The organism is Streptomyces sp. SS8 (assembly GCF_054072955.1).
Map to the genome: position 1 here is coordinate 1 of NZ_JBSVCZ010000028.1, position 56,025 is coordinate 56,025.

The 56,025-nt window shown below is 71.7% G+C and carries 51 protein-coding genes, 1 tRNA gene and 2 pseudogenes (1 of these 54 only partly in view); 26 read left to right on the forward strand and 28 right to left on the reverse strand.

Going from position 1 to position 56,025, the window contains the following annotated elements; genetic code table 11:
- Positions 1-22 precede the first annotated feature (22 nt).
- Genes ACW69E_RS23155 through ACW69E_RS23165 form a run of 3 tightly spaced genes read right to left on the reverse strand, consistent with a single transcriptional unit; the run spans position 23 to position 1,969 of the window.
- Entirely contained in the window at positions 23-844 is an 822-nt protein-coding gene (locus tag ACW69E_RS23155) for an SAM-dependent methyltransferase (RefSeq protein ID WP_457500211.1), read from the reverse strand.
- A 45-nt stretch (positions 845-889) separates the two neighbouring features.
- A complete protein-coding gene (locus tag ACW69E_RS23160; protein ID WP_093654814.1) occupies positions 890-1,126 on the reverse strand; it encodes a DUF397 domain-containing protein in 237 nt (78 codons plus the stop codon).
- A gap of 3 nt (positions 1,127-1,129) precedes the next feature.
- Positions 1,130-1,969, reverse strand: a complete 840-nt coding sequence (locus tag ACW69E_RS23165; protein WP_457500212.1) for a helix-turn-helix domain-containing protein — start codon at positions 1,967-1,969, stop codon at positions 1,130-1,132.
- 169 nt (positions 1,970-2,138) lie between these two features.
- Here ACW69E_RS23165 and ACW69E_RS23170 point away from each other — a divergent pair, with 169 nt between their 5' ends.
- Positions 2,139-2,582, forward strand: coding sequence for an ATP-binding protein (locus ACW69E_RS23170; RefSeq protein ID WP_457500213.1), 444 nt, complete (start codon positions 2,139-2,141; stop codon positions 2,580-2,582).
- Positions 2,583-2,738: 156 nt separating this feature from the next.
- Here the strand turns inward: ACW69E_RS23170 and ACW69E_RS23175 are convergent, their stop codons facing one another.
- Entirely contained in the window at positions 2,739-3,269 is a 531-nt protein-coding gene (locus ACW69E_RS23175) for a flavoprotein (protein ID WP_457500214.1), read from the reverse strand.
- A 113-nt stretch (positions 3,270-3,382) separates the two neighbouring features.
- Here ACW69E_RS23175 and ACW69E_RS23180 point away from each other — a divergent pair, with 113 nt between their 5' ends.
- The 7 genes from ACW69E_RS23180 to ACW69E_RS23210 all read left to right on the forward strand — a co-directional run bounded on the left by ACW69E_RS23180 (position 3,383) and on the right by ACW69E_RS23210 (position 8,556).
- Positions 3,383-4,567 carry a helix-turn-helix domain-containing protein gene (locus ACW69E_RS23180; RefSeq protein ID WP_457500215.1) on the forward strand — a complete coding sequence of 395 codons (1,185 nt, stop codon included), beginning with the start codon at positions 3,383-3,385 and terminating at the stop codon, positions 4,565-4,567.
- A 184-nt stretch (positions 4,568-4,751) separates the two neighbouring features.
- Positions 4,752-5,246 carry a DUF6415 family natural product biosynthesis protein gene (locus ACW69E_RS23185; RefSeq protein WP_457500216.1) on the forward strand — a complete coding sequence of 165 codons (495 nt, stop codon included), beginning with the start codon at positions 4,752-4,754 and terminating at the stop codon, positions 5,244-5,246.
- Positions 5,243-5,740 (forward strand): hypothetical protein, encoded by a 498-nt coding sequence (locus ACW69E_RS23190; RefSeq protein WP_457500217.1) that lies wholly within the window; start codon positions 5,243-5,245, stop codon positions 5,738-5,740. Before ACW69E_RS23185 ends, ACW69E_RS23190 begins: the two co-directional genes overlap by 4 nt.
- Before the next feature lie 78 nt (positions 5,741-5,818).
- Positions 5,819-6,379, forward strand: coding sequence for a gas vesicle protein (locus ACW69E_RS23195; RefSeq protein WP_457500218.1), 561 nt, complete (start codon positions 5,819-5,821; stop codon positions 6,377-6,379).
- A complete protein-coding gene (locus ACW69E_RS23200) occupies positions 6,369-7,322 on the forward strand; it encodes a gas vesicle protein (RefSeq protein ID WP_457500219.1) in 954 nt (317 codons plus the stop codon). The genes ACW69E_RS23195 and ACW69E_RS23200 overlap by 11 nt, the downstream gene beginning before the upstream one ends.
- A gap of 104 nt (positions 7,323-7,426) precedes the next feature.
- The gene (locus tag ACW69E_RS23205; RefSeq protein WP_457500220.1) at positions 7,427-7,741 is read left to right on the forward strand and encodes a gas vesicle protein K; all 315 of its coding nucleotides are present in this window, start codon (positions 7,427-7,429) and stop codon (positions 7,739-7,741) included.
- A complete protein-coding gene (locus tag ACW69E_RS23210) occupies positions 7,738-8,556 on the forward strand; it encodes a GvpL/GvpF family gas vesicle protein (RefSeq protein WP_457500221.1) in 819 nt (272 codons plus the stop codon). Before ACW69E_RS23205 ends, ACW69E_RS23210 begins: the two co-directional genes overlap by 4 nt.
- Before the next feature lie 34 nt (positions 8,557-8,590).
- Here ACW69E_RS23210 and ACW69E_RS23215 read toward each other — a convergent pair whose 3' ends face one another.
- Both ACW69E_RS23215 and ACW69E_RS23220 read right to left on the reverse strand, forming a co-directional pair.
- On the reverse strand, positions 8,591-9,001 hold the full coding sequence (locus tag ACW69E_RS23215) for a RidA family protein (RefSeq protein ID WP_457500222.1): 411 nt from the start codon (positions 8,999-9,001) through the stop codon (positions 8,591-8,593).
- Positions 9,002-9,121: 120 nt separating this feature from the next.
- Entirely contained in the window at positions 9,122-10,045 is a 924-nt protein-coding gene (locus ACW69E_RS23220; protein WP_457500223.1) for a helix-turn-helix domain-containing protein, read from the reverse strand.
- An 86-nt stretch (positions 10,046-10,131) separates the two neighbouring features.
- On the opposite strand from ACW69E_RS23220, the gene ACW69E_RS23225 reads away from it, so the two are divergent.
- Both ACW69E_RS23225 and ACW69E_RS23230 read left to right on the forward strand, forming a co-directional pair.
- Positions 10,132-11,634, forward strand: coding sequence for an alpha/beta fold hydrolase (locus tag ACW69E_RS23225; RefSeq protein WP_457500224.1), 1,503 nt, complete (start codon positions 10,132-10,134; stop codon positions 11,632-11,634).
- Positions 11,635-11,855: 221 nt separating this feature from the next.
- Positions 11,856-12,230, forward strand: a complete 375-nt coding sequence (locus ACW69E_RS23230; protein WP_457500276.1) for a VOC family protein — start codon at positions 11,856-11,858, stop codon at positions 12,228-12,230.
- Between the two features lie 222 nt (positions 12,231-12,452).
- On the opposite strand, the gene ACW69E_RS23235 is transcribed toward ACW69E_RS23230, so the two are convergent.
- A complete protein-coding gene (locus ACW69E_RS23235; protein ID WP_457500225.1) occupies positions 12,453-12,677 on the reverse strand; it encodes an e9imm peptide in 225 nt (74 codons plus the stop codon).
- A 138-nt stretch (positions 12,678-12,815) separates the two neighbouring features.
- Here ACW69E_RS23235 and ACW69E_RS23240 point away from each other — a divergent pair, with 138 nt between their 5' ends.
- The gene (locus ACW69E_RS23240) at positions 12,816-13,367 is read left to right on the forward strand and encodes a hypothetical protein (RefSeq protein WP_457500226.1); all 552 of its coding nucleotides are present in this window, start codon (positions 12,816-12,818) and stop codon (positions 13,365-13,367) included.
- A gap of 87 nt (positions 13,368-13,454) precedes the next feature.
- The gene (locus ACW69E_RS23245; RefSeq protein ID WP_457500227.1) at positions 13,455-13,868 is read left to right on the forward strand and encodes a hypothetical protein; all 414 of its coding nucleotides are present in this window, start codon (positions 13,455-13,457) and stop codon (positions 13,866-13,868) included.
- A gap of 60 nt (positions 13,869-13,928) precedes the next feature.
- Here ACW69E_RS23245 and ACW69E_RS23250 read toward each other — a convergent pair whose 3' ends face one another.
- Positions 13,929-14,216, reverse strand: a complete 288-nt coding sequence (locus tag ACW69E_RS23250; protein WP_457500228.1) for a hypothetical protein — start codon at positions 14,214-14,216, stop codon at positions 13,929-13,931.
- 302 nt (positions 14,217-14,518) lie between these two features.
- A complete protein-coding gene (locus ACW69E_RS23255; RefSeq protein ID WP_457500229.1) occupies positions 14,519-14,926 on the reverse strand; it encodes an ATP-binding protein in 408 nt (135 codons plus the stop codon).
- Between the two features lie 211 nt (positions 14,927-15,137).
- Between ACW69E_RS23255 and ACW69E_RS23260 the strand changes: the two genes are divergently transcribed.
- Together ACW69E_RS23260 and ACW69E_RS23265 are read left to right on the forward strand one after the other, a co-directional pair.
- The gene (locus tag ACW69E_RS23260; protein WP_457500230.1) at positions 15,138-15,452 is read left to right on the forward strand and encodes a putative quinol monooxygenase; all 315 of its coding nucleotides are present in this window, start codon (positions 15,138-15,140) and stop codon (positions 15,450-15,452) included.
- Entirely contained in the window at positions 15,442-16,656 is a 1,215-nt protein-coding gene (locus ACW69E_RS23265; RefSeq protein ID WP_457500231.1) for a helix-turn-helix domain-containing protein, read from the forward strand. Before ACW69E_RS23260 ends, ACW69E_RS23265 begins: the two co-directional genes overlap by 11 nt.
- Before the next feature lie 111 nt (positions 16,657-16,767).
- Here the strand turns inward: ACW69E_RS23265 and ACW69E_RS23270 are convergent.
- A tRNA-Val gene (locus ACW69E_RS23270) sits at positions 16,768-16,842 on the reverse strand.
- A gap of 183 nt (positions 16,843-17,025) precedes the next feature.
- On the opposite strand from ACW69E_RS23270, the gene ACW69E_RS23275 reads away from it, so the two are divergent.
- The 3 genes from ACW69E_RS23275 (at position 17,026) to ACW69E_RS23285 (ending at position 19,507) form a co-directional block, all read left to right on the forward strand.
- The gene (locus tag ACW69E_RS23275) at positions 17,026-17,808 is read left to right on the forward strand and encodes a DUF4097 family beta strand repeat-containing protein (RefSeq protein WP_457500232.1); all 783 of its coding nucleotides are present in this window, start codon (positions 17,026-17,028) and stop codon (positions 17,806-17,808) included.
- 101 nt (positions 17,809-17,909) lie between these two features.
- On the forward strand, positions 17,910-19,169 hold the full coding sequence (locus ACW69E_RS23280; RefSeq protein ID WP_457500277.1) for a hypothetical protein: 1,260 nt from the start codon (positions 17,910-17,912) through the stop codon (positions 19,167-19,169).
- A gap of 110 nt (positions 19,170-19,279) precedes the next feature.
- Positions 19,280-19,507, forward strand: a complete 228-nt coding sequence (locus tag ACW69E_RS23285) for an FmdB family zinc ribbon protein (protein WP_093848961.1) — start codon at positions 19,280-19,282, stop codon at positions 19,505-19,507.
- Between the two features lie 49 nt (positions 19,508-19,556).
- On the opposite strand, the gene ACW69E_RS23290 is transcribed toward ACW69E_RS23285, so the two are convergent.
- From ACW69E_RS23290 to ACW69E_RS23305, 4 genes are read right to left on the reverse strand one after another with little or no spacing between them, the layout of a single operon-like run.
- Positions 19,557-20,228, reverse strand: a complete 672-nt coding sequence (locus ACW69E_RS23290; RefSeq protein ID WP_457500233.1) for an O-methyltransferase — start codon at positions 20,226-20,228, stop codon at positions 19,557-19,559.
- Positions 20,229-20,261: 33 nt separating this feature from the next.
- Positions 20,262-21,128 carry an HAD family hydrolase gene (locus tag ACW69E_RS23295; RefSeq protein ID WP_457500234.1) on the reverse strand — a complete coding sequence of 289 codons (867 nt, stop codon included), beginning with the start codon at positions 21,126-21,128 and terminating at the stop codon, positions 20,262-20,264.
- Entirely contained in the window at positions 21,125-23,755 is a 2,631-nt protein-coding gene (locus ACW69E_RS23300; protein WP_457500235.1) for a phosphoribosyltransferase, read from the reverse strand. Before ACW69E_RS23300 ends, ACW69E_RS23295 begins: the two co-directional genes overlap by 4 nt.
- Entirely contained in the window at positions 23,752-24,918 is a 1,167-nt protein-coding gene (locus ACW69E_RS23305) for an HpcH/HpaI aldolase/citrate lyase family protein (protein WP_457500236.1), read from the reverse strand. The genes ACW69E_RS23300 and ACW69E_RS23305 overlap by 4 nt, the downstream gene beginning before the upstream one ends.
- 180 nt (positions 24,919-25,098) lie before the next feature.
- Between ACW69E_RS23305 and ACW69E_RS23310 the strand changes: the two genes are divergently transcribed.
- Positions 25,099-26,106 carry a TerD family protein gene (locus ACW69E_RS23310; protein ID WP_457500237.1) on the forward strand — a complete coding sequence of 336 codons (1,008 nt, stop codon included), beginning with the start codon at positions 25,099-25,101 and terminating at the stop codon, positions 26,104-26,106.
- 6 nt (positions 26,107-26,112) lie between these two features.
- On the opposite strand, the pseudogene ACW69E_RS23315 reads toward ACW69E_RS23310, so the two are convergent.
- From ACW69E_RS23315 to ACW69E_RS23340, 6 genes and pseudogenes are all read right to left on the reverse strand, one after another.
- A pseudogene (locus ACW69E_RS23315) lies at positions 26,113-26,835 on the reverse strand (Tellurium resistance); the annotation flags it as partial.
- A gap of 196 nt (positions 26,836-27,031) precedes the next feature.
- Positions 27,032-28,183 carry a DUF475 domain-containing protein gene (locus tag ACW69E_RS23320; protein ID WP_457500238.1) on the reverse strand — a complete coding sequence of 384 codons (1,152 nt, stop codon included), beginning with the start codon at positions 28,181-28,183 and terminating at the stop codon, positions 27,032-27,034.
- A 73-nt stretch (positions 28,184-28,256) separates the two neighbouring features.
- The gene (locus ACW69E_RS23325; RefSeq protein WP_093848968.1) at positions 28,257-28,835 is read right to left on the reverse strand and encodes a TerD family protein; all 579 of its coding nucleotides are present in this window, start codon (positions 28,833-28,835) and stop codon (positions 28,257-28,259) included.
- A gap of 143 nt (positions 28,836-28,978) precedes the next feature.
- On the reverse strand, positions 28,979-29,554 hold the full coding sequence (locus ACW69E_RS23330) for a TerD family protein (protein WP_457500239.1): 576 nt from the start codon (positions 29,552-29,554) through the stop codon (positions 28,979-28,981).
- 120 nt (positions 29,555-29,674) lie between these two features.
- On the reverse strand, positions 29,675-30,133 hold the full coding sequence (locus tag ACW69E_RS23335; protein ID WP_457500240.1) for a peroxiredoxin: 459 nt from the start codon (positions 30,131-30,133) through the stop codon (positions 29,675-29,677).
- A gap of 141 nt (positions 30,134-30,274) precedes the next feature.
- A complete protein-coding gene (locus tag ACW69E_RS23340; RefSeq protein WP_093654740.1) occupies positions 30,275-30,715 on the reverse strand; it encodes a DUF3052 domain-containing protein in 441 nt (146 codons plus the stop codon).
- Between the two features lie 420 nt (positions 30,716-31,135).
- Between ACW69E_RS23340 and aceE the strand changes: the two genes are divergently transcribed.
- Positions 31,136-33,868, forward strand: a complete 2,733-nt coding sequence (aceE, locus tag ACW69E_RS23345) for a pyruvate dehydrogenase (acetyl-transferring), homodimeric type (RefSeq protein ID WP_457500241.1) — start codon at positions 31,136-31,138, stop codon at positions 33,866-33,868.
- Between the two features lie 110 nt (positions 33,869-33,978).
- Here the strand turns inward: aceE and ACW69E_RS23350 are convergent, their stop codons facing one another.
- Complete coding sequence (locus ACW69E_RS23350) at positions 33,979-34,269, reverse strand: hypothetical protein (RefSeq protein ID WP_457500242.1); 291 nt, start codon at positions 34,267-34,269, stop codon at positions 33,979-33,981.
- A gap of 60 nt (positions 34,270-34,329) precedes the next feature.
- Here ACW69E_RS23350 and ACW69E_RS23355 point away from each other — a divergent pair.
- Positions 34,330-35,134: pseudogene (locus tag ACW69E_RS23355) on the forward strand (potassium channel family protein).
- Here ACW69E_RS23355 and ACW69E_RS23360 read toward each other — a convergent pair.
- Together ACW69E_RS23360 and ACW69E_RS23365 are read right to left on the reverse strand one after the other, a co-directional pair.
- Positions 35,115-35,561 (reverse strand): peptidase inhibitor family I36 protein, encoded by a 447-nt coding sequence (locus ACW69E_RS23360; RefSeq protein ID WP_457500243.1) that lies wholly within the window; start codon positions 35,559-35,561, stop codon positions 35,115-35,117. The pseudogene ACW69E_RS23355 and the gene ACW69E_RS23360 sit on opposite strands and share 20 nt — an antisense overlap.
- A gap of 142 nt (positions 35,562-35,703) precedes the next feature.
- The gene (locus tag ACW69E_RS23365) at positions 35,704-37,314 is read right to left on the reverse strand and encodes an MFS transporter (RefSeq protein WP_457500244.1); all 1,611 of its coding nucleotides are present in this window, start codon (positions 37,312-37,314) and stop codon (positions 35,704-35,706) included.
- Between the two features lie 115 nt (positions 37,315-37,429).
- Here ACW69E_RS23365 and ACW69E_RS23370 point away from each other — a divergent pair, with 115 nt between their 5' ends.
- Positions 37,430-38,092, forward strand: a complete 663-nt coding sequence (locus ACW69E_RS23370; RefSeq protein WP_457500245.1) for a TetR/AcrR family transcriptional regulator — start codon at positions 37,430-37,432, stop codon at positions 38,090-38,092.
- 185 nt (positions 38,093-38,277) lie between these two features.
- Positions 38,278-39,174 carry a DUF4429 domain-containing protein gene (locus tag ACW69E_RS23375; protein ID WP_457500246.1) on the forward strand — a complete coding sequence of 299 codons (897 nt, stop codon included), beginning with the start codon at positions 38,278-38,280 and terminating at the stop codon, positions 39,172-39,174.
- Positions 39,175-39,289: 115 nt separating this feature from the next.
- Here ACW69E_RS23375 and ACW69E_RS23380 read toward each other — a convergent pair whose 3' ends face one another.
- Positions 39,290-39,793, reverse strand: coding sequence for a MerR family transcriptional regulator (locus ACW69E_RS23380; protein WP_457500247.1), 504 nt, complete (start codon positions 39,791-39,793; stop codon positions 39,290-39,292).
- Positions 39,794-39,893: 100 nt separating this feature from the next.
- Here ACW69E_RS23380 and ACW69E_RS23385 point away from each other — a divergent pair, with 100 nt between their 5' ends.
- The 3 genes from ACW69E_RS23385 (at position 39,894) to ACW69E_RS23395 (ending at position 43,124) form a co-directional block, all read left to right on the forward strand.
- A complete protein-coding gene (locus tag ACW69E_RS23385) occupies positions 39,894-40,712 on the forward strand; it encodes a serine hydrolase domain-containing protein (protein ID WP_457500248.1) in 819 nt (272 codons plus the stop codon).
- A 75-nt stretch (positions 40,713-40,787) separates the two neighbouring features.
- Positions 40,788-41,501, forward strand: a complete 714-nt coding sequence (locus ACW69E_RS23390; protein WP_457500249.1) for a type 1 glutamine amidotransferase — start codon at positions 40,788-40,790, stop codon at positions 41,499-41,501.
- A gap of 276 nt (positions 41,502-41,777) precedes the next feature.
- Positions 41,778-43,124, forward strand: coding sequence for an SGNH/GDSL hydrolase family protein (locus tag ACW69E_RS23395; RefSeq protein ID WP_457500250.1), 1,347 nt, complete (start codon positions 41,778-41,780; stop codon positions 43,122-43,124).
- A gap of 66 nt (positions 43,125-43,190) precedes the next feature.
- On the opposite strand, the gene ACW69E_RS23400 is transcribed toward ACW69E_RS23395, so the two are convergent.
- Positions 43,191-43,595, reverse strand: a complete 405-nt coding sequence (locus tag ACW69E_RS23400) for a hypothetical protein (protein WP_457500251.1) — start codon at positions 43,593-43,595, stop codon at positions 43,191-43,193.
- A 943-nt stretch (positions 43,596-44,538) separates the two neighbouring features.
- On the opposite strand from ACW69E_RS23400, the gene ACW69E_RS23405 reads away from it, so the two are divergent.
- On the forward strand, positions 44,539-46,107 hold the full coding sequence (locus ACW69E_RS23405) for an N-acetylmuramoyl-L-alanine amidase (protein ID WP_457500252.1): 1,569 nt from the start codon (positions 44,539-44,541) through the stop codon (positions 46,105-46,107).
- Positions 46,108-46,229: 122 nt separating this feature from the next.
- Here the strand turns inward: ACW69E_RS23405 and ACW69E_RS23410 are convergent, their stop codons facing one another.
- The 3 genes from ACW69E_RS23410 to ACW69E_RS23420 all read right to left on the reverse strand — a co-directional run.
- Complete coding sequence (locus ACW69E_RS23410) at positions 46,230-46,991, reverse strand: hypothetical protein (protein WP_457500253.1); 762 nt, start codon at positions 46,989-46,991, stop codon at positions 46,230-46,232.
- Positions 46,992-47,635: 644 nt separating this feature from the next.
- Positions 47,636-48,157 (reverse strand): SMI1/KNR4 family protein, encoded by a 522-nt coding sequence (locus ACW69E_RS23415; RefSeq protein ID WP_457500254.1) that lies wholly within the window; start codon positions 48,155-48,157, stop codon positions 47,636-47,638.
- Positions 48,158-48,170: 13 nt separating this feature from the next.
- Positions 48,171-56,025 carry the 3' portion of a golvesin C-terminal-like domain-containing protein gene (locus ACW69E_RS23420; protein ID WP_457500255.1) on the reverse strand. Its footprint extends 830 nt past the window's final position, so the window shows 7,855 of its 8,685 coding nt (coding positions 831-8,685); its start codon lies off the right edge, out of view; it ends in the stop codon at positions 48,171-48,173.

The window sequence follows — 56,025 nt, forward strand, 5'->3', positions numbered from 1 at the left end:
GGCCCGCGTCGCGGGCCCGCCCTCAGGGCTTGCGGGCGACGGCGGCGTAGAGGGACACCTCGGCGTCCGAGGCGTCCGCGAACGGCTGGTCCGGCTCCGGCCGCCAGCGGTGCGGCACGGTCAGGCCGGGCTCGACGAACTCCAGCCCGTCGAAGAACCGCAGGATCTCCTCGCGCGTGCGGGCCTTGGCCGAGGCCGCGGAACCGGACATGGAGAGGCTGTTCAGGCGCTCCCAGGTCTCGGGGTCGAGGTCGGGGGTGCAGTGGGTGAGGGTGAGGTAGCTGCCCGAGGGCATCGCGTCCACCAGCCGCGCGACGATCTCGTGCGGCCCGCTCTCGTCGCTGATGTAGTGGAGCAGCGCGTTGAGGGAGAGCCCGACGGGCCGGCTCAGGTCCAGGACCTCGTGGAGCTCGGGGTGGTTCAGGATCGAGTCGGGGTCGGTCGCGTCCGCGTGCAGGTACGCGGTGCGGCCCTGGGGGGCACTGTGCAGCAGCGCCTGCGCGTAGCGCAGCACGATGGGGTCGTTGTCGGCGTAGACGACCCGCGCCTCGGGTGCGATGCCCTGGACGACCTGGTGCAGGTTGGGCTCGGTGGGTATGCCGGTGCCGATGTCCAGGAACTGCCGGATGCCCGCCTCGCGCACCAGCCACCGGGACGCCCGGTGCATGAAGGCTCGGTTGACGCGGGCTCCGGTGCGCACTCCCGGCCAGAAGGAGATGACCGCCTCGGCGCCCTGGATGTCGGCCTCGTAGTTGGTCTTCCCTCCGAGGAAGTAGTCGTACATACGCGCCGAGTGCGGTCTGCTGGTGTCGATGTCGTCGGCGGAGAAGCCCTGGGCGGTCATCTGGTCTCCCGTGGGGGGGGTGGTCGTGGTCGGTGGTGGTGCGGTTCAGGCGAGCAGGAAGTCGGCTTCCCCGAGCTTGGCGCCCCGGATGAAGGACTCGATCTCCTGGTAGGTGTAGATCAGCGCGGGGCCGTCGGGGTCGCTGGACTGCCGCAGGGCCACCCGTCCGTCGCCGAGCTTCATCGCTTCCACGCAGTTGCCGCCGTTGGTGCCGCTCCACGGCTTGTGCCAGCCCTCGGTCCCGAGCTCCTTGGCCGGCATCCCGTTGTAAATGTGACCCATCGGTCAGAACTCCTTGCGAATGTCACCGAGCAGCTCCTCGGTGTGTCGTACTGATACGGCCTGCGCGCCCATGCGGTCCAGGACCTCCAGGTAGGCGGCCGTGTCGGGGCGTTCGTCCAGATAGACGGCCCCTGTGAGGCTCTCGGCGTAGACGATGTCCGGCAGCTCCGGGATGTCGAAGCGGAACAGCTGGAAGGGCCCGAACATGCCCGGGTGCGGGCCCGCCCCGAACGTCAGGATCTGGAGGGTGACGTTGGGCAGCGCGGCCGCCTCCAGGAGTCGGTCGATCTGTGCCCGCATGACCTCCGGTCCCCCGACGGACCGGTGAAGGACCGTTTCGTCAACCACGACCCACAGCCGCGGAGCGCCCGGCCTCGCGAGGAGCCGCTGCCGGCCCAGGCGCAGCGCGACCCGGCGTTCGAGTTCGTCCTCGGACGCGTTGGGGAAGCCGGTGCGCAGCAGGGCGCGGGCGTAGTCCTCGGTCTGGAGCAGGCCGGGGACGCAGTGGGGCTCGTAGCCGCGGATGACGGAGGCCGATCCCTCCAGGCTGACGTACAGGCCGAACCAGTCGGGCAGTACGTCACGGAACCGGTGCCACCATCCCGGTTTGCGCGACTCCTCCACCAGCGCCAGGAAGGAGTCGATCTCCTGCCGTCCGACGCCGTAGGTCTCCAGCAGCTTCTCCACGAACAGCGGTTTCAGGCCGACTTCGGCCTTCTCCATCCGCCGTACCGTCGCGGCGTTGACGCTGAGCGCGGCAGCGGCCTCCTCAAAGGAGCATCCGGCCTTTTCCCGCAGGTCGCGGAGTCGCAGACCGAGCACGATCCGCCCGACGGTCGCCACGTTCCCTCCCTCGAAACCCCTGGTCGGACAGTGAGTCTGACACACCGTCTATGACGCATGCAGCCTGCCTTGAATATTCTGCAATTTGCAAGACGCCTCTTGCTTTCTGCCTACCGCAGCGAGGATAGTGAGGGTCTCCACAGGCGGAAGTACGGAAAGGCGGACGGCCGTGGCGCTCTCCCCAGGCACGATGACGCTCCCGGCACCGGTCGGCGTGTGCCCTGACCTGCGCCAGGAGACGTTCGAGCTACCGGCCCAGCCCTTCTCCGTCGCCGACGCCCGCGACCGCGCCTTCGAGCGTCTGCTCCAGTGGGGCTTCGCCCCGGAGGTCTGCCGCACGGCACGGCTGGTGGTCTCCGAGCTGTTCACCAACGCCGTGCTGCACACGGACAGCGACCGCATCGGCTGCCTGCTGTACGTCGCCGACAACCAGATACGCATCGAGGTACGCGACCAGGGCAGCTACGCCAGCACCCCGGTGCTGTGCTTCCCCCGGGCCGACGAGGAGCGCGGCCGGGGACTACAGCTGATCGAATCGCTCACGCAGGCCTGGGGGGTGGAGTCCGCAGGACTCGGACTGGGCCACATCGTGTGGGCCGTCATCCGGCCCTGAGCCGTCCGGAGCCGGATGACCGCAAGGGCCCGGGTCCCCTCCCGGCGAGGGGAGGAGACCCGGGCCCTGCAAGAGACCAGGCCCGAGCCGCGTGGGGGCGGCTCGGGCCCTCCCGCGCCGGCCGGACGGGTGCGCCGGGGCGGGGCGCGCCGCCGGTCAGCGCCCCCGCACCGCCTCGTGCGCCGCGTCCAGCGCGAGGTGCCACGGGTACTCCTCCGGGCGCCCCTGCCCCGGGGGGTTCGGCTCGAAGCCGCCGGGGCCGTACAGCACCCGTACGCCCTCCCCGCGCAGGACCTCCAGCGAACGCCCGAACTGCGGGTGCCGGGCGTAGGTGGAGTTCAGGCACGGCATCACCACCAGCGGGATGCGCTTGCCCATCGCCTCCGCGGCGAAGCCCACGACGAACGTCGAAGTGATGCCCAGCGCACAGGCGTTGACCGTGTGCAGGGTCGCCGGGGCCACCACCACGACATCCGTCCTGGGCCACGTCTCGGGCCGGCCGTGGGAACGGTAGGCGCTGCGCACCGGATGGCCGGTCAGCTCCTCCAGCTCCGGCAGCCGGTCCTCCAGCCACTCCCGCGCGTTCGGCGTCAGCCCCAGGCACACCTCCCACCCCCGCGCCTGCGCGTCGCGGACCGCGCGGTCGATGTGGACGACGGGCGGGGAGGCGCAACCGAACAGGTACATGACTCGGTTCCTCATACTCCGCAGTTCACCACACCTGATCAGCGCGAACTCACTGGGACGGGCGGCGGGTCGCGGGTACCGTTCAGATGCCGCGAGAAACGGAGGGACCCGGTATGCCCGCATCAGACGACGAGCACATCGGTAACCGGATCGCCGCCCAGCGCAAGCGCGCCGGACTCACACAGCAGGGGCTCGCCCAGCGCATCCCCTACTCCTACAGCCTTCTGCGCCACGTCGAGAGCGGCCACAAGAGCGCCTCGCCGCAGTTCGTGGCCGCCGTGGCCAGGGCGCTGCGCACCGATGCGGCCGCCCTGACGGGGCAGTCCGCGCACCCTCCCCGGCCCGACCGCGTCGACGGCCTGGTCCGGCCCATCCGCGAGGCGCTCGACCTGTACGACCTGCCGCCCGACCCCCGCGGCCCCGCACTCCCCGCGCCCGAACTGGTCGCGTCCGCCGACGCGCTGTGCCGTGACGTGCGCGGCGCCCGGCTGTACCAGGCGGCCGCCCGCCTGCCGGGTCTCCTGACGGATCTGACCGTCTCCTGCCGGGAGCACCCGAGCACCGAGCTGTGGCGCGCGCTGGCCTCGGCGTACCGCAGCGCGCACGACGTGACGACGAAACTCGGCAGCTACGACCTGGCCGTCGTGGCGCTGGACCGGATGGGCTGGGCCGCCGAGCACGCCGGCGACCCGCTGCTCGGCGCGATCCGCCAGTACAAGCGGGCCCTGTCCTACCGCAGCCGGGACGCCGAGCACCGTATCGGCCTGCGCATGGTGGCGGTCGGGCACGATCTGCTGCGCCAGACCGGACAGAGCACCGAGAGTCTGGCGGTGGCCGGGCAGCTCCACCTGGGCGCGGCCGTGATCGCGGCCCGCGCGGGCGACGCGGCGGCCGTGGAGTCCCACCTCGCGCGGGCCGGGGAGATCGCCCGGCGCACCGGCGAGGTGGGAGCGGTGCACTGGCTGTCCTTCGGCCCGGCGAACGTCGGGACGCACGAGGTGTTCGCCCGGCTGGAGCTGTGCCAGTACGACGCGGCGCTGAGCGCGGCGCGCGCGGTGCGCCCGCCGCGCGGCTGGGCCGCCTCCCGGCGGGCCGCCCTGCTGGTGGACCGGGCCCGCGCGGAGATGGAGACCGGCCGGATCGAGGCGGCGCTGGCCTCGCTGGCGCAGGCTCGCACGCTGGCACCCCAGCAGACCCGCTTCCACCCCCGGGTGCGGGAGACGGTGCGCGGCCTGCTGAACCTGCGGCGCAGGCCGCCGGACGCCCTGACGCGCATGGCCGCGTGGATCGGCGTCTGACGGTCCGTGACCGCCTGTGGCCCCGCGCGGCGGCGTGTGGCGCCCGGTCCCGGAAACCGGGGCGTGTGCGCCCGCGCGCATACACCGACGGCACCTGCACCTGTCACCGAAGAGTGACAGTTGAGAGCCGGTCCCGCCGCCACGCTGTGTTCCGCAAGCGACCATGAGAAGTCCGGGGGACCTCGTGCAGAGCACACCAGACGCCATCCCACCCGCGAACCCGCCCGCGACCGGTGAACCACCCGGCCGGAAGCGGCCGTTCGGCCAGGCCGGCCCGGAGCGGACCGGCCCGCCGGCCCCACCGGCCCCGGCGGCCGACGCCGATCCGCCGGAGGCGGCCGTACTGGTGGACTCCGCCGCCATCCAGCACACCATCGGCCGCGCCCTGGCCCACGGCAGCGCACCCCTGCGCCACGGGGAGCTGTTGGAGCTGGAGGCCCGGTTGCGCGACCACATCCGGCTGCTGCTGCCGATCGCGCGGGCCCGCGCCGCCGTCCTGCGCCCCAGCACCACCCAGTGGCTGCGCTACCGGGCACGGCTGGACTGGATCACCAACCAGGCCGGGCGGGAGCTGGACGGCAGAACGCACTCCGCCCGCCAGCAGGTGAGGTCCCTCGCACACGACTGCCGATGGCTGCTGCGGCAGACCCCCGAGTGGAACAGGAAGGCGACACCGTGACCATCTCCCCGCACTCCACACCGGCCGGCACCGCCGTCCAGCCCCCGCCGACCGGCTGGCTGGACCCGACCGGCCGCGTACCCGCCGTCCTGGCCGCCTGGGAACACGGCGCGCTGGGCGAGGTGCCCGCCGGGATCGCCTGGGACGTGGTGCGCCTCCCGCTGCCCCTCGCCCGGGAGACGGTCCGCAGGATGCGGGCGGCGCGGGCCCCGCTCGGCCCCGTGCTGTCCACCCCGCTCGGCGCGGACTTCGTCGTCGCCCTGGGCTCGGCGGACGGCCTGGATGTGGCCGGCATGTCCGTCCTGGGCCGCGGCACCCTGGTGCTGCTGCCGCACCCGGACGTCGCCGAACCGGACCCGGTCGGCAACCGGGGCTGGATCGTCCCGCCCTCGGACCGGGCGCCCGCCTGGGGCCCCGACCTCCGTGACGCCTACGCCGAGGCCCGCGCCGCCGCGGCGGCCGAGGCCGCGAAGGCCGCGGAGACCGCGGGGTGAGAGGGCTCTCACCCCGTACGCCCGGCTGAGCACGCACCACGGACGCATGGGAAGCGGTCACCCGGATAGGCGTAACGAGTGAGCGATTACCAGGAGAGAGGCGTTCCCGCCGAGGCCGACGCGGTCCGGCCCGCGCCGCCGCGCGTACCCGCGGCGCCGCGGGCCCGGACGCTGACACCCCAGCCGCTGGAGCCGCGGCGGGACGGCGAGGGCAGCCTCGCCCATGTGGTGGAGACCCTCCTCGACAAGGGGCTGGTGCTCAACGCGGACATCATGGTGTCGGTGGCCGGGGTCGAACTCCTCGGCATCCGGCTGCGGGCGGCGCTGGCCTCCTTCGAGACCGCCGCGCGCTACGGGCTGGAGTTCCCCTCCGGCACCGATGTCGACACGGCCGCCTGGCGCGAGGCCCGCGAGGAGAAGGACAGCTGTCCCGAGTGCGGAAAGCGTTCTCCGGTGCACCAGTTGCTGGAGGACATGTGCCCGTGGTGCGGCTGGCGCAGCGCCCAGGCCCGGCTGAACCGGGGCCGCGCCGCCCCGCGCGCCCTCGCCGGCGACGGCGACGGCGGCCCGCACGACGGCGGGGACCCGGAGGACGGCGGCGGACCGGAGGACGGCGGGAGCGGTGGCCGTGACGGCTGAACGCCCGCCGATGAAGCCCACCAGGGACCCGCGCGTGACCCTGGACGACCTGGTCGAGGTCCTGCTGAACAAGGGCGCCGTCCTCCACCTGGACCTCATCGTCTCGGTGGCCGGCATCCCGCTGATCGGCGTCAGCCTGCGCGCCGCGATAGCCGGCATGGAGACCATGCTGGAGTACGGCATGCTGCGCCGGTGGGACGAGGACACCCGCGCCTGGGCCGAGCGTTCCACCGGGCGCCGCGAACTCGAACTGCTCGCCGGGGAGCGGCACGTCGTCCACATGCGCGGCGGCCATCTGCTGGAGGACGGCTTCCAGACCACCTGGCGCCCCGGCACCGTCCACCTCACCGACCGGCGGCTGGTCGTGATGCGCCGCGAGCCGCGCGAGGTGCTGTGGGAGACGGAGCTGGCGGCGGTGCGCGCGGTGCGGCCGGAGAGCGAGCGGAGCGTCGGTGGCGAACAGCGCACCAGGCTGCGCGTCGCCCTGGCGGACGGCCGCGAGGCCCTGCTGTCCTGCACCGAGCCGGAGAGACTGCGCGCCCTGCTGGCGAGTACGTGCCCCGGCCCGCTGGAGACGTCCCCCGCCGGCCCGGAACGGCAGGACGGCGAGGGGGACGACGGCGGCCGGACGGTCCTCGAAGGCCACCTCTGGTACCACGAGCCGCGCCGCGACGGCCCGCTGTGGCGCGGCGGGCAGGGACGGCTCACCCCGGACGCACTGGTGTGGAAGTCGCCGCTGGACTCCCGCCCCGCCCTGGTCCTGCCCGCCGACGACATCACCGCCGTCCGCACCGAGCCCGGGCGCTCACCGGCCGGCGGGGGAACGGTGGTCACCGTGGAGACGGCCTCGCAGGGGCCGGTGACGCTCACGGCCGACGAACCGGGGCGCTGGGCCGGGGCACTGGACTCGCTGCGCACCGCGGCACCACTGTCCTCGGCCTGACGCACACACCGCGGCCCCCGACAAGGCGGCGGGCGGACGGTGGGCGAGCGGCGGGCGGACAGCCGCCGGGAAGCCGCCGGGAAGAGAAGGACGGAGAAGAGAGCATGGCCATCACAGTCGACGAGAAGAGCCTCAAACAGGGGGTGCTCTCCCTGGTCGTCACCCTGGTCGAGGTGATCCAGGAGGCCCTGGAGCGGCAGGCGCTGCGCCGGATGAACGGCGGCGACCTGACCGAGGAGGAGCTCGAGCGCCTGGGCGACGCACTGCTGGAGCTGGACGAGGCCATCGAGGAGATCAAGTCCGACCACGGCATCACCGACTCCGTCTCGGACCTGCACAGGGGCCTGGACGAGGTGGTGGACGACGTGGTGGACAAACTGGTCAACCCCGCCCGCTGGGCCGAGGAGGCACGGCGGTGACGGAGCCGGCCCTGTACGTGTACGCGGTGGTGCCCGACCACCCCGGCGCCGCCGACGGCGTCACCGGGATCGACGAACGCCCCCTGCGCCTGCTGGCCGCCCCGGGCACGGGACTGGCCGCGCTGGTCCACGACGCCGAACCGGCCCCCTACCAGGGCACGGACGAGGACGTACGGCGCCGGGTGGCCGAGCAGGACCGGGCGGTGGTGGCCGTGTGGGAGCGCACCGGCGCGCTCCTGCCGATGACGTTCAACGTGCTGGTCGCCCCCGATCCCTCGCCGCAGGACCCCCGCACCGCCGAGGAGCGCCTGCGCGACTGGCTCACCTCCCGCGCGGCCGGGCTCCGCTCCCGGCTGGAGGCTCTGGAGGGCCGGGCGGAGCTGCGGGTGGAGATCACCGTCGACCGAACGGAGGCCGCCCGCGACGACGAACGCGCCCGCGCCCTGGAGGCGGAGATGGCGAGCCGCTCCCCCGGGCTGCGCCGCCTGCTGGCCAAGCAGCTCGAACAGCTGCGCAGGGAGTCCTCCGAGCGCCTGGCCGACGTCCTCCACGCGGATGCGCGCCGCCGGCTGCTGGCCGTGACCGAGGATCTGCGGGAGCGGTCGCGCAGCGTGCGCGACCCGGACGAGGCGGACGTCCTCTCGGCGGCCCTGCTGGCGCGTACGGAGGACATCGAGGCGGTCGGCGCCGTGCTGGCCGCCGTCCGGGACGAACAGCCCGCCGCCCGCATCCGCTTCCTCGGCCCCTGGCCGCCCTACACCTTCGCCGACCTCCCCGACGGCCCCCGCGACCCCGCCGCCCCGGAGCGGGGCTAGGCTCCGGCCGCCGGCGGATCCGGTCCCGGCCGGCTCAGGAATCGAGCACGGCGGCGACGGCCTCGATCTCCACGAGCTGGTCGTCGTACCCGAGCACCGTCACCCCCATCAGGGTGCTGGGCACGTCGTGCTCCCCGAAGGCGTCACGGACGACCTCCCAGGCGGCCACCAGATCCTCCTGGCGGCTCGACGCCACCAGGACCCGCGTACTGACGACGTCCTCGATCGAGGCGCCCGCGTCGGCGAGCGCGGTCCGCATGTTCTCCACGGCCTTCGCCGCCTGCCCGGCGTAGTCGCCCTTCGCCGCCGTGGACCCGTCCTCGTTCAGGGGGCACGCCCCGGCGAGGAAGACCAGCCGCGCCTCGGCGGGCACGGTGGCCGCGTACGCGTACTCGGCGACGTCGGACAGGGAGCCGGAACGGATGAGGGTCACGGCACGGGGCACGGCGGTTCCTCTCGGCGGGTCTGCGGGTCTGCGGGTCTGCAAGGTCGCCAGCCTGCCACAGCCCGCCGGGTCCGCTCCTCCGGATAAAGGCGGGCGGGAACCGTATCGCCGAACGCTCCGTCAGGCGGCCCGCTCCTGCGACAGCGCGGTGAGCAGCCAGTCGTGGGCGGCGCCGGGGGTGGGCTCCGGCGGGCCGTCCGGCGGCGCGGTCACCTCGGCGACGAGCTGCCAGTAGCGGTCGATGCGCGGATCGGCGGCGAGTTGGCTCCCGAGCCCGCGCCGGAAACCGGGGGTGTCACGCGTACCGCGTGAGCGGGCGTAGGCGGAGACGAAGCAGTCCAGCGCCTCGCCCCGGTGCGGCGGACGCCCCGCCCGCATCGGCTGTGCCGCCAGCCCGTACGCCTCGACGAGGCCGCCGTAGAGCACGGCCGGGCGGTAGCCCTCCTCCGGCCGGTGCGCCGCGGGCCGGCACTGCCGGGCGGTGCCGGGGCAGGGGCCGGAGACGAAGGCGTGCAGCCGGGCGAAGGCCAGCACCTGGGCCGGGGTCGGGTCGTCCGGGGGCCGGGGGACGGCGTGTTCGAGGATCTGCGAGACCAGCCGGGCCGGGAGCCGTGGCGGCAGCCAGCCCCGCCAGAAACGGGCCAGCGCCGCCGTGCCGGGCGGGGCGGAGACGGCGCCGACCAGTCGCAGGCGGTCGGCGCGCTCCTCGGCCGTGCAGCCCCGCAGCAGGTGGAGGGCGGCCTCCCGCCAGCGCAGGGCGGCCAGTTGCGCACCGACGTCCCGCAGCCGGCCGGTGACGACGTCCTCCAGCGCGTCGTCCCCCTCCAGGGCCCGGCCCACCTCGGGGACCGGCACGCCGAGGGCGCGCAGTGAGCGGATCGCGCGGAGCCGGTCGAGTGCCCCGGGGCCGTAGCGGCGGTGTCCCCCGGCGCTGCGGCCGGCTTCGGGCAGCAGTCCGCGGTCGGAGTAGAAACGGACGGTCTTGACGGTGGTGCCCGCCCGCTCGGCGAGCTCCCCGATGCTCAACAGGCCGTCGGGCGACAAGGCTTGAACCTCCCTCTGGGGGAGTTCCTACCGTACCGGCGGGCGCGGGCGGCCCGCGCCCGGAAGGAACGGGGAGGAGCATGGCCATGACGGCTTTCGTACTGGTGCCGGGTGCCCACACCGGCGGCTGGGTGTGGGAGGAGGTGGCCGGCCGGCTGCGGCAATCGGGGGCCGAGGCCCACCCGGTGACGCTCACCGGCATGAGCGGACCAGGCGACCCGGCGGGAGCGGGCGCCGGCCTGGAGACACACATCGACGACCTGGTGCGGCTGATCGAGGGGCTGGACGCGCCACGGGTGGTGCTCGTCGGCCACTGCTACGGCATCCACCCGGCACTGGGCGCGGCCGGGCGGCGTCCGGAGCGGATCGCCCGGATCGTCCACCTGGACACCGGCGTCCCCCGCGACGGCGACCCGGCCCTCGCCCTCGTGCCCGACGGCACGGTCCGCGAACGGCTCTCGCACGCGGACGGGCGGGGCGGCGGGCTGCTGCCTCCGCCGTCCCCGGACGGCTGGCGGCGCTGGGGCAGCACCGCGGGTGTGCCCGAGGAGGCACTGGAACGGCTGGCCCGCCTCGCCGCACCCCAGCCCGCGGACACCCTCACCCAGCCGTTCCGGCCGGCCGGGTCCGTGTCGCGGATACCGGCGACCGGCATCCTGTGCACCGCCAACGGACCGGGTATCGCCACGGTCGAGGCCATGGTGGGCCTGGGCGACCCACGCTTCCTGGCACTCACCGGCCCCCGGGTGGACTTCTTCGAACTCGCCACCGGGCACTGGCCGATGCTCTCCGCCCCGGGCGAACTGGCCGGCGTACTGCTGCGGGCCGCCGCGGGAGAGGGGCACCGGATCCCCCCGCCGCAGGACGAACGGCCCGCGCGCCTGAGGCCGTTCGTCCTGGACGTACCCGAGGCGCGCCGCGAGCGGACGGGACGGGTCGACCTCCACCTGCCCGAAGCGGACGGCCCCCGCCCCGCCGTGGTGTTCGTCCACGGCGGCCCGGTCCCGCCCGAGGCGCGCCCCACCCCCCGGGACTGGCCCGCCTTCACCGGCTACGCCCGGTACGCGGCGAGCCTGGGCGCCGTCGGCGCGACGGTGGACCACCGGCTGCACGACATCGCCGACTACGAGCGCGCGGCCGAGGATGTCCGCGAGGCCGTCCGCCTCGTACGGGCCGACCCGCGCGTGGACGGGGACCGGATCGCGCTGTGGTTCTTCTCCGGCGGCGGGCTGCTGTCGGCGGACTGGCTGGCCGCGCCCCCGCCGTGGCTGCGTTGCCTGGCGGCCACCTACCCCCTGCTCGCGCCCCCGCCGGGCTGGCCGGTCGACGCCTCCCGCTTCCACCCCGCGGCCGCGCTGCGCACCGCGGGACGGCTGCCTGTGGTGCTGACCCGGGTGGAACTGGAACTCCCCGAACTCGCCTCCTCCGTAAAGGAGTTCCTGAGCGCGGCGGAGCACTGCGAAGCCGCCGTGGAGGTGATCGACGTACCGGGCGGCCACCACGGCTTCGAGACCGTCGACCACACCGAGCCGGCCCGCCGGGCCGTGGACCGCGCGATGCGGTCCGTACTGGGGCACCTGCGGAACTGACTTGCTGCCGAACTCTGTTGGCGTACCCGGCGGAACCCGGTAACGTCGCCCGACGTGAACACCGGACCGGCGCCACGCCACACACGGATCGGCTACCCGGTGGAGGGCTGACCGCACTGCGGGGGCGCGGAAGGCACCCCCACGGTTCGGCACGCGGACCTCCCCGCGCCCGTGCACCGCGAGTCCATCTCTCCGTGCCGAGCGACAGCGAGGTCAGCCAAGTGTCAGTCACCTTCAACCACACCATCATCGCCGCCAGGGACCGGAACGAGTCGGCCCGGTTCTTCCGGGAGCTCCTGGAACTGCCGGAAGCACCGTCCTGGGGCGTGTTCACCAACATCCAGCTCACCGACGGCGTGCTGCTGCAGTTCGCCGAGCCGCCGGTGGAGATCCAGATGCAGCACTACGCGTTCCTGGTCGACGACGACCTGTTCGACCGGGCGTACCGGCGGCTGTGCGAGCGCGGTGTCGAGCACTGGGCCGATCCGCAGATGCGGCGCCCGGGCGAGACCAACACCGAGCACGGCGGTCGCGGGGTGTACTTCAAGGACCCCGCCGGCCACGCGATCGAACTGATCACTCGGCCGTATCTGTAACCGGCCGGGCGCGGCCGGCCGAGGCCGCTGACGCCGGGCGGTGACGCGCCGCCTGCCGTCGTCGAGTTCCCCCGTACGGCTCGGGGCCACCCCGGGCCGTACGGGTCAGCACACGGCCACCGTCCGGCCGCTCCCCAGGAGACTGTCGGCACCGGGTGACAGGATGCCGTGCCATGGCCGCACCGAGTCGAGCACACGCGGACACGCCCTGCCGGATGGCCGTCACCGGGCGGCCTGCCGGTATGCCAGGGCCCGATCGACCACTTCCTCGGCGGTTGTCTCAGGTCCTCGGTCGCAGTAGAGGTAGTCGCCGACGCGGGGGCAGGCCAGGCCGCGTTCGAGCTCGTCCACCAGCGCATCGCCCTCGGCCTCGTCGGCGTAGTCACCCTCCAGCAGGCGCCGCGCCAGGAGAAGCGCCTCCTCGCGGGTCATACCGTGACCGGTCATACGTCATCCCCTGTCCGATGCAGGGCGATGCCCTGCCCACCAGGCCGTGTTCGGTCCGCATCCGCGCGGCGGACGGACGTCCAGCCCACCCGGCTTCCCCTCCCGTATCGCTGGCGAGATGGTGGGACCATGCCGCTCATGGGCAAGCAGCACAGGCACCATGATCTCCGGCGCCGCCTGCGAGAGGCGTTCGCCTGGCGGGGCGAGGAGGGCCGGGCGGACGTCTCCCAGTGGTGGGCAGATGCGTCCCTCCTGGGCGAACTGGGGCCCGCGCTCGCCGACTTGTGCTCCTCCCGGGAGCGGATCACGACCGTACTCGCACCCGAGGCCACGGGATTCCTTCTCGGTCCTCTGGTGGCCGTCTCCCTGGTCGCGGGCTTCGTCGAGATGCGCAGGGAACCGAGCGAGGCGGAACTGGGGGACCAGATCCTGCTGCGCAGCACGCCACCGGACTACATGAGCCGTACCGTCGAGTGGGGCATACGGCGCCGTCGGCTCTGCTCCGCGCACCGGGTGCTCTTCGTGGACGACTGGGCGGACACCTCCGCCACCGCCCGGACCGCACGCCGTCTGGTGGAGGACTCGGGCGCCACCTGGGCGGGGGCGGTCGTCCTGGTGGACGGCACCGATCCCTCCGCACGCCGCGAACTCAACCTCCGGGGACTCCTGCGGGACCGGGAGTTGGAGTGAGCGTGCGAGCGGCGGTCTGAGGCCGCTGGCGCGCCGGCCAGGCAGCGACAACCACTGGATCCCGCTCTCTCTCGCTTTGGAGCGATCATGAATTACGCACGCGCCCTGAAGGCAGCCGTGGTCACGGCCATCGCCACAGCGGTCGGCCACCTCGCGATGAGCGCCGGGTTCGCGTGGGCCCGCGGTCAGGAACCGGACCACCCGGACGACTGGTCCGGTTTACCCGAGTTCGGTGCCACCGTCCTCGCCGCGTGGATACTCATGCCCCTGGTGCTGTGGGTCGGGATGCGCGTCCTCGGCGAACGGCGCACCTGGTTCCAAATTCTCCTCGGCACACCGCTGTGGGTCGGCGTCTCCTCGGTGTACATCGACGACGTCGACCGCCCGGGTGGGCTCATGCCCGTTCCGGTCCTGGTCCTGTTCGTCCTGGCGGGCGCACTCCTCGGTGCCTGCGACCCCGGTTCCGTCCGTAACGACGAGGCGGGAACCGAACGGGCGTGATGTCGCCCCAGAGACGATGTGGGACCCGATCTTCGGGGCTCGAACCCGCAGAGAAGGTTGTTACTCAGTGGGCCGGTTGGGCCGGCGCTGGCGGTCGTGCTCGATGGTGTAGGCGACCGTTTCGGCGCAGTGGATGACCATCTGGAGGCGGTTGAGGACGTCGCGGCGGGCGGCCTCGATCAGGTCTTGATGTGTGGGTGTCGGCTCGGTGCTGGTGCGGGGTGTCCAGAAGCCGCGGTGACTGTGTTCGGTGACGATGTCGGCGCAGGCGCGGACTACGGCGTTCAGGGCGGCGGTGATCTCGTAGCGGTACAGCTGCTCGTTCCGGGCGGCTCGGTCGTGGTTCATGGGCGGGGCCTTGTAGTGGGTCGGGCGGTGAGCAGGTAGCGCACGGCGTCTTCGAAGATCGTGTGGCTGTAGGGCGTGCCGGAGGCGAAGACAGCCAGGGCGTGTTCGTGGGTCTGATCGTCGTGGAGCCAGGCCAGGACGGGCCGGGCTGCTGGTGGGTCGAGCTGGTCGCTGATGTGGCGGGGCGCGTGCCCGGAGCCAGCGCAGGGCGAGGCGGGGTGAGTCGGCCGTGTGGGTGCCGAGGGGGAAGGTGCGGCCGTCGTCGGGGGTGGAGGCGATCGCCTGGCATCGGTAGGTGCGGCTCAGCACGGCTGGGCTTCCCGCGTGGTCGGCAGTGCTGCGGGGAGCGGGAGCCTGGCGGTCACCGTGTGGCCGTGAGCGGTGTGGTGGACCTCCACGTCGTCGGCCAGCGTGGCGACGATGGCCAGTCCTCGGCCGTGGGTGGCGTCCCGGTGGGGGTGGGTGATCTGTGGGTGCGTGGTGGTGGCGCCGGTGTCGGTGACGGCGAGCGTGACGGCCTCGGGGGTGCGGGTGATGGTGACGCGGAAGGCGGGCCCGGTGGTGTGGGTGACCGCATTGGCGCCCAGCTCGGTGACGATCAGTGCCGCGTCGTCCACACAGAAGGTGTCGGCGAGGAGTTTGCGGGTCCATTCGCGGGCCTTACGTACCTCCTCAGGGCGTCCTGCGAAGGTTCGTCGATGGATGAGCATGCGCGTCTCCTTGCTCTGAGCTGCGGTTTTCAGCGGCGCCGAGGCCTGGCAACAGGCACCGCCAGCCCACACGTACAATAAGTACTAGCACCGTAGCCATAGTGCGAGTACTTGAGACACGAGATCGCACTTTTCGTACTGGTCGATTGCCGAATAGCGTTCGCCACGGCGTGGTGCAGAACCGGGATGCCAAGACGGAGAAGGAGAGCCGATGTTCGGTCTGATGGTGCGCTTCACCTGCAAGGACGAGGCGGCGGCAGCGGCGTTCGACGCGCTGGTGGCGCGGACCGGGGAGCAGATCCGCGCCCATGAACCCGAAACGGTGATCTACACCGTGCACCGTGTTGACGGCCGCCCCCTGGAACGGATCTTCTACGAGCTGTACCGGGACGCCGACGCCTTCGCCTTCCACGAGGCGCAGGACTACGTGCGCGCCTTCCTCGACGAACGGGACCGGTACCTGTCCGCCGTCGAGGTCGACCGTCTGGAGTTCGTCTCCGGCAAGGGTGTCGGCCATGAGCGCTGACTACGAGAAGACCCTCGGCCGTAAAATCGCCTCCCATCGCAGGCGCAGAGGTCTGTCGCAGAAGGAACTCGCCAGGCTCCTGGACCGCTCGGAAGCCTGGGTGTCGCAGGTGGAACGCGGAGTGCGCCGCATCGACCGCATGACGGTCCTGGAGAAGGTCGCCGACGTTCTCGGCCTGCCGGTGGCCGAACTGGCAGCGGGATCACCGGTCCTGGCGTCGAACACAGAAGTGAAACCATCCGGAGCGCACCGGCTGCGGCTGACGCTGAGCGGCTCGCACCGGCTCAGTGCCGTACTCGGGCAGCCGGAGCACCCGGACATGCCGGCCCTGCGCACCGATGTGGAACGCGCCTGGACCCTGACGCACGAGGGCCGGTACGCGGAACTGTCCGACTTGCTGGAACGGCTCGTGCCGCACCTGGAGTCGGCGGCCCGATCCGGTACCGGGGAGGACCCCGCCGAGCCGTTCCGTCTGCTGGCCTGCATGTACGGCGCATGCGGTGCGGCACTGGCGAACATGGGCGAGCCGGACGTGGCATGGGTCGCGGTCGACCGCGCCGTCTTTGCCGCCGAACGCACCGGAGATCCGCTGCTGATGGCGGCCGGTGAGTTCCGGCTGGCGATCGTCTTCCTCAGCTCCGGGTACTACGAGCAGGCGGCCCGGGTCGCGCGCAGCGCCACCGAAGCCCTGGCACCACTGGCCACGGAGGGACGACCGGAGACGGTGGCTCTGCGCGGCGCTCTGACGTTGCAGCACGCGGTGGCCTCGGCCCGGCTGGACCGGGGTGAGGAGGCGTATCAACTCCTGCGGCACGCACGCGAGATGGCCGAGCAGGTGGGAGAGGGCCGCAACGACTACGGCACGGAGTTCGGACCGCTCAACGTCGGCCTCCACGAGGTCGCCATCGCCGCCGACCTGGGCGACGCCGGTACCGCACTGCGCGCCGCCGAGTCCGTCGATCCCTCTGCGCTCTCCTCCGAGCGGCGGGCGCGCTTCCACATCGATCTCGCCAGGGCCCACGCCCAGCGCCGGCAGACCGAGGAGGCGACGGTCGCCCTCACCGAAGCCCGGCGCCTCGCCCCCGAACTGGTCGGCGCCAAGCCGGCGGTCAGGCAGCTCGTGTCCGACCTGCTGGTCATGAGCCCCCAGCCGTCCGCGAGCCTGCGGACCCTGGCGGACGAACTGAACGTGGAAGATGTGTGATCCGCGATGCCGCAGGAGTCACCGTTTGCCCGTCTGGCCGGCACCGCCGCCGTTGATGTCAGATGGTGATGTCAAAGCCCCCCGGCCTCGTTCGGCCGGGGGGCTTTGTGCTGGTGGGCGCAGACGGGTTCGAACCGCCGACATCTGCCTTGTAAGGGCAGCGCTCTACCGCTGAGCTATGCGCCCGGGGTGAGCCCACAGCGTACCGTGCCGCGCCGTGTGCGCCATAAACGCGGGAGGCGGGGGCTGTCCCCACCCCGGGTCCGGCGGGGTGCCGGATGCCGTCGACGGGCCGGAATCCATAGCGTCGGCAGGGCGCCGCCGAGCAGCCCTGCCGGGCACCCCGCCGAACGGATACGGAGATCCCGCATGACCACCGAGACCCGCCGCAGCACCGTACGCGCCCTGGTCGCCGTCGTCCTCGCGGTCGCCGCCACCGCCGGGGTGGCCGGGTGTGTGGACGCCGGTGACGTGCCGCCCGAGCACCGAGCCTTCGAAGTCGGGAAGGGCGTGGAGAAGCTGCTGGTCGAGGTCGAGGACTCGCCGGTGGAGGTGGTGGCGGCGGACCGGGCCGACGTGCGGGTGACCCGGTGGTTCGACGGGGTGGCCTACGGCGGCAGCACCGGGGCGCGGTGGTCGATGGAGGGCGGGACGCTGTCGCTGGGCCCCGCCTGCTCCGGGCTCGCGAGTTGCGACATCCGGCACCGGGTGGAGGTGCCGCGCAGGCTCGCGGTGCGGGTCGAGGGCCGCAACGGGGACGTTGTCGCGCGCGGGTTCAGCGAGGCGCTCGCGGTCTCGGTCGACAACGGCGGGATCAGGGTGCGCGATGTCACCGGGCCGCTGGAGCTCAGCGGGGACAACGGTTCCGTCGAGGCGACCGGGGTCGGCTCCCGCGAGGTGACCGCCGAGGCGGACAACGGCGGGATGAGGCTGGCCCTGGTCCGGGTGCCCCAGCGGGTGGAGGCCCGCGGCCACAACGGTCCGGTCACCATCGAGGTGCCCCGCGCCGCGTACCGCGTGGACGCCGCGGCCGACAACGGCGGGGCCCGGGTGGAGGTGCCGCGGGGCGGTGTGGGCGACCCCGCCATCACCGCCCGCGCGGCCAATGGCGATGTGACCGTGCGCCCCGTGAGCCGGCGGGAGCGGTCGTGAGGTGATCGCCCCGGTCGCCTCTCGTGTGTTCCTCCGGGCCGGGTGGGAGAATGGCAGCCGGGTCGGCGAGGGCGTAAGGGGAGAGGACACACGTGGCGGCGATGAACGGCGGCGGCGCACGCCGCTGGGGCTGGGGTGGCGGCGGGCGTGCCGAGAGCCGGCGTGCCGAGGCCCAGGCCGCGAAGGACGCGGCGGCCACCGCGTTCTACGAACTGGACACCGCGCAGCGGGATCTGCGGATCTCCATCGAGACCCTGGCGGCCGTCGACGACTCCCCGCCCTCGCGCCGGGCCGTGGAGGACTTCGCCGAGTTCGGGCGGCGGATCGATCAGGTCAGCCACGAGTACATCGCCACCGTGGACGCCCACGACCTGGAACGCGACGACCTGGACGCCGACACCGCCTCGCGCGCCCGCCGGGCCCTGGACAAGGCGCGGGAGGATCTGGAGCGCACCCGCGCGGACCTGGAGCGGTTCGGGCAGGGGCTCGGTCCGCTGCTGGAGAAGGCCGAGACGCAGCTCGCCCGGCTGGCGCCCGCCGTGGAGCGGGCCCGGCAGGCGCTGCTGGGCGCGACGAAGGCGCTGGACGCCGTACGTGCCGCCGGGTTGCGGGCCGACGACGCGGCGGCCCGGCTGGCCGCCCTCTCCCCCGAGCTGACCAGACTCAACGAGGGTGCCGCGCGCCACGGAGTGCGGGACACCCTCCAGCGGGCCGAGCGCGTGCTGCATGAGGCGGAGGGGGTGCGCAGGGAGGTCGAGCTGCTGCCGGAGCGGGCGGCCGGGACCGACCGGCGGCTGTCCTCCCTGCGCACCCGCGCCGAGGCGCTGCGGCATCGGGCGGAGAACGTCGGGCCGGTGCTGAGCGAGTTGCGGCGGCGGTTCACCGTCGCGTGCTGGGAGGATCTGCAGAACGTGCCGGAGCAGGTGGCGGGCGCGGTGCGGCAGGCGGAGGAGAAGCTGGCCGAGGCGCGTACCGCCCGGCAGGAGCAGCGGTGGGCGGACGCCACCGCCCGGCTGTCGACGGTGCGGGCGCTGCTGAACGACGCGGACGAGGCGGTCTCGGCGGCCGGTGAGCGTCTGCGGCGGCTGAACGAGGTCTCCTTCGACCACAGCGGCGAGGTGGAGCGGGCGCGTTTCGCCATCCGGGACGCCCAGCGGCTGGCGATGGCCGGGCGCAGTCACCCCGATCCCCGGCACGCGGGTCCGCTGGACGACTCGGTGGCGCGGCTGGAGCGGGCGGTGGCGGGGCTGTCCGGGCGGCATCCGGACTGGTGGGGCTTCGTGACGGAGCTGGACGCCATCCGCGAGACGGTGGCGGACGTGGTGCGCCGGATACGCGAGGAGCGGGCGGCAGGCGGCTGAGCCGTGCGGCCGGCCGTACGCGGCCCGGCCCCGCCGTGGTGCCGCGACCGCTGTCCAACCGCTGTCCACAGGCTCCCCGCGATCGCCGGGCCGCCGCTTATCCTGCTTGCATGCCCCGATACGAGTTCCGCTGCCGCGCCTGCGGCACCACGTTCGAAGTGAACCGTCCGATGGCCGAGTCCGGTGCGCCCGCCAGCTGCCCGGAGGGCCACGGCGACACCGTGAAGCTGCTGTCCACCGTCGCGGTGGGCGGCGCGGCCGCCCGTTCCTCCGCCCCGGCACCGAGCGCGGGCGGCGGTGGGGGCGGAGGGTGCTGCGGGGGCGGCTGCTGCGGCTGACGGAAACGGCCGTCGGAAGCGGTCGGCGGGGACGACCGTCGGGCGCGGGCTACCGCTTGCGCGCGATGGTCACGCCGTCGGCGACCGTCAGCATGATCGACTCCATCCGGTCGTCGGTGGAGACATGGTCGTTGAAGGCCCGGATCGCGGCGGCGTTGCCGGTGGCGTCCGGGTCGGCGACCTCGCCGTGGAAGAGCACGTTGTCGGCGACGATCAGCCCGCCCGGCCGCATCCGCGGCACCAGTTCCTCCCAGTAGTTGACGTAGTTGTCCTTGTCGGCGTCGAGGTAGACGAAGTCGATCTCCGGCTCGGCGGGCAGGGCACGCAGGGTCTCCAGGGCGGGCGCGATACGCAGGTCGATGCGGTCCGCGACGCCCGCCCTGGCCCATGCCTCGCGTCCCAGGGCCGTCCACTCCTGCGAGATGTCGCAGGCGATGAGCGTGCCGTCCGCGGGCAGGGCCTGGGCCATGGCGAGGGCGGAGAAGCCGGTGAAGGTGCCGACCTCCACGATGCGGCGGGCACCGGTCAGCCGTACCAGGAAGGCCAGCATCGGGCCCTGCTCCTGGGCGGACTGCAGCCCGGCCCGGTCGGGGAAGCGGGCGTGCGTGGTCTCCACCAGGTCGCGCAGTACGGGGTCGAGCGGCGGGTTGTGGTCGAGTACGTACCTGTACAGCTCGGCGGTCTGAAGGGGGCGCTTGTCGCGGGGTGCCGGTGATGTCATGCCCGCATCCTCGCTCAGGCCCGTCGTCCTCGCTCAGTCCCGCCCGGTGCGCGCGAGGAATTCCCGCAGTACGCGCTCCCCGGCCGCGACTCCGCGCTCGGGCAGTGCGGTGATGTGCGGGGCGGTCCAGCCCAGGTCGGCCAGCTCCCCGTGGCCGGGCCGCCAGCCGGTGTCGGCGGCCAGCAGCAGGTCGGCGTCGAGGAGGGAGTCTCCGGCGGCCAGGACGTGCTCGGCGCCGGTGCGCCGGGCGACCTCGGCGACGGCGGCGCTCTTGGTGAGCGGGCGCGGCACGGCGTAGAGCTTGCGGCCCTGGAGGGAGACCGTCCAGCCGCGCGGCCCGGCCCAGTCGGCCAGTTCCTTCACCCAGGCGCCGGGCAACTTCTCGCGGTCGACGACGAGGTAGGCGAACAACTCCTCGGCGACGCGCTCCTTGAGCAGCCAGCCGGGGTCGGCGGTTCTCACCATGCGGGCGCGTACCTGCGCCAGTGGTGCGCAGTCGGCGTCCAGGGCGCGCCGCACCCGGGCGTGCCAGGCGGGGTCGGACTCGCCGTCCACCATCAGGTGGCCGCCGTTGGCGCAGATGGCGTAGCGCGGGGGCGGGCCCGGCAGGTGGATGCGGCCGTACTGCTCGCGGGTGCGGGTGGTGGTGGGGACGAAGACGGACCGGTCCGCGAGTTCGGTCAGCAGGGCGGCGGCGGTTTCGGTGAGGTACGACAGGGGTTTGGACTGGTAGACCTCCACGCACAGCAGGCGCGGGGCCTCGGCGTCGGGCATGGTCAGGCCGAGGGCGGCGGCGGAGTAGATGAGGGTGCGGTCCAGGTCGCTGGCGACCAAGGCCGTGCGGCGCTCCGGGGCCTCGTGTGCGGCGCCGGCCGACGGGCGGCCCGCCGGGCGGCTCATCGGGCGGCCTTTCCGTCGGCGCCGGTGGCGCCGCGCGTGTAGCGGGGGTGGATGAGGCCGACGCAGGAGTAGGGCAGGTCGTCGGTCTCCTCGACGGGTACGCCGCGCTGTTCGGCGAGCAGCCGGATGTGGTCCAGGTCGGCGCCCGCGCCGCGCCGGGCCAGTACGCGCCAGGGAACGCGGCGCAGCAGCACCCGGGTGGTCTCGCCGACGCCGGGCTTGACGAGGTTGACGTCCCCGATGCCGTACTCCTCGCTGATGCGCTCCACCGCCCTCCAGCCGGCCCAGGTGGGGGCGCGGTCGGCGGCGAGCAGTTCCGCCACGTCGGCGGCCACGTCGCCGCGTACGGCGTCGAAGCGGCTCGCGACGGTGTCCAGGAAGAGGTTGGAGACGTCTCCCGCGGCCAGCTCGCGGTAGTACTTGGCCCCGTGGAAGTCGTCGGGTCCGACGAGGTCGGCGCGGAGCACGGTGCGCGAGACGAGGCCGGAGACAGTGGAGTTGAGGCAGGCGGAGGGGATGAGGAAGTCCTCGCGGGTGCCGTAGGTGCGCACGCAGCCGCCGGGATCGGCCAGAACGGCGAGTTCGGGATCGAAGCCGGGGAAGGGGCGCAGGGCGTCGGCGAGTTCGCGGGTGATGGCGCCCTTGCCGGTCCATCCGTCGACGAAGACCACGCCGGCCGGGTCGTGGTGGGCGGCGAGCCAGCGCAGGGCTGTGGTGTCGATGCCGCGGCCGCGGACGATGGAGACGGCGTAGTGGGGTATGTCCAGGCCGTGCACCTGCTGGGCCCAGCGGCGCATCAGCACTCCGACGGGCGTGCCGGCGCGTGCGAGGGAGGCCAGCACGATGCCCTTCCCGTGACCGCTCCGGCCGCCGTCCCGGTCTGCCACGCCGTCCCGGCCGCCCCGTTCGGTGAGCAGGGTGTCGGTGACGGCGCCGACGGCGCGGGCGATCCGGTCGGCGGAGGTCTCCAGCGCCTGGTGGAACAGCCGCTGGTACTCCCGGCTGGGCTGGTACTCCACCGGCAGCGACTCGGCGTAGTGCGCGCCGCCGGACTGGATGGCCTCCTCGCGCTCCTCGGTGGGCGCCTCCAGGGTGACGTCGGAGAGGTCCTGGAGCAGCCAGCCGACGTCCTCGGGTGCGTAGGAGGAGAAGTGCGGGCCGCGCAGCGGTGCGGGCAGGGGCCGGTGGGAGGGGACGACCGCGAGCAGCACCCGGCCGGTGTGGGCGGCGAGGTGGGCCAGCAGGCCGTCGGGGGCGTGGAGGGCGGGGGTGTCGGCGGCGGAGTCCACGACGGCGACGACGGCGTCGAAGCTCTGGCCCGCGATGTTGTAGGCGTAGCGCTCCCCCGGCCGGCCGGGGGTGCCGTCGGCGGGGTCGTCGTGGGCGGGGAAGACCAGGCGGGTGCGGATGGCGTAGCCGGGCTCGTCGACCGCCAGGACGGGTGAGCGGGTGGTGGTGGAGTAGCGGACCTCGGCGCCGGTGGCGCCGGTGAGGGCGTCGGCCAGCCGCAGCGGCGCGTACATCAGCTCCTCGCACCCCAGGACGAGCACCCTGCGCGCCCCCTCGGGCAGGTAGGCGGCGATCCGGCCGGCCATCGTCGGCAGCGCGGCCTCCAGCCGGGCCCGGTGGGCGGGGGTGAAGCCGTGCCGTCCGCCGTCGGGCAGGCCCGTCGGCCAGCCCAGGTCGACACGGCGCACCTGCTCGGGACCGAATCCGGGCGCGGGCCGCGGCGGCGGGCTGTCATGGGCCTCGACCAGGGCGGCGCCGCGCTCCAGTACGCCGTCGGGGAGGCGTACGGTGCCGGTGGCCAGGGCCACCACGTCGATGCGGGCGCCGAGGTCGGCGGCGAACTTCTCCAGCCGGGCCCGGTCCTGCGGCCCGCGCAGGTCGGTCAGCGCCACGATCACGTACCGCTCGCGCGGGAAGGCGCGGTGCAGTGCGGTGATGGTGTTGAGGACGGTTGTGCCGGTGGAGAACTCGTCGTCCACCAGGACCAGCGGCCCGTTCCCGGCCAGCAGCTTCGGGTCCTGCGGCAGCAGCAGATGGGAGGTGGCGTGGGAGTGCTCCTCCTCGAAGCCGCCCACCGGCTCCGCGCCGGGGACGGCGCGGCGCGTGGAGTGGAGGTAGGGGGCGGTGCCCAGGCCGTCGGCGACGCTGTGGCCGAGGCCGGTGGCGGTCTCTGCGTAGCCGAGGACGACCGCGTGGCCGGCGTCCGCGCCCAGCAGCCCGCGGACGCGTTCGCCCAGGCGCAGTCCGGTGCCGTGGACGGTCCCGGGCAGCTGGGGGACGTGCTTGCCGAGCACCTGGGAGACCAGCAGGTGCGCCCGGCGGGGGTTGCGCCGCAGGGCCAGGCCGAGCAGTTCGCGCAGGCGCCCGGCCTCCTCACCGGGCGGGGCCTCCAGCCGTACCCCCAGCCGCTGTACGACCCACTCGCCGGACCACTGGCCGCCCCCCTGCCCAAAGCTCCGGCCGGACTCCCCGCCGGAGCCGGACCGGCCGGTCTCCCCCGGCGCCCCGGCCGCCCGTCCGCCCGTGCGCCCGTCCGCGTCCGCCGCCTGCGTCACCCTGCCGTACCCCTCGCCGTGGCCGTGGTCGCGGCCGTGCTCGTCCTCGTCCGTATGACTCATATGCTCCCAGCCGCCAGCAGTTCGACGAACCCCACGCCCTCGTGCGCGACGCCGAAGGCCTCGGCCCGCAGCAGGGTGCGCTCAGCCCAGGCGCGGTGGGGCTTCACCTCGTTCATCTTGTTGGTGTAGGCGGAACGCAGCACTCCGCCGCCGCAGCGTTCGGGGCGCAGTATGTCCGTGGCGTCGCTGAACTCCTCGTGGCTGACCACCGACAGGGCGTGGACGGGTGCGACGTGGGAGGGGTGGATGCACGTCTTGCCCTGCAGTCCGTTGGCCCGGTCCAGACCGATCTCGCGCAGCAGTCCGTCCATGTCGTGCTCGATCAGCGCGGCGCGCAGCTCCTCGGCGCGGCCGGTGAACGGGCTCTGGCGCAGCTGCGGTTTGAACATCCGCTCCTGGAGCCGGAAGTACTCCCAGACCGGTCCGGTGACGGTGAAGCCGGTGCCGTCGGCCCGGCCGAGCACATTGACCACGTCGGCTATCACCGAAGCGACGATCTGCACGTCGTAGGCGGTCATGTCGGGGCTGCGGCGCAGTCCGTAGGCGGAGCAGAAGTCGGTGACGCCCAGGCGGAGCGCCAGGACCCGGTCGCGGTACTTGTCGACGGTGCGGGCTATCCCGGTGAGCGTCTCCGCCCGCGTCTCCAGGTGCAGGAGGTCGGGGGACTCCAGGACGGGCATGGCGAACAGCCGCCGTCCGCAGTCGGCCTCGGCGGCGGTGAGCGCCTCCAGGAAGGGCAGGCCGCGCTCCTCGGTGAACTTGGGCAGCACGAAACCGGACAGCAGACGGATGCCGGGACCCAGGCGCCGGACCAGGGAGGTGATCTGCGCGGGCTCGCGGACGCGGACGAACAGCAGCGGGGGCTCGGTGGAGCCGGAGGCGGAGGCGACCAGCTCGGCGAACTGCCGGACCAGGTTCTCCTCGGCGCCGGGCACTTCGGCGTCGTCGATGGAGTCCTCCAGGCACAGCACCATGGAGACCACGCCCCGGCGGGCCTGCTTGAGCACGTCGTCGGCGAGCCGGGGGCGGGTGGCGGGGCTGTAGAGGGTGGCGCCGAGGGCCACCGACAGCAGACGAGCCGGGGACCGCGCCGAGAACTCGGCCGGTTCCTTGTGGAACAGTTCCCGCCGCACCTGCGGCGAAAGGTGTCCGAAGTGCCGCACAGGACCCCCGTTCCATCGCCGGCCCCATGTCTTTCATGAGCGAGAACCGGCCGATCATCGTAAGCACGCACGTGGCTCAAAAGTTACTCGAACGCATGAACATAGCATTACTTACGCATAAACCCGGGGCACCGAGGCACCCGCGTTGTACCGGCGGGCCGCGACAGGCAGGATGGCGCTATGACGCACGCGATGCTGAAGGGGTCGAACATCCAGCTCCACGCGACGGCCGTGCGCGCCGTACTGCGCTGGACACCGGGCACGGGCGTCCGCGACGTCGACGCCTCCGCGCTGCTGCTGGGCGCGGACGGGCGGGTGCGCTCCGACGAGGACTTCGTCTTCTACAACCAGCCGCGGCACCCTTCCGGGCTGGTTCGCTACCTGCCCAAGAGGCGCGAGCCGGAGGGGCTGACGGACTCGGTCGAGGTGGACCTCGGCCGCCTGGAGCCGTCCGTGGAGCGGGTGATGCTGTCCGCGTCGGCGGACGGCGGCACCTTCGCCGATGTGCGTGATCTGATGCTGCTGGTGGTGGACGCCGACGGCCCAGAGACGGTCGCCAGTTTCGAGATCCGCCCCGAGACGGGCTCGGAGACGGCGCTGATCTGCGGTGAGCTGTACCGGCGCGGGGACGGCTGGAAGTTCCGCGCGCTGGGGCAGGGGTACGCCACCGGGCTGGTCGGGCTGGCGACGGACTTCGGCATCTCGGTGGAGGAGGCGGAGTCGGCCGCGCCCGGGGAGCCGGAGCAGACGATCCCGCAGCCGCCTCCGGAGCCGGGCTTCCCCCGGCCGGAGCCGATGCCAGAGCCCCGTCCCGAGCCGCAGCCGCACCCCGAGCCGCCGCCCGGGCCGAACCCTCCGCCGCCGCGCCCCGTCCCCGGTCCCACGCCCGGGCCGGAACCGCTGCCCGAGCCGGAACCGCAGCCGCCGCACCCCGAACCGGGGCCGGAACCCCAGCCCGAGCCCGCCGCCGCGTCGCACCCGACGGCGCCGGTCCCGGCCGGGCCGCCACCGGGGCCCGCCTACGGCTACCCGCAGCCCGCCGCGGGAGTTCCCCCGGCGCAGCCCGCGTACGGCTACCCGCATGTGCCTCCGCCGCCGACCCGGCCCCCGGCCCACCGGCCCGGCGCCGGCGCGCCCGACCCGGCCTTCACCCTGCCGCCCCAGGGGCCGCAGTTCGTGGGCCGTTAGCCGCGGCCGGTCAGCCTTGTTCTTGTAGCCGCGCGCCCACTGCAGGCCCCAGCCGTAGAGCCGGTCGAGCTCCGACTGGAAGCCGTAGACGTAGCGCACCTCCCGGCGGGCCACCAACTGGCCCTTGGCGTCGTTCTCGATCAGCACCACCGCGCAGGAGCGGGCCTCGGGGGCCCGTTCGTCGAGGCCGATCTCGATGCGCGGGCCGTTGCTGGGGATCAGCGAGACCACCGCCTGGGTGCGGTCGAACGCCGGAGTGCCGTCGTAGATGTAGACGAAGACCAGCAGCCGCTTGATCTCGTCCTTGTGGTCGAGGTTGACGTAGATGGTCTCGCCCGAGGAGCCGCCGAACCGGTCGTCCCCGCTGAGCTTGACGTAGGGCGGCGCGTTGATCTCCCCCAGCAGTCCGCCGAGCGGCTGGACGACGCCCTTGGAGCCGTCCTTCAGCTCGTACATGCAGGCCAGGTCGAGGTCGACCGTCACCACACCCCGGGTGTGCCCCTGCACCGGTTCGGGTTTGAAGGCCTGGAGCGGGTTGCGCAGCAGGCCGCCGCCACGCCTCGGCCGCCCGTCGAAGTCGGACGAGCGCATCCGCCACGAGAGGTTGATCTGCAGATGGCCGCTGTCCGCGCCCTGCCGGGTGAGTGAGACCGCCGAGTACCGCTTGGTCAGCTCCACCGCGTACGTCGAGGAGCCGCCGACCGTGTCGAACCTCGGGCCCCTGCGCATTCCGCTGCGCCAGTTCTCCCACAGGGAGACCATGACTTCCTACCCCCAACTCCCGAGCGGACCGTCCCATGACCGTGCATGACTGTTGACCGTGCATGACCGTGCCGTCTGCGTGCCTGCGGCGTCATGCCGCGGGGGCGGCCACGAGACGTCTCGTGGCCGCCCCCGCACAGAGCGTTCCGCAATCGGACCGCCGTCACACCCCCGAGGGGACTTCCGGCTTCTGCGCCGGGCTGCCGCCCTCGTCTCCGCTCTGCAGGGCGTCCCTGCGGTTGTGCCGCAGGGAGGTCCAGAAGGCGGTACCGATCAGCGCGACGCCGATGAGGCCGGTGATGACCTCGTTGACGTGCCACCTGATGGTGATCAGCAGCAGGATGCCCAGGGCGCCGATGGCGTAGTGGGCGCCGTGCTCCAGGTAGCGGTACTCGTCCAGCGTCCCCTGGCGGACCAGGTAGACGGTGATGGACCGGACGTACATCGCGCCGATGCCCAGGCCGAGCGCGATGACGACCGGGTCGTTGGTGATGGCGAAGGCGCCGATGACGCCGTCGAAGGAGAAGGACGCGTCCAGGACCTCCAGGTAGAGGAACATGAAGAACGCGGCCTTGCCCGCGAGCAGGACGACCGAGGGCTGCTTGCCGGCGCGCCGGGCGGCCTCCTCGGCCTCGTGCTGCTGCTCCTCGTCCTCCTCGATCTTGTTCTCGAAGTGGCTGGAGAGGCCGTTGACGATCAGATAGGTGAGCAGACCCGCGATGCCCGCGAGGTAGACCGTCGCGGACTCGTCCGCGTGCCCCTCGTAGAGCACGGCGTGGGTGCCCAGGACGGACCCCGAGACCAGCAGGACGATCAGTGCGACGACCACCGCGAGACCCTCGACCTGCCCGAAGCGGGCCAGCGGGCGCTCGATCACCTTGAGCCAGTGGATGTCCCGCTCCTCGTCGAAGAGGAAGTTGAGGAAGATCATCAGCAGGAACATGCCGCCGAAGGCCGCGATCGACGGGTGGGCGTCGGTGACCAGCTGCTCGTAGCGCTCCTGGTCGTTGAGCGCCAGGTTGACCGCCTCGATCGGCCCCAGCTGGGCCGAGACGGAGACGATCACGATGGGGAACACCAGGCGCATGCCGAACACGGCGATGAGGATGCCGATGGTGAGGAAGATCTTCTGCCAGAACTCGTTCATCTTCTTCAGCACGCCGGCGTTGACGACGGCGTTGTCGAAGGACAGCGAGATCTCCAGGATGGAGAGGATCCCCACCAGGGCGAACGCCTCCCACCCCCCGAACAAGAAGGCGGTGGCGAGTCCGGCGGCGGTGACGCCGAAGGACCAGCCGAATGTCCTTAGAACCACTGATTACCCAATCTTCTCTCTGGTGGGAATCCCCCCACGCCGTGAGCGGTGTGGAGCCGCCGCGCGACCCGCTTTACGAAACGTTTACTCCGAAGTCTAGGGCGATGCCACGCAGTCCTGACGCATACCCCTGGCCGACGGCCCGGAACTTCCACTCGCCCCCGTACCGGTAGAGCTCCCCGAAGATCATCGCCGTCTCGGAGGAGGCGTCCTCGGTGAGGTCGTAGCGCGCCAGCTCGTTGCCGTCGGCCTGGTTCACCACGCGGATGTAGGCGTCGGTGACCTGGCCGAAGCTCTGCCTGCGGGCCTCGGCGTCGTGGATCGACACCGCGAAGACCACCTTGTCGGCCTGCTGGGGCACCTGGGTGAGGTCCACCAGGATCGTCTCGTCGTCGCCGCCGCCCGTGCCGCCGACCAGTTCGTCGCCCGTGTGCTCGACCGATCCCTCGGGGCTGGTGAGGTTGTTGTAGAAGACGAAGTACTCGTCACCGAGCACCCGGCCGCCCGCGCACAGCAGCGCGCTGGCGTCCAGGTCGAAGTCCGCGCCCGTGGTGGAGCGGGCCTTCCAGCCCAGCCCGATCTGGACCTGGGTCAGGTTCGGTGCGGCCTTGGAGAGGGAGACATTGCCCCCCTTGGCGAGCGTGACGCCCATGTTGCTGATCCTCTCCCGATGTGATGCGCCCAGTGTTCCCAGAACATCCGGCGCCGCATACCTTCCGGACACGGAAGTCTGCGGCGCCGGAGACTGCCGGGATCGGGTGGAACCGACCGGCGGCAGGAGGTGACCGACAGGTCTCAGACGTTCACCCCGAAGTCCTGCGCGATACCGCGCAGGCCGGAGGCGTAGCCCTGGCCGATGGCCCGGAACTTCCACTCCGCGCCGTGGCGGTACAGCTCGCCGAAGACCATCGCGGTCTCGGTGGAGGCGTCCTCGCTCAGGTCGTAGCGCGCCAGCTCCTTGTTGTCGGCCTGGTTCACCACGCGGATGTAGGCGTTGCGGACCTGGCCGAAGCTCTGCTGGCGGGTCTCGGCCTCGTAGATCGACACCGGGAAGACGATCTTGGTCACCTCCGCGGGCACCCCGGCGAGGTTCACCTTGATGACCTCGTCGTCGCCCTCGCCCTCACCGGTGAGGTTGTCACCGGTGTGCTCCACGGAGCCGTCGGGGCTGGTGAGGTTGTTGAAGAAGACGAAATGCCGGTCGGAGACGACCTTTCCCTCGGCGTTCGTCAGCAGCGCGCTGGCGTCCAGGTCGAAGTCCGTGCCCGTGGTGGTACGGGCGTCCCAGCCGAGACCGACGATCACGGCGGTCAGGTTGGGGGCTTCCTTGGTCAGCGAGACGTTGCCGCCCTTGCTGAGGCTGACTCCCACGAGTCCTCCCGTTTGGTCGTAAGGAGCACGATGTGCCCCCGTTGCGTGGATGCCGTTCGATAACGAGCCGATCCTAGTGATCGGTTCCCGGCCCATACACGGCCCTGCGAGTGCATGGCCTCACAGGTTCTCGAGGGCCTTGGCGTACTCGTTCAGGTCACGTGCGTCGGGCAGCGCGTTGACGACCGCCCAGCGCACCACGCCCTCCTTGTCGATTATGAAGGTCCCGCGCACCGCGCACCCCTTCTCCTCGTCGAAGACGCCGTACTCGCGGGCGGTGTCGCCGTGCGGCCAGAAGTCCGACAGCAGCGGGTAGTCGAGCCCCTCCTGCTCCGCGAAGACGCGCAGCGTGAAGGGGGAGTCGCACGAGACGGCCAGGAGCTGGACGTCGTCGTTGACGAAGCGGGGCAGTTCGTCGCGCAGGGCGCACAGCTCGCCGGTGCACACCCCGGTGAAGGCGAAGGGGTAGAAGAGCAGGACGACGTTCTTCTCGCCCTTGAAGTCCGCGAGCCGCACGGTCTCGCCGTGCTGGTTCCTCAGCTCGAACTCCGGGGCCTTGGTGCCCACCTCGATCGCCATGGACGCGTTCCCTTCGGTGTAGGTGACGCCCCCACCCTACGCAGGGCCCGTACGGCTCCCGAAAACGCGAGCCCCCGGTACGGCGGGCGCCGTACCGGGGGCTCGGCCCGGTCTTCGAAGAGGCCGGGGGTCAGTGGCGGGTCACCGCTTGCCGGTGCGGGCGGTCTTCGGGGTGACCAGACGGTTGCCGGTCCAGTCCTTGCCGGCGTTGACGGTGCTGGTCTGGGCCAGGCCGGCGGTCTGGGCCGCCTCGCCGATCTCGCTCGGCTCGACGTACCCGGGCCGTCCGGTCTTCGGCGTCATCAGCCAGACCGGGGCACCGTCCTCGACCAACGTGATGGCGTCCACCAGCGCGTCCGTCAGGTCGCCGTCATCCTCGCGGAACCACAGCACCACGGCGTCGGCCATGTCGTCGTAGTCCTCGTCGACGAGTTCCTGGCCCGTGATGGCCTCGATTCCCTCGCGGAGGGCCTGCTCGGCGTCGTCGTCGTAACCGAGCTCCTGGACCACCTGCCCGGGCTGGAAACCCAGCCTTGCGGCAGGGTTGGTCCGCTCCTCCGCGTGGTCCGCGGTCGCGCTCACGGATTGCCTCCTGTCATCTTTCGAAAGTAGGTGGTGCCCGCGCGGGCGCGCGGAGCATTGGGCGTAGTCCACACGGGCTGGACCGATCGCGCAAGTACCCGGCCGCTGATCCCGCCCAAACGTTGACGTGTCGCCGCACACCGCCTGAACCGCTGTGGCGCACGGCACACCCGTACGCCTATTTTGCCCCAATGAGTGGGGAATAAGACTGGGATCGAACGGCCGTGCGCGGGCCGCGACCGCCTTGGGCGTAGGGTTGCCGTTCGGCCGACTCACGCCCCGGCCGCACCGGCCCGGGCACCCGGGCGTCTCACGGAGTGGGGTTACCCCTCGGTAGAGATGACGTATCCGCCCCAGCGGTACACGATGGGAGACGGCGCGACATCCCAGCAGAGCAAGACCGAACAGCGAAGGAACAGCGTGGCTTCCGGATCCGATCGCAACCCGATCATCATTGGTGGCCTTCCCAGCCAGGTCCCGGACTTCGATCCCGAGGAGACCCGGGAATGGCTCGACTCGCTCGACGCCGCCGTCGACGAGCGGGGCCGGGAACGTGCCCGCTACCTGATGCTCCGCCTCATCGAGCGCGCCCGCGAGAAGCGTGTGGCCGTGCCGGAGATGCGCAGCACGGACTACGTCAACACCATCGCGACCAAGGACGAGCCGTTCTTCCCCGGCAACGAGGAGATCGAACGCAAGATTCTCAACGCGACCCGCTGGAACGCGGCCGTGATGGTCTCGCGCGCTCAGCGGCCGGGCATCGGGGTGGGCGGCCACATCGCCACCTTCGCCTCCTCGGCCTCGCTGTACGACGTGGGCTTCAACCACTTCTTCCGCGGCAAGGACGGCGGTGACGGCGGCGACCAGATCTTCTTCCAGGGCCACGCCTCCCCCGGCATCTACGCCCGCGCCTTCATGCTGGACCGGCTCACCGAGGCGCAGCTCGACGGGTTCCGCCAGGAGAAGTCGAAGGCGCCCGACGGGCTGTCCAGCTACCCGCACCCGCGGTCGATGCCGGACTTCTGGGAGTTCCCGACCGTCTCCATGGGGCTCGGTCCGATCGGGGCGATCTACCAGGCCCGGATGAACCGCTACATGCAGGCGCGCGGGATCGCCGACACCTCCAACTGCCATGTGTGGGCCTTCCTCGGCGACGGCGAGATGGACGAGCCCGAGTCCCTGGGGCAGCTCTCCCTGGCCGCGCGTGAGGGTCTGGACAACCTGACCTTCGTGGTCAACTGCAACCTCCAGCGGCTCGACGGTCCGGTGCGCGGCAACGGCAAGATCATCCAGGAGCTGGAGTCGGCCTTCCGCGGCGCCGGCTGGAACGTGATCAAGGTCATCTGGGACCGCTCCTGGGACCCGCTGCTGGCGCAGGACCGCGACGGCGTGCTGGTCAACAAGCTGAACACCACTCCCGACGGTCAGTTCCAGACGTACGCCACCGAGACCGGCGCGTACATCCGCGAGCACTTCTTCGGCGGCGACCACCGGCTGCGGAAGATGGTCGAGAACATGACCGACGAGCAGATCCTGCACCTGGGACGCGGCGGTCACGACCACCGCAAGGTGTACGCGGCCTACAAGGCGGCCCGGGAGCACAAGGGCCAGCCGACGGTGATCCTGGCGCAGACGGTCAAGGGCTGGACGCTCGGCCCGAACTTCGAGGGCCGCAACGCCACCCACCAGATGAAGAAGCTGACGGTCGAGGACCTCAAGCGCTTCCGCGACCGGCTGCACCTGCCGATCGCCGACAAGGAGCTGGAGTCCGGCCTGCCCCCCTACTACCACCCGGGGCGGGACTCGGAGGAGATCCAGTACATGCACGACCGGCGGCGCGAGCTGGACGGCTTCACGCCCAGGCGCGTGGACCGCTCCAAGCCGCTGGTACTGCCGGGCGACAAGACCTATGCCACGGTGAAGAAGGGCTCCGGCCAGCAGCAGGTCGCCAGCACGATGGCGTTCGTACGGCTGCTGAAGGACCTGATGCGGGACAAGGAGATCGGCAAGCGGTTCGTGCTGATCGCCCCCGACGAGTACCGCACCTTCGGAATGGACTCCTTCTTCCCGTCGGCCAAGATCTACAACCCGCTGGGACAGACCTACGAGTCGGTGGACCGCGAGCTGCTGCTGGCGTACAAGGAGTCCCCCAACGGCCAGATGCTGCACGACGGCATCTCCGAGGCTGGGTGCACGGCCTCGCTGATCGCGGCGGGCTCGGCCCACGCCACCCACGGCGAGCCGCTGATCCCGGTCTACGTCTTCTACTCGATGTTCGGGTTCCAGCGCACCGGTGACCAGTTCTGGCAGATGGCCGACCAGCTCGCGCGGGGCTTCGTGCTCGGTGCCACCGCCGGCCGCACCACACTGACCGGCGAGGGCCTGCAGCACGCCGACGGCCACTCCCAGCTCCTGGCCTCGACCAACCCGGCCTGCGTCGCCTACGACCCGGCCTTCGGCTTCGAGATCGCCCACATCGTGCAGGACGGCCTGCGCCGGATGTACGGCGAGAACGCCGAGGACGTCTTCTACTACCTGACCGTCTACAACGAGCCGATCAAGCAGCCCGCCGAGCCCGAGGGCGTGGACGCCGAGGGCATCGTCAAGGGGCTGTACCGCTACCGGCAGGGCGAGGCCGGGACGATCCCGGCGCAGATCCTCGCCTCCGGCGTGGCGGTGCCCTGGGCCGTGGAGGCCCAGCGCATCCTCGCCGAGGACTGGAACGTACGGGCGGACGTCTGGTCGGCGACCTCGTGGAACGAGCTGCGCCGCGAGGCGGTCTCGGTCGAGCGGCACAACCTGCTGCACCCGGAGGAGGAGCAGCGTGTGCCGTATGTGACCCGCAAGCTCCAGGGGACCGAGGGCCCGGTGGTGGCCGTCTCGGACTGGATGCGCTCGGTGCCCGACCAGATCGCCCGCTGGGTGCCGAACCGCTACCAGTCGCTGGGCGCCGACGGCTTCGGCTTCGCCGACACCCGTGGCGCGGCCCGGCGCTTCTTCCACATCGACGCCGAGTCGATCGTCCTGGGCGTGCTCACCGAGCTGGCCGGGGAGGGGAAGGTGGACCGCTCGGTGCTCAAGCAGGCCATCGACCGCTACCGGCTGCTCGATGTGACCGCCGCCGACCCCGGCCCGGCGGGCGGGGACGCCTGATCTCCGCCCGCGGCCACGGCCGCGGAATTCACCGATGTGCCGCTGATGTGCCCGGCCCCGGCTTCCGAGCCGGGGCCGGGCACGTCATGTGCTGCGCGCCGCCGCGCCCGTCACAGCCACAGCCCCCACGAGCCGGAGGCGGTGAGGAGCCATATCAGGCCGAAGACGGTGTCCAGCGCGCCCAGGACCACGGCCACCACCGCCGCCTTCGACCGGGTGTTCCAGCGGCGTCCCATGGCGAGCCAGCCGCAGACCATCGCGATGGGACCGAGTACGAACCCCATCACGAAGAGCCCGAGGACCGCGCAGACCGCACCGATGACGCCGAACGTCGAACGCTCGTCCCCGGTGAGGTCTCCGCCGCCACGCCGTTTGCCTTCGAAGTACCGCGTGCCCGTCATCTTCCCTCCCAGGGTCGTCGGACCGGGCTGTGGCTTCGGATACCCCGGGGGCCCCGTACGATGCCGGGCATGGCGGACATACGGGCCAAGGAACGCTGGGAACGCCGGACGCAGGGACCACTGCTGCTGTCCGTCCTCTTCGCCGTCGCCTATGCCATACCGATCGTGCGCACGGACCTCGCTCCGTGGGTACGGGACGCGTGCAGGGCTGTGGAGTGGGGGGGTCTGGGCGGCGTTCGCACTGGACTACGCGGTACGGCTCAGGCTGGCCCCGCGACGGTGGGCCTTCGTGCGCAGCCAGCCCCTCGCGCTGCTGGCCGTGCTGCTCCCTCTGCTCCAGCCGCTGCGCCTGCCGCGTCTGGTCTCCGCGCTGCTGCTGGTCGGGCAGCGGACCCGGATGGCCTCCCGGGTGCGTGTGACCACCTATGTGGCCGGCTCGTGCCTGGGACTGCTGGTGTTCGGGTCGCTGGCCGTCCTGGAGGTGGAGCGGAACTCCCCGAACGGCAACATCAGGACACTCGGTGACTCGGTGTGGTGGTCCTTCACCACCATGACCACGGTGGGTTACGGTGATCTGGCGCCGACCACCGGTCTGGGCCGGTTGCTGGCCATCGGACTGATGCTCTCCGGGATCGCGCTGCTCGGTGTGGTCACCGCCAATATCGCGGCCTGGTTCATCGCCCGGTTCGACGAGGAGGACGCCGCGGAACGGCGGCAGACCGCGGCGATCGAGGACCTGACCGCCGAGGTACGTGCTCTGCGGGCGGAGGTCGCGGAGCTGCGGGGCGGGCCCACGGGCTCCGGCGGCCACGAGGACGGGACGGTCACGGGCGCGGCGGGCCACGTCAGCTCTCCCAGATCTTGACGGCCCGCACCCGATACTCCGTCCGCGGCGCCCAACTGCCCGACGGGTAGGTGTTGAACTCGCCGGTCTCGGCGCACTCCGCGCTCTGGTAGGTCGTGACGGGCCGCCCGGTGCGGTTGGCGAGCGAGGCCGCGGAGGTGCCCTTCGGCAGCGGCACGCAGCTCTCGATGTCGGTGTCCGCCAGTTCGTGGGTGCGGCGCGGTCCCTTGAAATCCGCACGCTCCCACAGGCACAGCTCCCCGACCGCGCACTCCCCCAGCCGCGGTGCCGGCGCTGCCGCCGACACGGCCGTCTGCGGTGTCAGGACCGTGAGCACCGCGGCGGCCACGGCCAGAACCGCGGGCAGTGCGGCCCGGCGGGCCCTGTGGCCGGGACTGGTGCGGACGCGGTGGGCGCGGACGCGGTGAGTGCGGTGTACGTGACGCATGTGGGTCTCTCCCCCGTGTCGGTCGTTGTGCGATCAGCTTCGACACGGGCCGGCCGGCCTGCCAAGGGCAGACCGGCCGTTTCACCAGGACGGGTAACGGAGTTGTCCACAACCTCCCGGTTGTCCACAGGCTCCCACCGGGTCAGACGTGCACCGAGGGAACCGTGTCATGCTGGCCGCCCCTGGTGAACAGCGCGATGCCCGCGGCCAGGACTGCCACGATCCCGGCGAGGGTGAAGGCCAGTCCCATGCCGGAGAGGAAGGAGTCGTGCACCACCCGGCCCATGGCCTCGGCCGCCTGCGCGGGGGTTCCGGCGGGGGCGGGCGGGACGATGCCCAGTTCGGCGGCCTCCCCCAGCAGTTCGGCGTCCTGCGGCGGCAGCGGGGGAAGCTGGGCCTCGGCCCACTTCCCGGGCAGGGTCTCGTGCACCCGGGAGGCCATCACCGCGCCCAGGACGGCCGTGCCGAGGCTGCCGCCGACCTGCATGGCGGCCTGCTGGAGGCCGCCGGCGACCCCGGCGTGCTCCAGCGGGGCGTTGCCCACGATGACCTCGGTGGCGCCCACCATCACCGGAGCGAGGCCGAGACCGAGGAGGCCGAACCACAGCGACATCTCGAGGGTGCCGGTGCCCCCCTCCAGGGTGGACAGGCCGAACATCGCGATCGCGGTGACCAGCATCGCGCCGACCAGCGGGAGGCGCGGGCCGACCTTGGTGATCAGTCCTCCGGCCACGGGCGAGGCGACGATCATCATCGCGGTCATCGGCAGCAGGTGCAGCCCGCTGTCCACCGGGCTCATTCCGTGGACGTTCTGGAGGTAGAAGGTGACGAAGAAGAGGCCGCCCATGAAACCGAAGGCCATCAGGACCATCAGCACGGTGCCCGCCGAGAGCGGGACGGAGCGGAACAGCCTCAGCGGCAGCAGGGGCTCGTCCGCCACGCTCTCCCACACCAGGAAGGCCAGCAGGGTCAGCGCCGCGATCACCAGGCACCACACCGTCGCGTTGTCGCCCCACCCCCACTCGGGCGCTTTGATGATGCCCCACACCAGGAAGAACATCGCGCCCGACAGCAGGGCGACGCCGGGGACGTCGAAGGACCCGGGCGCGTTCTCCGCCCGGTGGTCCACCAGGATCGCCAGGCACAGGAGCACGGCCAGCAGTCCCACCGGAACGTTGATGAAGAAGACCGACTCCCAGTTCACGTGCTCGACCAGCAGACCGCCGACGATGGGGCCGGCCGCGGTGGAGGCGCCGATCACCGCACCCCAGACACCGATCGCCATGTTGAGCTTCTCGGCCGGGAACGCGGCGCGCAGCAGGCCCAGGGCGGCCGGCATCAGCAGGGCGCCGAACAGCCCCTGGAGCACCCGGAAGGCGATGACCATCGCGACGCCCTCGGACAGTCCGATGGCGCCGGATGTGGCGGCGAAGCCGACGATGCCCACGAGGAAGGTCTGGCGGTGGCCGAAGCGGTCCCCGAGTTTTCCGGCGGTGATCAGTGCGACGGCCAGGGCGAGCAGGTAGCCGTTGGTGATCCACTGGACGTCGGCGAGCGAGGCGCCGAGATCCTGCTGAATGGCCGGGTTGGCGATGGCGACGATGGTGCCGTCCAGGGTGACCATCACCACGCCGAGCGCGACGGCCAGGAGGGTCAGCCAGGGGTGGCCGCGCAACCCGGTGCGGCCGGGGGCGGCGCCGGGCCCCGGGGACTTTGCCGCGCCGGGAGTGACGGGGACCGTGTCGGAAGTCATGGCCGGAGCCTAATGTCAGCGACTGACACTTTGGAAGCGATCATGTGCCCACCAGTTGAAGGCCGGCTCACGGGTAGGGTGACCGGCACCTTTCGAGACGGCAGGAGGTGGCCGGGTGGCCGGACTGCGCGAGCGCAAGAAGCAGCGCACCCGGGACGCACTGGTCCGCACGGCGCACGAACTGTTCGTCGCCCAGGGATACGAGCGCACCACGATCGACGAGATCGCCGCCGCCGTGGACGTCTCCCAGCGGACGTTCTTCCGCTACTTCGCCAGCAAGGAGGAGGTTGCCTTCGCCCTCCTGCGGACGGTCGAGGAGCGGTTCTTCACCGCCGTCCGGGAGCGCCCCGCCGACGAGGCGCCCCTGCAGGTCCTGGGCAACGCGCTCGGCACCGCCTGGAACCGTATCGGCGACGCCATCCAGGAGGTCGTACCGCTCGGGGTCTACATGAGGATGTGGCAGGTCATCGAGACGACCCCCGCCCTGGTGGCGGCCCATCTGCGGCACTCCACGGAACAGGAGGAGCGGCTCGCCGCCGAGATCGCCCGCCGTGCCGGCGTCGATCCCGAACACGATCCGCGGCCGCGGGTGCTGGTCGCGGCCTTCGCCGGCGTGCTCCGGCTCGCGGGACGCCGCTGGGCCGCCGGCCGGGACATCACGGTGGAGGGGGCCCGCAGGGTCTTCCAGGAGCATCTCGACCGGCTCGGCCCCGCTCTGGCGGAGGACTGGCGGCCCGCCGGCGGCAGCGGGCAGGACGTTCCTCAGCGCCGGGGGTGACGCCAACCGTCCCACCGCGGCCCACCCGCTGCCGGTGGCCGCACGGCCCGGACGCGGGCGGGCGCCGGCGGCCCGGCCGGCATGACGGCCGTCGGTACGGGCGGCTGCCACCGGGTGGACGAGGTGTGACGTGTGCGGCACGGCGGGGGAGGAAGACCCGGGCGCCGACGCATACGATGACCCGTATGGGTGACGTGCTGGCCGGAATTAACTCCTCCTGGGAGTTCGACACCGACTCCGTGCTCATCCGCTTCGAACGGGGCATTCGCACTCCGAAGCTGTTCCATGTGCTCGGTGAGCGGCGCGTCCCCTACGAGGCGCTGAGGTCCGTCGAGCTGGCCCCCGGCACCAGACGGGGCACGGTGGTGCTGCGCGCCGAGCCGCGCCCGGGCGCCGATCCGCTGGTGGAGGCCGCCGCCGGGCAGCTCAGGGAGACCAGCGACCCGTACCGCCTGGTGCTCCCCGCCGAGCACGAGCCCCTGGCCGCCGCCTGGGTCAGCGAGCTGTTCTCCGTGCTCGGTCCCCGGGCACAGGAGCCGGCCGACCGCCATCTGGTCGCCGCGCCCGCCGCTCCGCTGCAGTTCAAGGCGTACGACGGCAAGGTCTCCTTCGACGGCCGGGCGGTCTCCTTCCGCTGGTTCTGGACCGGGGCCTCCTCCGCGAAGTGGAAGGCGGGCGACCAGTCTTTCCCGGTCGGCGAGTTGCAGGGCGTCCGATGGCGTTCGCCGGAGGTCGTGGGCGGCCATCTGCGGCTGATCCGCCGCGGCGAGCCGGAGGACGGGGAGCACCCGGAGGCCGACCAGGATCCGGCCGCCGTCGTCTTCGGCCTCGGCTACGGCCTGGTGCACGAGTCGCTGCCGCTGGCGGCCTCGGTGCTGGAGGCGGTACGGGCGGCCGAGCCCGCCCCGGTGCCGGAGGCGGCGGCTCCCGTCTCCCGCTCGGCGGATCCGGTCGCCACGTTCCGGCCCGCCCCCGCCGACATCGCCGACCGCATCCGGCATCTGGGCGAGCTGCACGGGGCCGGGCTGCTCACCGACGAGGAGTTCAGCGCGAAGAAGGCCGAGCTCCTCGCCGAGTTGTGAGCTCTGCCGGGCGCCGTGGCCACGACGGGCCGTGAGGCACGACGGGCCCGCTCCCGCCGGGCCGGGGCCCGGCCCGGCGATCCGTTCCCTTCCGTTCCCCGGCTCGTCCGGTTCCTCAGAACCTCTCCGACGCCCGGCGGGCGTCCGCGTAGAAGTCGATCTTGAAGTCGAGTACCGCCAGCGTGCTCCGCAGCTCGTCGATCCTGCGGCTGACGTCCTCGCGGGTCGCGCGCAGCAACTCCTGCCGCTCCTCGAAGGTGTGGTCGCCCGCGCGCACCAGTTCCGCGTAGCGCACCATGTCCGCCACCGGCATTCCCGTCAGGCGCAGCTTGCCGACGAAGGCCAGCCAGTCCAGGTCGCGGTTGGTGAAGCGGCGCTGTCCGGTGTGGGAGCGGTCGATGTGCGGCATCAGCCCGATCCGCTCGTACCAGCGCAGCGTGTGGGCGCTCAGGCCGGTGATCGCGGCGACCTCACTGATCGTGTAGCGGTCCCGCCCGGCCGGCCGCGGGTGGGGCACCTCGGCCGCCGCGCACACGTCCGTCAGCGGCTCCCCGGTCTCCCCGCCGGCCTCCGTGTCCGTGTCCGTCCCCGTCTGCACCTGCGTCTGCGTCACGGTCATGGGGGAACGCTACGGAGTTCGAGTGCGCTCCAGGCAAGCGAATAACGAGGGCGAAATCCCGCCACGCCTGCCCACCGGGCCCCACGTTAGGCTCAGGGGCATGGACAGCCTGCGCATGATCGAGAACTGGCCGGTCACGACGGCGGCGGCGGCCGTCGTGACCGCCGACGGCACGGTGGCCGGGACGCACGGCCCCGCCGGTCACCGCTTCGCGCTCGCCTCGGTCACCAAGCCGCTGGCGGCGTACGCGGCGCTGATCGCCGTCGAGGAGGGCGCGATCGAGCTGGACGAGCCGGCCGGCCCCGAGGGCTCGACGGTGCGGCACCTGCTCGCCCACACCTCCGGTCTGGCCTTCGACGAGCAGCGCACGATGGCCGCCGCGGGCACCCGCCGGATCTACTCCAACACCGGTTTCGAGGTGCTCGGCGACCACATCGCCAAGGCCACCGGCATCCTCTTCCCCGAGTATCTGCGCCAGGCCGTCCTCGTCCCCCTGGGCATGGCCGCCACCGACCTGCCGGGCTCCCCGGCCAAGGACGGCGTCTCCACCCTGGCCGATCTGGTCCGCTTCGCCGCCGAGCTCCAGGCCCCGCGCCTGCTGGATCCTCGCACCGTCACGGAGGCCACCTCCGTGGTCTTCCCCGGTCTGCCCGGCGTCCTGCCCGGCTACGGCAATCAGAAGCCCAACGACTGGGGCCTGGGCTTCGAGATCCGCGGCGGCAAGTCCCCGCACTGGACGGGCGCCTCCTCCTCGCCGCGTACTTTCGGCCACTTCGGACAGGCGGGTACGTTCCTGTGGGTGGACCCGGACGCGGGCGCCGCCTGTGTGGTCCTGGCGGACCGGGCGTTCGGCCCCTGGGCCGTCGAGGCGTGGCCGCCGTTCACCGACGCGGTGCTGGCCGAACTGCGCGGGCACTGAGACACGCCGACCGGCGCCGGTCGGCACGGACCGACCACGCGCCGGCCGCGGGCCGCCGCGGGAAGGAGCGGGCACATGGGCGGGCAGCCGCGCGTACTGGCGGTGCAGCACACCCCGAACGGCGGGCCGGGCCGGTTCGGCGCCTGGCTGGCCGAGGGCGGTGTGGCGCTGGACGTCGTCCGCGCCTACGACGGCGCCCCGCTGCCCGCCCGGACGGACGGCCACCAAGGCGTCCTCGTCCTCGGCGGCGGCTACCTGCCGGACGACGACACGCGCGCCCCCTGGCTGGCCCCCACCCGCGCCCTGGTCGCCGAGGCGCTGGACGGCGGCACCCCGGTGTTCGGGATCTGCCTGGGCGGCCAGATGCTGGCCCAGGTCGCGGGCGGTGAGGTCACGGCGGAGCACGGCGAGCCGGAGGTCGGCAGCACACCGCTGGCGCTGCGTCCCGAGGCGGCGGACGACCCCCTCTTCCACGGGCTGCCCGACCGTACCGCCGCGATCGAGAACCATGTCGACGCCATCACCGAACTCCCGCCGGGCGCCCGGTGGCTGGCGCGGAGCGAACGGTGCCCGTACCAGGCGTTCGCCGTGGGCGGCCGGGCGTGGGGCACGCAGTTCCACCCCGAGGTGACGGCCGCGCGGGTAAGGGCGTGGGACCCGGAGCGGCTGCGGCGCCTGGGCTTCGATCCCGCCGGGACCGTACGCCGGGCGGAGGCCGACGAACCGGCCTCGGCCGGGGTGTGGCGCGCCGTCGCCCTCCGCTTCGCCTCGCTCGTACGCGACGGCTGAGCGGTCGCGACGGCTGAGCGGTCGCGACGGCTGAGCGGCCGGCCCGTGCGACCTGCCGTCCGGCGAAGCCGCGGACACGGTCGCAAACTCTCCTGCCCGTCACCCTCGCCCCGGGTGGCCCACAAGGCCCGGCCCGGGGCTCTCCAGCATCCTCCCAACCTCCCACAGAGCAAATTAATCAGGCGAGTTCACGAATTCCTCTTGTCTTTCCGCCCGAGCCCATTAGGGTCGCTCACGCCCACCGGACGGCGACGGACCCTGGAGGTCGCAGTGCCCATGAGACGGAGATCGTCCCTGACGAGCCTGCTCACCGCGGGAGCCCTCGCGGCGACCGTGCTCGTGACCTCCCACGCCACCGGTGCCCTGGACAACACGGCTCCCGGCTCCGGGGACCGCGCGGGCACCCACGCCTCCGCCTCTCCGGCGGCGTCGAAGAGGGCCGCGCGGCACTGGGTGAACACCTGGACGTCGATGCCGCAGCTCACCGAGCCCCACAACATGCCGCCCGCCCCCTTCACCCGGGAGGGGCTGGTCATGGAGGACACCACGCTGCGGCAGACCGTCCGCGTCACGGTCGGCGGCGACAAGGTGCGGCTGCGCTTCTCCAACGCCTTCGGCGGCGCGGACCTGCCCATCACAGCCGCCTCCGTGGCCTTCCCCGAAGGCGGGAAGGCCGGGACCGACGCGATACGCCCGGGCACCGCCCGCCCGCTGACCTTCAGCGGCAGGCCCTCGGCTCTCGTCCCGGTCGGAGCACAGGTGGTCTCCGACCCGGTGGACGTGAAGGTGGCCGCAGGCACCAATCTCGCCGTCACCCTCTATCTGGCCGACGGCCAGGCGTCGAACGACATCACCTCCCATCCCGGCTCCCGGACCACCTCCCACCTCCTGCGCGGCGACCACCTCGCCGCCGAGGAGCTGCCGGGCGCGACGGCGACCGACCACTGGTACTTCCTCAGTGGGGTCGAGACGTGGTCGGCGAGGTCCACCCGGGCGGTCGCCGTCCTGGGCGACTCCCTGACCGACGGCCGCGGCTCCACCACCAACGGCAACGACCGCTGGACGGACCAGTGGTTCGACCGGCTTCAGATCCGCCGCGGCACCGCCCGCCTCGCCGTCCTCAACCAGGCCGCCGGCGGCAACCGCGTCCTCAACGACGGGCTGGGCCCCAACGTCCTGGCCCGGCTGGACCGCGACGTGCTGGCACAGACCGGGGTGGAATCGCTGATCGTCTTCGAGGGCGTCAACGACATCGGCACCGCCGCGGCCACCGAGGCCGCTCAGAAGCGGGTCGCGGCCGACCTGATCGCCGCCTACGAGCAGATCGTCACCCGCGCCCACGCCCACGGCATCGCGGTCCACGGCGCGACGCTGCTGCCCTTCGGCGGCAACGAGATGTACGACGACCCGGCCGGGCACCGCGAACGCGCCCGGCGGACGGTCAACGAATGGATCCGCACCAGCGGCCGCTTCGACTCCGTCGTCGACTTCGACCGCGCCGTCCGCGATCCCGCCGACCCCGAGCGGCTCCACCCCGGCCTCCACGACGGCGACTGGCTCCATCTGAACCCCGCCGGCTACGGCCGGCTGGCCGCCGCCGTACCCGGGCGCCTGTTCCGCTAGGCCGACCGCGCGGCCACCGGCCCGTCCACGGCCACCGCCTGTGCGGCCGTGGACGGGCCGAAGCCGTCAGGCGGCGTCGGAGCCGGCCTCACCGGGACGGTGCCGGCCGTGCAGCATCAGGTAGAACGTCCGCACCGACTCCCGCGAGCCGTACTCGAATCGGTTGGCCACTCTGCCCAGCGGATTCCACACACGTCCGTCGGGCATCCGCACACCCATCGGCTGCCCGAACCGCTCGCGCTGTCCGGCGTCGAAGTCCACCCACACCGCCCCGGCCCGCCGGACCATCACCTCCCCCAGGTACCCGCCCAGACCGAACAGGGCCTCCGCCACGCGACCGTCGGGCTCCGCACCCTGGCGGCGCATGCCCTCGATCACCGCGTCCACGATGCGCAGGCTGTTCACCGAGTAGTCCAGGGGCAGTCGGTGCCCGGCCCTCCCCGAGGTCAGGTCCGTGACGAACCTCGCCACATGCCCGCGCATCCTTCCGGCCGTGGGTCTCGCCGTGGTCTCCGTGCCCATGAGCGTCTCCCCTCGCGTTCGGCTCGGCACCGGGCGGCGGCACGCCGGACGCCACCCGGGAGAGGGTTCCATCCCCTCCTCCTCACCAAGCGCCGCCGCATACTGCCTGGTCACGCCCTCACGGTGTGGCGGTACTCACGTTTACGCGGTGTCAGCGGAACTCCCCGCTCCTCGCCGGGGTGAGCAGCCACGCCACTCCCGGGCCCAGGGGAATTCCGCGTGAACTTCAGCCGTACACGACCTCCGCCGACTCCCGGGCGGCACCGGGGCGCACGCGCTGGGGGCGGCCATGCGGAACCCCGCCCACACTCGGCCGGCACCACCTCGGTCCCGGCGCCGGCTCTTATGAACCTCCTGGTGGGAGGCGGACTTTCCCCGTACTCCGGTTCCGGTGCGGACGGTGGCCGCCGTCCGCACCGGAACCGGTGGCCGTCGGCTCCCGCCCCTCTTCGGCACACCGCTATGCGCCCTTTCCGGCTTTCCTCCTCACGAGTGACGCACGGTGATGCCCTGGGGTATAACCGGCCCGTCCGACAGTGGACGGAAGGCCGGGCGCACACCGATCTGCCGTGCGTACCGGTCGCGGTGTCGCCGCTGCCCTGAGCCGGGGCTCGTCATCGCACCCCGGGAACGGCAGGAACGACAGGCGTGCCGCGGCCATCAGGAGCGGAAGCCGCCGGCGACCACAGGGCCCGGCGCGTACGACGAGCCGCCGCACGCGGCCCGTGCCGCTCGTACGGCCGTTCCCGTCCACTGTCCGCGTCCGGGCCCGGACCCGCCGACCGCCGAACGGACGGAGACGGAGCGGCGGCCGCCGGACGCACCGGGATCTTCCAGAGGGGGTTTGGAACACGTGGGATCGAACAGAGGCCGCGGCCGCAGGCCGGCGGACATGAAGCGCCGGACCTGGCTGGCGGTCGGCTCCGTCGTGCTCGGGGGGTCGGTGGTGACGACGGTCGCCGTCGCCACCACCTCGGACACCTCGGACGAGCAGGCCCGCAGCGAGAGGATGCGGCCCGTGGCCGCGTACACCGAGACGTTCCAGGGCGGCGACCCGGGGAAGCGCTCGGTGCCGCGCAAGGACACCCGGCCCTTCTCCATGCTCGGCGTCTCCTGGGAGGACCCGGAGGCGGAACTGGACGGCACCGCCCAGATCCGCACCCGCAGCGCGCAGAGCGGACAGTGGACGCGGTGGCAGGACCTGGACCTCGACATACGGCCGCCGGAGACCGACGAGGGCAGGGACAGCGGAGTGCGCGGGGCCTCCGAGCCCCTGTGGGTCGGCGAGTCCGACGGAGTCGAGGCGCGGGTCCTGGCGGAAGGCGGGGAGTCGGCCGAACTGCCCGGCGGACTGCGTCTGGTGATGATCGACCCCGGCGTGCTGGGCGAGGACATCGGCAAGGGCTGGCGCAAGGTCGGCGACATGAACGGAGGCGGGAACTCGCAGGAGCCGTCGCAGCAGCCCACCACGGAGCCTGAGCCGGAGCCCAGCCAGGGCGAGCCCACCACGGAGCCGTCCGCCTCCGCCTCCCCCACGGAGGAGCCCGAGCCCAGCCAGGAGCCGTCGCAGCAGCCCACCACGGAGGCTCCCACCGGTGAGCCGAGCCCGGAGCCCTCCACCGAACCGACCGGCGAACCCTCCACCGAACCCACCGGAGAGCCGACCGGCGAACCCTCCACCGAGCCCACCGGGGAGCCGAGCCCGGAACCCTCCACCGAACCGACCCCCACCGGGGAACCGACCGGCGAACCGACACCGGAGCCCTCCACCGAGCCCACCGGCGAACCCTCCACCGACCCCAGCACCGGACCCACCGGTGAGCCGTCCACCACCACCCCGGCCCCCTCCCCCTCACCGTCCGGGACGCAGACGCCGCGGATCGTCAGCCGCGCCCAGTGGGGCGCCGACGAGTCGCTGGTCGAGGACCCGCCCTCCTACATGAGCCGGGTGGACGCCGTCTTCGTCCACCACACCGCCGGCACGAACAGCTACACCTGCACCCAGTCGGCCTCCATCATCCGGGGCATCCTCACCTACCACGTCAAGACCAACGGCTGGAACGACGTCGGCTACAACTTCTTCGTCGACAAGTGCGGCACGATCTTCGAAGGCCGTGCGGGAGGTGTCGACAAGGCGGTCCGGGGCGCCCACACCTACGGCTTCAACGGCAACTCCGCGGGCGTCTCCCTGCTCGGCAACTACGAGGACGGCGGCCGGCCCACCCAGGCCGCGCTGGACGCCATCGCCCGGATCTCCGGCTGGAAGCTCGGCCTGTACGGCGCCGACCCGGCCGGCAAGGTGACGCTCACCGCGGCCGCCGACACCGGCGTCTGGAAGAACGGCCAGCGGGCGACGCTGTACCGGATCTCCGGCCACCGCGACGGCTACGCGACCCTGTGCCCGGGTGCGACCCTCTACTCCCAGCTCCCGGCCATCCGCACCAGGGCCGCCTCCTCCTGACCCACCTCCTCCTGACCCGCCACCGCGACCGGACGGAGTCGGAGCCGGTCCCGAGAGCGGAACCGAGAACAGGACCGGCCGCCCCGGACACCGGGGCGGCCGGTCCCGCACTCACCACTCGCTCAGCCGGCCACGGCCCCGGCGAGCTTGTCCACCTGCGCGGTGACGATGTCCTGCGGCACCGAAACGCCCGACGGCGACTTGATGTTCAGGCTCATGAACTGTGCCAGCGACGCCCCGGAGCGCACCACCGCGAAGTGCATCGGCACCTCGGTGCCCTCCGCATCGCCCACCAGACGCACCGCGACCGCCTCGTCACCGCTCCCGGGCGCCTCGGTCTCCTCCACGGCCGTGTAGCGGACCGTCTCCCCGCCGTTGTTGCCCGAGGTGGTGAAACCGTCGCCGCACGCCTCGATCGCCGACCGCACGCCCTCCACCGTCCGGGCCGCCCCGTCGCCGTCGTAGGACAGCAGCGACACCGTCACGATCCGCCCGGCCGCCTCCTGTCCCGTCCCGGCGAACCCCTGGGCGGCGAACGCCCGCGCCCGGGGCGTACGTCCGGTGCCGTAGGCCGTCAGGTCGGCCAGCGGTCGGCACTCGTCCCGGTCCGCCTTCGGCGTCAGCGACTCCTGGTCGGCGGCGGCGACCTGATAGCCCTTCACCTCACCATCGGCGAGCAGCGCCTTCTTCAGCGCAGCCTCGTCGAGGACCGGCCCCGCGGCCTTCCCGTCCTGCTCCCCCGCCTCCTGCGACGCGCTGCTCCCGCTCCCCGGCCGCTTCTCCGCGTCCTTGCCGGAGGCGTCGTCCGAACCACCGCACGCCGCCGTGAGCGCCAGCAGCGGCGCCATCATCGCGGCCGCCAGGAGGACTCTGCTCTTCCCCACCGAAATCCCCATCTCCCCTTGTCCGTTCACCGTCTCGCACACACGCGGGGATCCACCGCCGAGGCGGCCCCGTACGATCACCGGCCGCCGCCCGGTGGAACATCCGCGGTCCCGTGCTCCACGGTCGGCACACGCTGTCACACCGTCGGAGGACCGGACAAGCGGTCACGCCCGCGCGCTGCTCCAGGGCGAGCGGCGGTGACGGGACCGTCGGTGGGGCGCTCCGGAAGGGCCTCGTCTGCGTCCTCCGAGTGGCCACCCGGCAGACACCCCACCACTAGGCGTTGTACGGCTCCTCCTCGCGCAGCACCTGGTCACCCATGGCCAGATAGGTGAAGGCCTTGGGTCTTGCCGCTGATGCCGGAGGTGGTCTCCGTCACCGTGCGGTCGAAGGCGTCGTAGGTGTAGGTGGTGGTCGAGGAGAGGCACCCCGAGTGGTCGTCGGCGTACCTCCGCACGGCCGGGCCCGGGGCCGGCTCGCCGCCGGGAACCGCCGCTCCTTCCACTGCTGCCGGCGCCAGCCGCACACCGTGCGCGGATATTCGGCGGCCCGCACATTCGCTGCGTCTTCGAACAGGGCCCTTCGAGTTTCGGATCAAGAGCGCGGTGGCACCCCCTCAGGGAGGGGGCGCCACCGCTCTCTCTCAGGGCAGGAACTCCCAGAACGGCCCGTCGGGCGCGAGGTTGCGAGAGCACAACGTCACGTCCCTACCCTCGAGATAAGCCAGCAACCACTCACTGAACGTCATCTCATAGAGAGTCCAGGCCGGACTGTCGAACTCCTGGACCACGACGCGCCAGGGCGACGAGGGGGTGTCGGGAACGCGCAGGAAAACCGCCTCGCCCGTCGTGGCCGTCGCCACCGGCATCAATTCGCCGGGGTTCGCCCCTACCGGACTCGGCAGGAATTCCATCATGTCCTCGTCACGCCAGAGGTCGAGATCCCTCCTGATCATCGTTCCCAGATCGTGAAGAAGATGACCGGCGGGATGCTTCAGATACAACTGCCCGTTGATCTCGATCGAACCGTAGGCGTCCACGATCTCACGGAAGTCCGCAGGAAATTCGATACCGAGTTCCTGCTCCAGTTCGATCCACGGCGCCGGATCCGACCAGTTGAACCGGGGTTCACCCAACAGGGTTTGTATCTCTGGAAGCGTTGCCACCACTATGCCCCTTCTAGCACTTCGATCCGATTCCGGTCTGGGAGTTGACCGCCGTGCACGAGAAAGAGTCCACGATATTTCCCTGAGGCCCGTATGCGGTCATTCCCACCTGGACGGATGTAGGAACAGCCGAATGCGGATCTCCGTAGACAGGAACGACCGACATGATCAGCTTGTTGTTCCCAGTCAAGTGCTTCCACCCGAAGCGTTCCACCTTGCTGGCCATCCTTCTGTTTGCACTGCCGTGCAAAGCCACCAGGTTTCGGACATCCTGGCCGGTGCCCTTCCCCCAGTAACCTATCAAGTGGCCGGCTTGCGGATCTCCGCCTCCTGCCGCGATTTCCCCCATTCCGTCCGGCTTGACGGACGGCTCGCATTCGGGGCACCTCGGCAGACCACCCGCCCCGGTGCGCGACCTGCGGTCACTCTTGGTGAGGAACGCGAAGGCGCCGGTTGCCCTGCAGCCCTTCTTGCCCTGGTGGTTCGTGTACTCCTCCAGTCCTCCGTAGATCCGTCCCCCGTCGATCAGAGGCAGCGGGTTGCAGGAGACGCTGTCGGTGTCGGTGCCCCGCGGCGCGGGCCTGGGCGCGGGGCCCGGCGTCGGCTGCGGGGTGGGACCGGGACGCGGTTCGTTGGACGACTCGCTGGAACCGGAACCGGCCTCCTCGGCGGACGGCATCAGGTTACCGAGCGCTTCGCCTGCGTCCCTCAGGTTCTGCTGTCCCTGCGGAGTGGCGGCGTAGAGCGACAGACCCATCGCTCCCGCCACCCAGTAGGCGATCGCGGGGAGAGCGAAGAAGTGGCCGTCGATCTCGACGTTGGTCACCGGGTTGCCGCCGGTGAAGGCGTAGCGGTTTCCGGTGAACGGATCCGCGCCGAGTTTCATGTCGGCGAGGGCGCCGTTGTACATGTCGCGGATGGTGAAGCGGTTCAGGCCGGGACTGTAGTCGCGGAAGCCCATGTCGTAGGTTCCGGACTGGGCGTCCCACCGCTTGGCGTTGTACCGGTAGGGGTTGTACTCCTCCTTGGTGGGGTCGGTGGCGTCGGGTTTGTCGATTCCGGTGAACTCGGACGTTTCGTCGGAGCCGTAGGCGGTGTAGCCGTACGTGGCCTTCGTGTCGCCGTTCTTGTCCGTGAGGGTCTCGACGTCGGTGTGGGCGTTGTAGCCGTAGTAGCCGGCCTCGGTGGTGCCGTCGTTGTTGTGCTTGACCTGCGACAGGCGCTCGCCCCAGGGGCTGTACTGGTACGACTTGGTCAGCGCACCGGAGACCTCCTCGGTCAGCACCTCGCCGGACAGACCGAGGTAGTTGAACGTGGTGGTCTTGCCGTCCGCGGTCTTCGACGCGGTGCGGTCCAGTGGGTCGAAGGTGTACGTGGTCGACTTCATCCCGCCCGACGAGTCAGCGCTCAGCGACTCGACGACGTGGTCGAAGCCGTCGTAAACACTCCGGCTGATCACCTTGCCGCCCGACGTCACCGATTCCTGGCGGCCGAACGGGTCGTAGTTGTAGGTGGACGTGGTGCCGCCGACAGCGGTGGCGCTCAGCAGCCGGTTCCGGTCGTAGTCGTACGTCGTGGTCGTGCCCTTGAGCGTCTGGCTGACGACGTTGGCGTTGTCGTCGTGGACGTACGTCTCCGTCCCGGCGCCGTTGCCGGTCTTGACCGACTTGGCGAGCCGGTCGGCCGGGTCGTAGGTGTAGTCGGTGGTGGACTCCAGGTAGGCGGTGCGGTCGTCGGCGTTCATCTTCTTCGCCACGTCCCGCGCCTTGTTGCCGTTGGGATCGTAGGCGTAGGTGTGCGAGGAGACGAGGATGCCGCCCGCCTTCTTCTCCGTCGTGGACTTGACCGGGCCATCGAGGTAATAGGCGTAGTCGACGGTGTTGCCGTTGGCCTTGGCCTCCCTCAGACGCTGGCCGCGGTCGGTGTACGTGTACGACGTCACCTTCGGGTCGGCGTCCGTGGCGGACTTGCCGATCGAGACCGTCCTGACCAGGTCACGCAGGTCGTATGTGTACGTCGAGTGCTGGTCGGGGTGAGTGATCGCCTCCGGCAGACCGTTGGCGTCGTAGGTGTACGACGTCGACTTCTTCGCTGTGCCGTTCAGCGACTCCGTCACTTTCCGGACCTGATTGAGGCCCGTGTAGGCGATGGCGTAGTTGTCGATCCTCGCGCTCGACGAGGTGTCGTCGAGCGCCGTCAGGTTGCCGTTCGCGTCATAGGTGTACGTGAACGTCTTCTTCTCGGTGTCGGTCTCGCCGCTGGTGTCGCGCACCAGCTTCACCGCGTCGGCGACGACCGTGCCGCCGTCGTTCTCGGACAGCTCCAGCTTGGCACCGTTGCCCTGGGTGAAGGTGTAGGAGCCCAGGGAGACCCAGGTGCCGGCGTCCGCGGTCTGGTCGATCGTCTTGTCGGTCGTCCCTCCGTCGTGCGTGAGCGTGTACGTGGCCGTTGTCGACGTCTCCGGCACGTCCGGGTACTTCACGTAGGCGGTGTAGGTGCCGTCGGCGGGGATGTTGAGGGTCCAGGTGAAGGCGTCCGTGCCGGTGCCGGCCGTGTGGACGGCGTGGTCGTAGCCCTGCTGGCCGTCGGCGTCCGCCGTGGTCCAGGTGCCGGTGGAGTCGGTGTTGTGGGTGTCGGAGTTGTCGACCAGCACGACGTGCTTGCCGACCGGGACGCCGTCGTCGGTGCGGGACTTCAGCTTGCCGTCGGGGTAGTAGCCCCAGCCCATCGTGCGTGAGGAGGAGCCTCCGGCCGAGGTGAGGGTGCGGGCGGTCTGCAGGCCCAGGTCGTTGTAGTCGTAGGTGGTGGTGATGTCCCACGGGTCGGTGGAGGACTTCACCAGGCCGTGGTCGTAGTAGGTGTAGGTGGTGTCGTTGCGGACCGACTGCCCCTGGGAGGGCGGCAGCGAGGTCGACTTCACCCGGCCGGCCGCGTCGTACACCGTCTCGGTGTAGACGTTGGGGTCGTTGTAGCGGGAGTCCGCCGGGTCGTAGGGCTGGAACTGCTTGACCGGGCGGTTCAGCGCGTCGTACTCGGTCCGGGCGGTGAAGGCCTCCGTCGTCCCGGCCGCCACGGCCCGCGGGGTGATCACCTTGGTGCGGTTGCCGACCTCGTCGTACTCGTACTTCGTCGTGCGGTAGGTGATCGTGCCCGAGGCGTCCTTGGTGTGCGGGACCTTGGCTTCGGTGGTCATGCCGCGCTCGTCGTGGGTGACGGTCGTGGTGTTGTTCTCCGCGTCCGTGGTGGAGACGACCAGGGAGTCCTTGTCGTACGCGCGCGAGGTGGTGTGGCCGGCCGCGTCCGTGACCGTGGTGACGCGGTGGTTGAGGTCGTAGGCGTAGGCGGTGGTGAAGTCGCCGGTATCGGTGCTGGCGTTCTTCTTCGGGTCGGTGACCTTCAGCAGGTTGCCGACGTCGTCGTAGCTGTAGCTGATCTTGTCGCCCGCCGCGTTGACCACGGAGGTGAGCTGGTAGATCGCGTCGTAGGCGTGGGTGGTGGTGTAGTCGCCGGCGGTGGTGGTCAGGTTGCCCTTGGGCTCGGTGGTCGTCAGGAGGTTGCCGACCTTGTCGTAGGCGTAGGTCGTCCTGCGCTCGTTCGAGGTGTCGGTGTCCTTCGGCTCGGTGGCCGAGGTGAGCTGGTCGGCGCTGTCGTAGACGGCTGTGGAGACCGCCCCGTTGGGCGCGGTGGACTCGGTGATGTTGTCGTTGGCGTCGTAGACCGGGGCCGGGGTGGTGATCAGCTCACCGGCGTCCTGGTCCTTGGGCACGGTGGAGACCAGCGGACGCCCGAAGACGTCGTAGGTCTGCGTGGTGGTCTTGCCCAGCGCGTCGGTGCTCTCCAGCACCTGCCCGCGCTCGTCGTAGACGAACGAGGTGGCGTTGTCCAGCGCGTCGGTGATCAGCGCCGGGTAGCCGGTCGGGCCGAACTCGCCGTGGGTGGTGGTGTTTCCGTTCGCGTCGGTGGCCGTCTTCAGCTGGCCGTGGGTGTCGTAGGTGTAGGTGGTGGTGTAGTCGTCGGCGGTGGTGGTGGCGGTGCCCTTGGGGTCGGTGACCGAGGTCAGGTTGCCGTAGGTGTCGTAGCCGAACTGCCAGGTCCGGCCCTCCGGGGAGACCTTGCGCCACAGGTCGGCCACATGGCCGTTGAGCGAGGTGGCGTAGGTGAAGGTCTGCGGCTCGGTGCCGTTCTGGTTCGCCTCGGCGTCCTTCTGCTCCAGCGGGTAGCCGGTCTTGGGGTCGTAGGTGTAGGTGGTGACCGCGCCGTTGTTCTCCTCCAGGCGTGTGACGTTGTTGTCCGCGTCCCAGGACAGCTTGGTGGTCTGGGACTTGGCGTTGGTCACCTGGGTGGGGCGGCCGTAGCCGTCCTGGAGGTAGGTGGAGGCGTTGCCCTCCGCATCCGTCACAGCCGTCTGGATGGTGGAGCCGGCCGTGCCGTCGGGGTCGGTGTAGACGAAGGACGTGTCGTGCCCGAGGCGGTCGGTGATGGTCTGCGCCGACCAGTGGAACTTCGGGTCGTCCCCCTCGCTGGGGTCGTAGTAGTCGAGCGAGGTGGCGTTGCCGCGCGGGTCGGTGACCTTGACCAGCTTGACGTTCTTGTTGCCCTGGGTGGCGTCGTAGGTGAAGCGGAAGACCTTCGGCTGTGCGCTGCCGGCGCCGTCGGTCAGCTCACCGAGCAGGCCCTTGTCGCTGTAGACGAAGGTCAGCTTCCGCCCGGAGACGTCGGTGATCGACGCGATGTGGTCGATGATCTTCGGGCTGGTCAGCTTGGTGCCGGACTGCTTCACACCGGCGTCGTCGATGTAGGGGTAGTCCTGGCCCTTGTCGTAGTAGTCGACCGTCAGGGACTGCCGGCCGTCCGGGTCGGTGATGTACTTCAGGAACTTGACCGGCTTGTTGTTGGAGCGGCGCTCCTCGTAGGTGTAGGTCTGCGTGTTGCCGTTCTTGTCGGTGATCGCCGACAGGTAGCCGTCGCAGTCGAAAGAGAACACCGTGCGGTCCGGCCGCGTCATCGACCAGGCGCGCGGGTCGCCGTCGGCCGACGGCCTGCAGTCCACTCCCGCTTTCTGCTGGAGCAGGTAGTGCACCCCGGCCGGGGCCTTCCAGGTGCCGTCCGTCTGCTTGCGGAAGGTGTGGGCGGTGCCGTCACCGTCGGGCAGCGTCACCGTGGTCGGGTTGGGGTTGGGGTGGAAGTCCAGCGCCGCGCCCGAGCGGATCGGGGCTGCGAGCTGGGCGGACCAGCCGTGGCCGAGGACGGTGTCGGAGGTGTCCAGGGAGTTGTAGGAGAACCGGGCGAAGGTGGACAGGCCGCGGCCGGGGTTGGAGAACGCGTTGTAGGACCAGACGTTGTTGCCGGCGTACAGGTTGTTCATCACCGTGGAGCCGGCGCCGGTGTTCTTGCCCGCGTAGGAGTAGAACTTCTCCAGGCCGAGCTGGTTGGAGGTGGGGTCCTCCACCGCCACATGCTGGGCCAGGCCGGGGACTCCCCCGCCGTCGGACTCCCAGGCGCCGGTGCTCCTGTTCCGCATGTCCCAGGTGAGCACGTGGTCCAGGCGCTTGTTGCCGGAGTCGGAGTTGATCGGCGCCTTGACCTGCGCCCGCACCGTCACCGACTCGCCCGGGGCGAGGTCCCTCGGCAGGGCGGTGGCGATCTGGTTGCCGCCGGTGGTGACGTCGGTGCCGTCCGGCAGCGCCCAGCGGTAGGACAGCTCGTGTCCGGTCGCCGTCCACTCCGAGCCGGTGGTGTTGGTGACCGTCACCTCGACGGTGTCGGTGTCACCGGGGATCATCCGCGACGGCGTCTGCGGCGCGTGGTAGGTCTTCTCGGCGGTGGAGTCGACGTAGATGACGCGGATCAGCGGACGCAGCTGCGGGTCGGCGGCCTCCGCCGACAGGAACAGGCTGCGTTCCTGCGGGCCGGTGGAGGACTCGTCGGCGAGCTTGAGCATCGCGCCCTTGTTGGCGGCCGGATCGCTCACCCAGCCCTGCGTCATCGAGGTGGCGTCCCACCAGTGGCGTCCGACCTCGTTGCTCCACTGCGCCGTGGTGTCGGAGACGGTGGAGCCGTAGTCGCCGCCCGGCCTGCTCCAGGCGGTGGAGGAGGACGCCTTGTTCCAGGTGGCGGTGGTCTCGTCGAAGCCCCTGGTCAGCGGGCGCAGTTCGTAGACCGCCCCGTTGCTGTCGGTGGTGGTCTGCGAGGCCCACAGGAACATCCGGGACTCCAGCACGGTGGCGCTGGTGGGGATGTCGGAGGTCGGGAACTTCAGCACCGAGCGGGTGGTGCCGTAGGTGGCGGAGTTGTTGCCGACGCTCAGCCACTTCTGGCCGGTCCCCCAGGACTCGATGGTGTCCTGGTTGGTGTCCGGCTGGGCGCTGGAGAGGGTGGTGTCGCTCTGCCCGGCCTGGATGAGCTTCATGGTGCGGCCGGCCTTGGGGATGCCCACGACGCGGGTGGGCGAGCCGAGCAGCTCGCCGCTCTTGGTCTTTACCGCGATCTGGTAGTGGTACGACCGCCCGATCTCGTCCGCGTGGTCGGCGGGTGTCGGGGTCGCGGTGGTGTCCGTGAAGGACGTGACCGCCTTGTCCACCGGTGCGACCAGGGTGGCCGCCGACGGGGTGAAGGTCTGCTGGGTGGAACGGTGCAGCTGGTACTCCACGATGTCCAGACCGGAGTCACCGCTGGTGTTCTCGTACGCCTTCCAGTGCAGCTCCGGGCCGGTGCCGTGGACGACGGTCGGGGAGTCCAGCGCGGTGCCGACCTTGCCCCATGTGACGGTCAGCCGCGGGTAGGTCGAGGTCTCGCCGCCGTAGTCGCCGTCGGCCGCCTCGTAGCGGGGGCCGCCCAGCGGGCCGGAGGAGGACTCGTCCCGCGCCTTGATCACGAAGCCGTGGTTGGCCGCGGTGCCCGAGACCCACTTCTGCACGGTGTCGGTCACGGGGAACTTGTGCCACTGGTTGTACTCGCCGGTGTTCTTCCAGATCTCGGCCGGGTTCACCAGCCGTACCGCGTCGGCGATGACGGCGGTGGAGGTGGAGGCCGGCCCGTCCCCGAGCACGACCTTGCCGGTGGTGCCCTTGGTGAAGGGAAGCTGTTTGCCGCCTCCCAGTGAGGTCCACTGCCCGCCCGTGCCGGCCGACTGGTCCACGGTGTACGTGGCCGAGCCGTCGCGGTGGGTGACGGTGTAGGGGGCGTTGGTGGCGCGGTCGGTGGCCGCGACGTAGTGGACGTCCACCCGGTAGGTGGCGGTGTCCTCGACCTTCGGCTGCCAGGCGTAGGTGTCCCCGGCCGTGCCGTCCTTGTTGTAGCGGTAGTCGCCGCCGACGGCGTACTGCGTCAGCGTCGAGCCGGAGGCGGGCCAGGAGCCGGAGGCGGCCGTGGCCGGGTCGCCGTCGTCGACCTGGACGCTGGTGCCCGACAGCTCACCGACCAGTGAGCTGGTGTTGTCCCAGGTCGCCGTCGACTCGTCCCACGCCCCGGTGGCCCGGTGCACCCGGACGGGTACGTCGGTGCCACCGGTGGTGTGGGTCTGGTCGAAGTACATCTCCAGGCGGGCGGAGTCGACCTCCACCCCGGCGGGGATCTCGTCCAGCGGGAACTTGATCAGCGAGCGGGCGGTGCCGGTGTCGGTACGGCCGGCCGCCAGCTTCCAGTTGGCGTTGAAGTTCACCGACGGCTGGTCGGACAGGACCATCACGTCCTGCGACTGCGCCGGCGTGGGGGCGATGGAGACGGTGGGGTCGATGACCACCGGGTACCGCCGCTCCTTGGCCGCCAGCCAGTCGGCGTCCGGCGTCACCGTCAGCCGCCAGTCGTCGCCGTGGCGGGTGAGCTTCTGGGCGACGTCGTTGCTGTGGACGTACCCGTAGGGCGAGGAG

Excerpts from the sequence above, each read along its gene's own strand:
- ACW69E_RS23375 (WP_457500246.1), top strand. The coding sequence starts at position 38,278 with ATGGGTGACGTGCTGGCCGGAATTAACTCCTCCTGGGAGTTCGACACC.
- ACW69E_RS23225 (WP_457500224.1), top strand. The coding sequence starts at position 10,132 with ATGACGGCTTTCGTACTGGTGCCGGGTGCCCACACCGGCGGCTGGGTG.
- ACW69E_RS23255 (WP_457500229.1), bottom strand. The coding sequence starts at position 14,926 with ATGCTCATCCATCGACGAACCTTCGCAGGACGCCCTGAGGAGGTACGT.
- ACW69E_RS23280 (WP_457500277.1), top strand. The coding sequence starts at position 17,910 with ATGAACGGCGGCGGCGCACGCCGCTGGGGCTGGGGTGGCGGCGGGCGT.
- ACW69E_RS23260 (WP_457500230.1), top strand. The coding sequence starts at position 15,138 with ATGTTCGGTCTGATGGTGCGCTTCACCTGCAAGGACGAGGCGGCGGCA.
- ACW69E_RS23380 (WP_457500247.1), bottom strand. The coding sequence starts at position 39,793 with ATGACCGTGACGCAGACGCAGGTGCAGACGGGGACGGACACGGACACG.
- ACW69E_RS23160 (WP_093654814.1), bottom strand. The coding sequence starts at position 1,126 with ATGGGTCACATTTACAACGGGATGCCGGCCAAGGAGCTCGGGACCGAG.
- ACW69E_RS23395 (WP_457500250.1), top strand. The coding sequence starts at position 41,778 with ATGAGACGGAGATCGTCCCTGACGAGCCTGCTCACCGCGGGAGCCCTC.
- ACW69E_RS23240 (WP_457500226.1), top strand. The coding sequence starts at position 12,816 with ATGGGCAAGCAGCACAGGCACCATGATCTCCGGCGCCGCCTGCGAGAG.
- ACW69E_RS23325 (WP_093848968.1), bottom strand. The coding sequence starts at position 28,835 with ATGGGCGTCACGCTCGCCAAGGGGGGCAATGTCTCCCTCTCCAAGGCC.
- ACW69E_RS23310 (WP_457500237.1), top strand. The coding sequence starts at position 25,099 with ATGACGCACGCGATGCTGAAGGGGTCGAACATCCAGCTCCACGCGACG.
- ACW69E_RS23365 (WP_457500244.1), bottom strand. The coding sequence starts at position 37,314 with ATGACTTCCGACACGGTCCCCGTCACTCCCGGCGCGGCAAAGTCCCCG.
- ACW69E_RS23295 (WP_457500234.1), bottom strand. The coding sequence starts at position 21,128 with ATGAGCCGCCCGGCGGGCCGCCCGTCGGCCGGCGCCGCACACGAGGCC.
- ACW69E_RS23250 (WP_457500228.1), bottom strand. The coding sequence starts at position 14,216 with ATGAACCACGACCGAGCCGCCCGGAACGAGCAGCTGTACCGCTACGAG.
- ACW69E_RS23285 (WP_093848961.1), top strand. The coding sequence starts at position 19,280 with ATGCCCCGATACGAGTTCCGCTGCCGCGCCTGCGGCACCACGTTCGAA.
- ACW69E_RS23205 (WP_457500220.1), top strand. The coding sequence starts at position 7,427 with ATGGCCATCACAGTCGACGAGAAGAGCCTCAAACAGGGGGTGCTCTCC.
- ACW69E_RS23265 (WP_457500231.1), top strand. The coding sequence starts at position 15,442 with ATGAGCGCTGACTACGAGAAGACCCTCGGCCGTAAAATCGCCTCCCAT.
- ACW69E_RS23290 (WP_457500233.1), bottom strand. The coding sequence starts at position 20,228 with ATGACATCACCGGCACCCCGCGACAAGCGCCCCCTTCAGACCGCCGAG.
- ACW69E_RS23335 (WP_457500240.1), bottom strand. The coding sequence starts at position 30,133 with ATGGCGATCGAGGTGGGCACCAAGGCCCCGGAGTTCGAGCTGAGGAAC.
- ACW69E_RS23385 (WP_457500248.1), top strand. The coding sequence starts at position 39,894 with ATGGACAGCCTGCGCATGATCGAGAACTGGCCGGTCACGACGGCGGCG.
- ACW69E_RS23405 (WP_457500252.1), top strand. The coding sequence starts at position 44,539 with ATGAAGCGCCGGACCTGGCTGGCGGTCGGCTCCGTCGTGCTCGGGGGG.
- ACW69E_RS23235 (WP_457500225.1), bottom strand. The coding sequence starts at position 12,677 with ATGACCGGTCACGGTATGACCCGCGAGGAGGCGCTTCTCCTGGCGCGG.
- ACW69E_RS23180 (WP_457500215.1), top strand. The coding sequence starts at position 3,383 with ATGCCCGCATCAGACGACGAGCACATCGGTAACCGGATCGCCGCCCAG.
- ACW69E_RS23175 (WP_457500214.1), bottom strand. The coding sequence starts at position 3,269 with ATGTACCTGTTCGGTTGCGCCTCCCCGCCCGTCGTCCACATCGACCGC.
- ACW69E_RS23300 (WP_457500235.1), bottom strand. The coding sequence starts at position 23,755 with ATGAGTCATACGGACGAGGACGAGCACGGCCGCGACCACGGCCACGGC.
- ACW69E_RS23275 (WP_457500232.1), top strand. The coding sequence starts at position 17,026 with ATGACCACCGAGACCCGCCGCAGCACCGTACGCGCCCTGGTCGCCGTC.
- ACW69E_RS23245 (WP_457500227.1), top strand. The coding sequence starts at position 13,455 with ATGAATTACGCACGCGCCCTGAAGGCAGCCGTGGTCACGGCCATCGCC.
- ACW69E_RS23350 (WP_457500242.1), bottom strand. The coding sequence starts at position 34,269 with ATGACGGGCACGCGGTACTTCGAAGGCAAACGGCGTGGCGGCGGAGAC.
- ACW69E_RS23360 (WP_457500243.1), bottom strand. The coding sequence starts at position 35,561 with ATGCGTCACGTACACCGCACTCACCGCGTCCGCGCCCACCGCGTCCGC.
- ACW69E_RS23155 (WP_457500211.1), bottom strand. The coding sequence starts at position 844 with ATGACCGCCCAGGGCTTCTCCGCCGACGACATCGACACCAGCAGACCG.
- ACW69E_RS23390 (WP_457500249.1), top strand. The coding sequence starts at position 40,788 with ATGGGCGGGCAGCCGCGCGTACTGGCGGTGCAGCACACCCCGAACGGC.